54 protein-coding genes and 3 tRNA genes (2 of these 57 cut by a window edge) are annotated in these 56503 nt (G+C 72.1%); 24 read left to right on the top strand and 33 right to left on the bottom strand.

Features of this window, described 5'->3' with window-relative positions:
- Positions 1-1031: the 5' portion of a molecular chaperone DnaJ gene (dnaJ, locus tag CRP52_RS22245; RefSeq protein WP_097237988.1), read on the bottom strand. Its footprint begins 112 nt before the window's first position; 1031 of the gene's 1143 nt are visible here — the first part of the coding sequence; it begins with the start codon at positions 1029-1031; its stop codon lies beyond the left edge, outside the window.
- A gap of 75 nt (positions 1032-1106) precedes the next feature.
- Positions 1107-2141, bottom strand: a complete 1035-nt coding sequence (gene hrcA, locus CRP52_RS22240) for a heat-inducible transcriptional repressor HrcA (RefSeq protein ID WP_030061902.1) — start codon at positions 2139-2141, stop codon at positions 1107-1109.
- 295 nt (positions 2142-2436) lie between these two features.
- Here hrcA and htpX point away from each other — a divergent pair, with 295 nt between their 5' ends.
- Genes htpX through CRP52_RS22225 form a run of 3 tightly spaced genes read left to right on the top strand, consistent with a single transcriptional unit; the run spans position 2437 to position 4853 of the window.
- Positions 2437-3357, top strand: a complete 921-nt coding sequence (gene htpX, locus CRP52_RS22235; RefSeq protein WP_097237987.1) for a zinc metalloprotease HtpX — start codon at positions 2437-2439, stop codon at positions 3355-3357.
- Positions 3358-3380: 23 nt separating this feature from the next.
- Entirely contained in the window at positions 3381-3965 is a 585-nt protein-coding gene (gene pspAB, locus CRP52_RS22230) for a PspA-associated protein PspAB (RefSeq protein WP_097237986.1), read from the top strand.
- Between the two features lie 24 nt (positions 3966-3989).
- Positions 3990-4853: a DUF3097 domain-containing protein gene (locus CRP52_RS22225; RefSeq protein WP_097237985.1), complete on the top strand. Its 864-nt coding sequence runs from the start codon at positions 3990-3992 to the stop codon at positions 4851-4853.
- Between the two features lie 52 nt (positions 4854-4905).
- On the opposite strand, the gene hemW is transcribed toward CRP52_RS22225, so the two are convergent.
- Together hemW and CRP52_RS22215 are read right to left on the bottom strand one after the other, a co-directional pair.
- On the bottom strand, positions 4906-6135 hold the full coding sequence (hemW, locus tag CRP52_RS22220; RefSeq protein ID WP_097237984.1) for a radical SAM family heme chaperone HemW: 1230 nt from the start codon (positions 6133-6135) through the stop codon (positions 4906-4908).
- Positions 6136-6193: 58 nt separating this feature from the next.
- Complete coding sequence (locus CRP52_RS22215; protein ID WP_097237983.1) at positions 6194-8128, bottom strand: AMP-dependent synthetase/ligase; 1935 nt, start codon at positions 8126-8128, stop codon at positions 6194-6196.
- 323 nt (positions 8129-8451) lie between these two features.
- On the opposite strand from CRP52_RS22215, the gene CRP52_RS22210 reads away from it, so the two are divergent.
- From CRP52_RS22210 to CRP52_RS22195, 4 genes are all read left to right on the top strand, one after another.
- Complete coding sequence (locus CRP52_RS22210; RefSeq protein ID WP_097237982.1) at positions 8452-10185, top strand: ABC transporter ATP-binding protein; 1734 nt, start codon at positions 8452-8454, stop codon at positions 10183-10185.
- A gap of 125 nt (positions 10186-10310) precedes the next feature.
- Complete coding sequence (locus CRP52_RS22205; protein ID WP_097240264.1) at positions 10311-12209, top strand: ABC transporter ATP-binding protein; 1899 nt, start codon at positions 10311-10313, stop codon at positions 12207-12209.
- Between the two features lie 121 nt (positions 12210-12330).
- Complete coding sequence (gene sigJ, locus CRP52_RS22200; RefSeq protein WP_257032802.1) at positions 12331-13242, top strand: RNA polymerase sigma factor SigJ; 912 nt, start codon at positions 12331-12333, stop codon at positions 13240-13242.
- A gap of 122 nt (positions 13243-13364) precedes the next feature.
- Complete coding sequence (locus CRP52_RS22195) at positions 13365-14450, top strand: NAD(P)/FAD-dependent oxidoreductase (RefSeq protein ID WP_097237980.1); 1086 nt, start codon at positions 13365-13367, stop codon at positions 14448-14450.
- Positions 14451-14565: 115 nt separating this feature from the next.
- Here the strand turns inward: CRP52_RS22195 and lepA are convergent, their stop codons facing one another.
- Positions 14566-16434, bottom strand: a complete 1869-nt coding sequence (gene lepA / locus CRP52_RS22190) for a translation elongation factor 4 (protein ID WP_097237979.1) — start codon at positions 16432-16434, stop codon at positions 14566-14568.
- Between the two features lie 200 nt (positions 16435-16634).
- Between lepA and CRP52_RS22185 the strand changes: the two genes are divergently transcribed.
- Positions 16635-16940: an antibiotic biosynthesis monooxygenase family protein gene (locus tag CRP52_RS22185; protein ID WP_097237978.1), complete on the top strand. Its 306-nt coding sequence runs from the start codon at positions 16635-16637 to the stop codon at positions 16938-16940.
- Between the two features lie 208 nt (positions 16941-17148).
- Positions 17149-17418 carry a 30S ribosomal protein S20 gene (rpsT, locus tag CRP52_RS22180; RefSeq protein ID WP_097237977.1) on the top strand — a complete coding sequence of 90 codons (270 nt, stop codon included), beginning with the start codon at positions 17149-17151 and terminating at the stop codon, positions 17416-17418.
- 225 nt (positions 17419-17643) lie between these two features.
- Here rpsT and CRP52_RS22175 read toward each other — a convergent pair whose 3' ends face one another.
- Both CRP52_RS22175 and CRP52_RS22170 read right to left on the bottom strand, forming a co-directional pair.
- Positions 17644-18846: a tyrosine-type recombinase/integrase gene (locus CRP52_RS22175; protein ID WP_257032801.1), complete on the bottom strand. Its 1203-nt coding sequence runs from the start codon at positions 18844-18846 to the stop codon at positions 17644-17646.
- A complete protein-coding gene (locus CRP52_RS22170) occupies positions 18821-19405 on the bottom strand; it encodes a helix-turn-helix domain-containing protein (protein WP_179852885.1) in 585 nt (194 codons plus the stop codon). The genes CRP52_RS22175 and CRP52_RS22170 overlap by 26 nt, the downstream gene beginning before the upstream one ends.
- A gap of 143 nt (positions 19406-19548) precedes the next feature.
- Between CRP52_RS22170 and CRP52_RS22165 the strand changes: the two genes are divergently transcribed.
- The 7 genes from CRP52_RS22165 (at position 19549) to CRP52_RS22130 (ending at position 26773) form a co-directional block, all read left to right on the top strand.
- The gene (locus CRP52_RS22165; protein WP_097237974.1) at positions 19549-19776 is read left to right on the top strand and encodes a helix-turn-helix domain-containing protein; all 228 of its coding nucleotides are present in this window, start codon (positions 19549-19551) and stop codon (positions 19774-19776) included.
- Positions 19777-19897: 121 nt separating this feature from the next.
- Positions 19898-20587: a hypothetical protein gene (locus tag CRP52_RS22160; protein WP_097237973.1), complete on the top strand. Its 690-nt coding sequence runs from the start codon at positions 19898-19900 to the stop codon at positions 20585-20587.
- A 181-nt stretch (positions 20588-20768) separates the two neighbouring features.
- Complete coding sequence (locus CRP52_RS22150) at positions 20769-23090, top strand: DUF3987 domain-containing protein (protein WP_097237971.1); 2322 nt, start codon at positions 20769-20771, stop codon at positions 23088-23090.
- Complete coding sequence (locus CRP52_RS22145; RefSeq protein ID WP_097237970.1) at positions 23087-23545, top strand: hypothetical protein; 459 nt, start codon at positions 23087-23089, stop codon at positions 23543-23545. The genes CRP52_RS22150 and CRP52_RS22145 overlap by 4 nt, the downstream gene beginning before the upstream one ends.
- A 26-nt stretch (positions 23546-23571) precedes the next feature.
- Positions 23572-23976, top strand: coding sequence for a hypothetical protein (locus CRP52_RS37140; RefSeq protein ID WP_101948230.1), 405 nt, complete (start codon positions 23572-23574; stop codon positions 23974-23976).
- A gap of 274 nt (positions 23977-24250) precedes the next feature.
- Positions 24251-25666 (top strand): phage major capsid protein, encoded by a 1416-nt coding sequence (locus CRP52_RS22135; RefSeq protein ID WP_257032800.1) that lies wholly within the window; start codon positions 24251-24253, stop codon positions 25664-25666.
- A 639-nt stretch (positions 25667-26305) separates the two neighbouring features.
- Positions 26306-26773, top strand: coding sequence for a phage terminase small subunit P27 family (locus CRP52_RS22130; RefSeq protein ID WP_097237968.1), 468 nt, complete (start codon positions 26306-26308; stop codon positions 26771-26773).
- A gap of 57 nt (positions 26774-26830) precedes the next feature.
- On the opposite strand, the gene CRP52_RS40850 is transcribed toward CRP52_RS22130, so the two are convergent.
- Entirely contained in the window at positions 26831-27139 is a 309-nt protein-coding gene (locus CRP52_RS40850) for a DUF4236 domain-containing protein (RefSeq protein ID WP_097237967.1), read from the bottom strand.
- 144 nt (positions 27140-27283) lie between these two features.
- Between CRP52_RS40850 and CRP52_RS22120 the strand changes: the two genes are divergently transcribed.
- From CRP52_RS22120 to CRP52_RS37715, 4 genes are all read left to right on the top strand, one after another.
- Complete coding sequence (locus CRP52_RS22120; RefSeq protein WP_097237966.1) at positions 27284-27484, top strand: hypothetical protein; 201 nt, start codon at positions 27284-27286, stop codon at positions 27482-27484.
- A gap of 3 nt (positions 27485-27487) precedes the next feature.
- Positions 27488-28027 (top strand): DUF6879 family protein, encoded by a 540-nt coding sequence (locus tag CRP52_RS22115; RefSeq protein ID WP_097237965.1) that lies wholly within the window; start codon positions 27488-27490, stop codon positions 28025-28027.
- On the top strand, positions 28024-28863 hold the full coding sequence (locus CRP52_RS22110) for a helix-turn-helix domain-containing protein (protein ID WP_097237964.1): 840 nt from the start codon (positions 28024-28026) through the stop codon (positions 28861-28863). Before CRP52_RS22115 ends, CRP52_RS22110 begins: the two co-directional genes overlap by 4 nt.
- Before the next feature lie 305 nt (positions 28864-29168).
- On the top strand, positions 29169-29387 hold the full coding sequence (locus CRP52_RS37715; RefSeq protein ID WP_143685805.1) for a hypothetical protein: 219 nt from the start codon (positions 29169-29171) through the stop codon (positions 29385-29387).
- 301 nt (positions 29388-29688) lie between these two features.
- Here CRP52_RS37715 and CRP52_RS38410 read toward each other — a convergent pair whose 3' ends face one another.
- From CRP52_RS38410 to CRP52_RS22085, 7 genes are read right to left on the bottom strand one after another with little or no spacing between them, the layout of a single operon-like run.
- Positions 29689-29862: a hypothetical protein gene (locus tag CRP52_RS38410; RefSeq protein WP_179852884.1), complete on the bottom strand. Its 174-nt coding sequence runs from the start codon at positions 29860-29862 to the stop codon at positions 29689-29691.
- Positions 29859-30506: a hypothetical protein gene (locus CRP52_RS22105; RefSeq protein ID WP_097237963.1), complete on the bottom strand. Its 648-nt coding sequence runs from the start codon at positions 30504-30506 to the stop codon at positions 29859-29861. The genes CRP52_RS38410 and CRP52_RS22105 overlap by 4 nt, the downstream gene beginning before the upstream one ends.
- Complete coding sequence (locus CRP52_RS22100) at positions 30503-30994, bottom strand: hypothetical protein (RefSeq protein ID WP_097237962.1); 492 nt, start codon at positions 30992-30994, stop codon at positions 30503-30505. Before CRP52_RS22100 ends, CRP52_RS22105 begins: the two co-directional genes overlap by 4 nt.
- Positions 30995-31002: 8 nt before the next feature.
- Entirely contained in the window at positions 31003-31155 is a 153-nt protein-coding gene (locus CRP52_RS38405) for a hypothetical protein (RefSeq protein ID WP_179852883.1), read from the bottom strand.
- Positions 31156-31169: 14 nt separating this feature from the next.
- A complete protein-coding gene (locus CRP52_RS22095; RefSeq protein ID WP_097237961.1) occupies positions 31170-31949 on the bottom strand; it encodes a hypothetical protein in 780 nt (259 codons plus the stop codon).
- The gene (locus tag CRP52_RS22090) at positions 31946-32326 is read right to left on the bottom strand and encodes a DUF6907 domain-containing protein (protein ID WP_097237960.1); all 381 of its coding nucleotides are present in this window, start codon (positions 32324-32326) and stop codon (positions 31946-31948) included. Before CRP52_RS22090 ends, CRP52_RS22095 begins: the two co-directional genes overlap by 4 nt.
- Positions 32323-32625 carry a hypothetical protein gene (locus tag CRP52_RS22085; protein WP_143685804.1) on the bottom strand — a complete coding sequence of 101 codons (303 nt, stop codon included), beginning with the start codon at positions 32623-32625 and terminating at the stop codon, positions 32323-32325. The genes CRP52_RS22090 and CRP52_RS22085 overlap by 4 nt, the downstream gene beginning before the upstream one ends.
- Positions 32626-33210: 585 nt before the next feature.
- On the opposite strand from CRP52_RS22085, the gene CRP52_RS22080 reads away from it, so the two are divergent.
- On the top strand, positions 33211-33879 hold the full coding sequence (locus CRP52_RS22080; RefSeq protein WP_097237958.1) for a hypothetical protein: 669 nt from the start codon (positions 33211-33213) through the stop codon (positions 33877-33879).
- 86 nt (positions 33880-33965) lie between these two features.
- Here CRP52_RS22080 and holA read toward each other — a convergent pair whose 3' ends face one another.
- Complete coding sequence (holA, locus tag CRP52_RS22075) at positions 33966-34964, bottom strand: DNA polymerase III subunit delta (RefSeq protein WP_097237957.1); 999 nt, start codon at positions 34962-34964, stop codon at positions 33966-33968.
- Between the two features lie 134 nt (positions 34965-35098).
- Between holA and CRP52_RS22070 the strand changes: the two genes are divergently transcribed.
- Positions 35099-35392 (top strand): hypothetical protein, encoded by a 294-nt coding sequence (locus CRP52_RS22070; RefSeq protein WP_097237956.1) that lies wholly within the window; start codon positions 35099-35101, stop codon positions 35390-35392.
- A gap of 496 nt (positions 35393-35888) precedes the next feature.
- Here the strand turns inward: CRP52_RS22070 and CRP52_RS22065 are convergent, their stop codons facing one another.
- The 8 genes from CRP52_RS22065 to CRP52_RS22030 form a co-directional block, all read right to left on the bottom strand.
- Positions 35889-38579: a ComEC/Rec2 family competence protein gene (locus CRP52_RS22065; protein WP_373560510.1), complete on the bottom strand. Its 2691-nt coding sequence runs from the start codon at positions 38577-38579 to the stop codon at positions 35889-35891.
- Between the two features lie 35 nt (positions 38580-38614).
- Positions 38615-39610, bottom strand: a complete 996-nt coding sequence (locus CRP52_RS22060) for a ComEA family DNA-binding protein (protein ID WP_097237955.1) — start codon at positions 39608-39610, stop codon at positions 38615-38617.
- A 212-nt stretch (positions 39611-39822) separates the two neighbouring features.
- Complete coding sequence (locus CRP52_RS22055) at positions 39823-40668, bottom strand: DegV family protein (RefSeq protein ID WP_097237954.1); 846 nt, start codon at positions 40666-40668, stop codon at positions 39823-39825.
- Positions 40669-40774: 106 nt separating this feature from the next.
- Positions 40775-41551, bottom strand: a complete 777-nt coding sequence (locus CRP52_RS22050; RefSeq protein ID WP_097237953.1) for a hypothetical protein — start codon at positions 41549-41551, stop codon at positions 40775-40777.
- Positions 41552-41850: 299 nt separating this feature from the next.
- Positions 41851-44745, bottom strand: coding sequence for a leucine--tRNA ligase (gene leuS / locus CRP52_RS22045; RefSeq protein ID WP_097237952.1), 2895 nt, complete (start codon positions 44743-44745; stop codon positions 41851-41853).
- 365 nt (positions 44746-45110) lie between these two features.
- On the bottom strand, positions 45111-46406 hold the full coding sequence (locus tag CRP52_RS22040) for a hypothetical protein (protein WP_097237951.1): 1296 nt from the start codon (positions 46404-46406) through the stop codon (positions 45111-45113).
- A 98-nt stretch (positions 46407-46504) separates the two neighbouring features.
- Positions 46505-46577 (bottom strand) — tRNA-Ala (locus CRP52_RS22035).
- 227 nt (positions 46578-46804) lie between these two features.
- Positions 46805-48244 carry an MFS transporter gene (locus CRP52_RS22030; protein WP_097237950.1) on the bottom strand — a complete coding sequence of 480 codons (1440 nt, stop codon included), beginning with the start codon at positions 48242-48244 and terminating at the stop codon, positions 46805-46807.
- Positions 48245-48347: 103 nt separating this feature from the next.
- On the opposite strand from CRP52_RS22030, the gene CRP52_RS22025 reads away from it, so the two are divergent.
- Positions 48348-49247 (top strand): helix-turn-helix transcriptional regulator, encoded by a 900-nt coding sequence (locus CRP52_RS22025; RefSeq protein ID WP_097237949.1) that lies wholly within the window; start codon positions 48348-48350, stop codon positions 49245-49247.
- A 138-nt stretch (positions 49248-49385) separates the two neighbouring features.
- Here CRP52_RS22025 and CRP52_RS22020 read toward each other — a convergent pair.
- The 8 genes from CRP52_RS22020 to CRP52_RS38395 form a co-directional block, all read right to left on the bottom strand.
- Positions 49386-49458: transfer RNA gene (locus CRP52_RS22020), tRNA-Ala, on the bottom strand.
- A 43-nt stretch (positions 49459-49501) separates the two neighbouring features.
- Positions 49502-49574: transfer RNA gene (locus CRP52_RS22015), tRNA-Ala, on the bottom strand.
- Between the two features lie 235 nt (positions 49575-49809).
- Positions 49810-50460: a histidine phosphatase family protein gene (locus CRP52_RS22010; RefSeq protein WP_097237948.1), complete on the bottom strand. Its 651-nt coding sequence runs from the start codon at positions 50458-50460 to the stop codon at positions 49810-49812.
- The gene (rsfS, locus tag CRP52_RS22005) at positions 50457-50915 is read right to left on the bottom strand and encodes a ribosome silencing factor (protein ID WP_097237947.1); all 459 of its coding nucleotides are present in this window, start codon (positions 50913-50915) and stop codon (positions 50457-50459) included. The genes CRP52_RS22010 and rsfS overlap by 4 nt, the downstream gene beginning before the upstream one ends.
- Before the next feature lie 195 nt (positions 50916-51110).
- Positions 51111-53024 carry an LCP family protein gene (locus tag CRP52_RS22000; protein ID WP_097237946.1) on the bottom strand — a complete coding sequence of 638 codons (1914 nt, stop codon included), beginning with the start codon at positions 53022-53024 and terminating at the stop codon, positions 51111-51113.
- 19 nt (positions 53025-53043) lie between these two features.
- Complete coding sequence (gene nadD, locus CRP52_RS21995) at positions 53044-53676, bottom strand: nicotinate-nucleotide adenylyltransferase (protein WP_179852882.1); 633 nt, start codon at positions 53674-53676, stop codon at positions 53044-53046.
- Positions 53677-53800: 124 nt separating this feature from the next.
- Positions 53801-53956 carry a hypothetical protein gene (locus CRP52_RS38400; protein ID WP_179852881.1) on the bottom strand — a complete coding sequence of 52 codons (156 nt, stop codon included), beginning with the start codon at positions 53954-53956 and terminating at the stop codon, positions 53801-53803.
- Between the two features lie 199 nt (positions 53957-54155).
- Positions 54156-54302 carry a hypothetical protein gene (locus tag CRP52_RS38395; RefSeq protein ID WP_179852880.1) on the bottom strand — a complete coding sequence of 49 codons (147 nt, stop codon included), beginning with the start codon at positions 54300-54302 and terminating at the stop codon, positions 54156-54158.
- Between the two features lie 319 nt (positions 54303-54621).
- Between CRP52_RS38395 and CRP52_RS21990 the strand changes: the two genes are divergently transcribed.
- Positions 54622-55674: a M48 family metallopeptidase gene (locus tag CRP52_RS21990; RefSeq protein ID WP_097237945.1), complete on the top strand. Its 1053-nt coding sequence runs from the start codon at positions 54622-54624 to the stop codon at positions 55672-55674.
- 118 nt (positions 55675-55792) lie between these two features.
- Here CRP52_RS21990 and CRP52_RS40580 read toward each other — a convergent pair whose 3' ends face one another.
- On the bottom strand, positions 55793-56503 hold the 3' portion of the coding sequence (locus tag CRP52_RS40580; RefSeq protein WP_097237944.1) for an SCO2583 family membrane protein. It continues 351 nt past the right edge of the window; 711 of the gene's 1062 nt are visible here — the last part of the coding sequence; its start codon lies off the right edge, out of view; its stop codon occupies positions 55793-55795.

Here is a 56503-nt window from a genome sequence, read left to right as displayed (position 1 = left end):
TCCTCCTGCTCGGGGTCGAGCTTGGTGGGCGTCTTCACCTCGACGTGCACTATCAGGTCGCCCCGGCCGCCCCCGCGCAGGTGGGTGATGCCCCGGCCGTGCAGCGGGATCGACTGGCCGGACTGGGTGCCGGGCCGGATGTCGACCTCCTCCAGGCCGTCCAGGGTCTGCAGCGGCACCTGGGTGCCGAGCGAGGCCGCCGTCATCGGGATGGTGACGGTGCAGTGCAGGTCGTCCCCGCGCCGCTGGAAGATGCTGTGGGTGGTCTCGGCGATCTCGACGTACAGGTCGCCGGCCGGGCCGCCGCCGGGGCCGACCTCGCCCTCGCCGGCCAGCTGGATCCGGGTGCCGTTGTCGACACCGGCCGGGATCTTGACGGTCAGGGTGCGGCGGGCGCGGACCCGGCCGTCGCCGGCGCACTCCGGGCACGGGGTCGGCACGACGGTGCCGAAGCCCTGGCACTGCGGGCAGGGGCGGGAGGTCATGACCTGGCCCAGGAAGGACCGGGTGACCTGGGAGACCTCGCCCTTGCCGCGGCACATGTCGCAGGTCTGCGCGGAGGTGCCGGGGGCCGCGCCCTCGCCGCTGCAGGTGGTGCAGGTGACGGCGGTGTCGACCTGGAGTTCCTTGGTGGTGCCGAAGGCGGCCTCCTCCAGGGTGATCTCCAGCCGGATCATGGCGTCCTGCCCGCGGCGGGTGCGCGAGCGCGGGCCGCGCTGGCCGGCCGCGGCGCCGAAGAAGGCGTCCATGATGTCGGAGAAGCCGAAGCCCGCCGCGCCGGCGCCGAACCCGCCCGCGCCACCGCCGCCGCTCGGCGACAGCGGGTCCCCGCCGAGGTCGTAGACCTGGCGCTTCTGCGGGTCGGAGAGCACCTCGTAGGCGGCGTTGATCTCCTTGAACCGCTCCTGCGTCTTCGGGTCCGGGTTGACGTCCGGGTGCAGTTCGCGTGCCAGGCGCCGGAACGCCTTCTTGATCTCGTCCTGCCCCGCATCCCGTCGGACGCCGAGTACCGCGTAGTAGTCCGTGGCCACCAAATGCTCCGCTTGTTCCGCCTGTAGTAGTGCTGCGACTGGTCGCCGGCCGTTAATTTTTAACGGCGGCCCTTGCTACGACTCGGCCAGGATCTGGCCCACGTACCGTGCCACCGCCCGCACCGCCCCCATTGTGCCCGGGTAGTCCATCCGGGTCGGACCGATCACACCCAGTTTGGCCACGCTCTCGTCGCCCGAACCGTAACCGACCGACACCACCGAGGTGGAATTCAACCCCTCGTAGGCGATCTCCCGGCCGATCCTGACCGTCATCGCGGCGTCCGTGGTCTCACCCAGGAGGCGGAGCAGGACGACCTGCTCCTCCAGAGCCTCCAGCACCGGCTGGATGGTGAGCGGGAAGTCGTGGCCGAAGCGGGTCAGGTTGGCCGTCCCGGCCAGCATGATCCGCTCCTCGTTCTGTTCCGCGAGCGTTTCGAACAGCGTCGCCAGGACCGTGCTGACGGTCGGCCGGTCGGCCTGCTCGAACATCGCCGGAAGTTCCTCCAGCAGCCCGGGGACCTCCGGGAGGCGCCGTCCGGCGGCTCTGGTGTTGATCCTGGCCCGCAGGTCCGCCAGGACCGTCTCGCCGACCGGGCCCGGGCAGTCGACCATCCGCTGCTCGACCCGGCCGGTGTTGGTGATCAGCACCAGCATCACCTTCGCCGGGGCCAGCGCCACCAGCTCGATGTGCCGGACGGTGGAGCGCGACAGCGACGGGTACTGCACCACCGCGACCTGGCGGGTCAGCTGGGCGAGCAGCCGCACGGTGCGCGCGACCACGTCGTCCAGGTCGACCGCGCCGTCCAGGAAGTGCCGGATCGCCCGGCGCTCGGGGGCGCTCATCGGCTTGACCTCGGCGAGCTTGTCGACGAAGAGGCGGTACCCCTTGTCGGTCGGGATCCGCCCGGCGCTGGTGTGCGGCTGGTGGATGTAGCCCTCCTCCTCCAGCGCCGCCATGTCGTTGCGGACGGTCGCCGGCGAGACCCCGAGGTTGTGCCGCTCCACCAGGGCCTTGGAGCCGACCGGCTCCTCGGTGCCCACGTAGTCCTGCACGATCGCGCGAAGCACCGCGAGCTTGCGGTCGTCCAGCTGGCGGACCTCTCCGGCCATGGGGCACGCACCTCCGTCTTCGCACGTTGTCCGTCTGTGTGTCCCTGCAGTACTGCCACGGGCCGCCCCCGGGAGGCCCCGGTCTTGGCACTCTGAACACACGAGTGCCAGAACCGTACCTGCCAGTGTAAGGCCCGGGTCCTACGGCAGGAACGGCCCGCCCGGGGTGATCCTGCCCGCAGTTCCGGGTACGGCCCGCACGGCGGCGACCGTTCACGGTTCCCGGCGCGGGGGTGGTGCCCCGGGGCCGTCCGGGTGGCAGCATCGGAAGCGACGGCGAATGGAGGAGCAAGCGATGTCGAGCTCGGGCCAACCCACCCGCTTCGCGCCCGACCGCGGCCTGACCAGCCGCATGGTCGTGACGATGTTCGTGATCGGGCTGCTGTACGTCGGTTTCACCGGCCTGCTGATCGCGCTGCTGCGCGGCGCGTGGCCGCTGATCGTCCTGATCTCCGGCGGGCTGTTCGTGGCCCAGTTCTGGTTCAGCGACAGGATCACCGAACGGGCGATGGGCGCCCACCAGGTGTCCCCGGAGGAGTTTCCCCAGCTGCACGGCACGATCGACCGGCTCTGTGCGCTGGCCGACATGCCCAAACCCCGCGTGGCGGTCGCCGACAACGACATGCCGAACGCCTTCGCCACCGGCCGCAACCCGCAGAACGCGGTGGTCTGCGTCACCACCGGCCTGCTGCGCCGGCTGGAGCCGGAGGAACTGGAGGGCGTCCTCGCCCACGAGCTGTCCCACGTCGCCCACCGGGACGTCGCGGTGATGACGATCGCCGGCTTCCTCGGCGTCCTCGCCGGTGCGATGACCCGGATCGCCGTGTACGGCGGGTTCATGGGTGGCGGCCGCAACAACAACGACCAGAACGCGGCCATCGTGGCCCTGATCATCCCGCTGGTCTCGATGGTCGTCTACGCGATCAGCTTCCTGCTCACCCGGCTCCTCTCCCGCTACCGCGAACTGGCCGCCGACCGCGCCGCCGCCCAGCTCACCGGACGGCCCAGCGCGCTCGCCTCGGCCCTCACCAAGGTGACCGGGCAGATCGCGGCCATCCCCAGCAAGGACCTGCGCCAGGCCCAGCCGTACAACGCCTTCTACTTCGCCCCCGCGCTGAACGCCCGGGAGACCGCCTCCCAGCTGTTCTCCACCCACCCGACGCTGGAGAAGCGCCTGGAGCAGCTGGCGAAGATCTCCGAACAGCTCGGCCGCTGACCCCTGTCGAGGAAAGGACCGCCGTGGGAATCCTGGACGCCCTGTTCGGCCGCACCAAGCCCGTCAAGCCCGACCTGGACCAGCTGTTCGGCGTGCCGTCCGCCGCGCTCACCCTGGAGGCCGGCGCCGGATTCCTGCCCACCGGGCTCGGCTCGGTCTGCTTCGCGGCCGTCGAGGGCGCGGCCTTCGTCCAGGTCGAACAGCAGGTACGGGCGCTGCTGGACGCCGACACCGAGCGCGGCGGCGTCCCGGTGGAGGCCTCCAAGGACGGCTACGGCTACTCCTGGCTGCTCGCCCGGCACACCCCCGAGGAGCTTCCGGAGCTGGTCAACGACCTGCACGCGGTCAACAGCGAGCTGGAGGCGAACGGCTTCGGACCGCAGCTGCTCTGCTCCCTGGTGGCCTTCCGCAACGCCGAGGGGCAGTCGCTGGCCCTGGTCTACCTCTACAAGCGCGGCACCTTCTACCCCTTCGCCCCGATGCCCGGCGGCGGGGAGAAGCGCAACAGCCCGCTGGAGCTTCAGGTCAACGCGATGCTGGGGAACGACCTGCGGCTGGAGAAGGACCTGAGCCGCTGGTTCCCGGTCTGGGGCGCGCCGGGCCTGTGACGGTCCGTCCGTATAGTCGCCCTCATGCGCAGCCACCGGTACGGACCCGACCTCACCCCGCCGTGGAAGACGGGGGCACCTCCCGGCCGCCGGGCTGGGGGACAGACCCCCGCCCCGGAGGTGCCCGCCGAACGGGACCTGGTGGTCGAGGAGGCCGCGACCGGCTTCTGCGGGGCGGTGGTGCGCTGCGAGAAGACCGCCGAGGGGTTCACCGTCACCCTGGAGGACCGCTTCGGCAAGCACCGGGTCTTCCCCCTGGTCCCGCGCGGTTTCCTGCTGGAGGGCCGCGTGGTGACCCTGGTCCGCCCGGCCGGCCCCGCTCCCGCCCGTACGCCCGGGCGCACCGCCTCCGGCTCGATCGCCGTCCCCGGCACCCGCGCCCGGGTCGCCCGCGAGTCCCGCATCTACGTCGAGGGCCGGCACGACGCCGAACTGGTCGAGCGGGTCTGGGGCGACGACCTGCGCATCGAGGGCGTCGTCGTCGAGTACCTGCGCGGCATCGACGACCTCCCGGCGATCGTCGCCGACTTCGCCCCCGGCCCCGGCCGCCGCCTCGGCGTCCTGGTCGACCACCTGCTCCCGGGCACCAAGGAGCACCGCATCGCCGCCCAGGTCACCGGCGCGTCGGTCCTGGTCGTCGGCCACCCCTACATCGACATCTGGCAGGCCGTGAAGCCCTCCTCCGTGGGCATCCCCGCTTGGCCCGCCGTCCCCCGCGGCGAGGACTGGAAGGAAGGCACCTGCCGCCGCCTCGGCTGGCCGGTGGACACCCCGGCGGCCTGGAAGCACATCCTCTCGAAGGTGGACAGCTACAAGGACCTGGAGCCCGAACTGCTGGGCCGGGTCGAGGAACTGATCGACTTCGTGACGCTGCCGGGTCAGGCGTAGGTCTGGAATTCCGAGGTGTCGAGAAGGGCACCCAGCGGGTCGTTGACGAACGTCAGTCCACCAGGTCACGCACGACGGCGTCCGCGAGCAGCCGGCCCTGGAGGGTCAGGGCGGCGCGGCCCTGCTCGTACGGCTCTGCGGCGAGGAGGCCGTCGGCCAGGGCGCGGGCGGCGGCCCGGCGGCCCGTGGCGGTGAGGAGGTCCAGGGAGACGCCCTCGACCAGGCGCAGTTCCAGCAGGATGCGCTCGACGCGGCGGTCCTCCTCCGCCAGGACCTCGCGGCCCAGGGCCGGGGTGCGGCCCTCGGTGAGGGCCTGGGCGTAGGCGGCGGGGTGCTTGGCGTTCCACCAGCGGACGCCGCCGACGTGGCTGTGGGCGCCCGGGCCGGCGCCCCACCAGTCGGCGCCGGTCCAGTAGAGCTCGTTGTGGCGGCAGCGGCCCTCGGGGGTGGTGGCCCAGTTGGAGACCTCGTACCAGTGGTAACCGGCGGCGGCGAGCGCCTGCTCGGCGATGAGGTAGCGGTCGGCGTGCACGTCGTCGTCGATCATCGGCAGTTCGCCGCGCTTGACCCGGGCGGCGAGCCGGGTGCCCTCCTCCACGATCAGGGAGTACGCGGAGACGTGGTCGGGCCCGGCGCCGATCGCGGCGTCCAGGGAGGCCCGCCAGTCGTCGTCGGACTCGCCGGGGGTGCCGTAGATCAGGTCGAGGTTGACGTGTTCGAAGCCGGCCGCGCGGGCCTCGGCGACGCAGGCCTCGGGGCGGCCCGGGGTGTGGTGGCGGTCGAGCAGCTGCAGCACGTGCGGCCGGGCGCTCTGCATGCCGAAGGAGATCCGGTTGTAGCCGCCCTCGCGCAGCTCGGCCAGGTAGGCCGGGCCGACGGACTCCGGGTTGGCCTCGGTGGTGACCTCGGCGCCGTCGGCGAGCCCGAACTCCTCGCGGATCGCGGCGAGCATCTTCACCAGGTCCCGGGCGGGCAGCAGGGTGGGGGTGCCGCCGCCCAGGAACACGGTCCGCACCGGCAGGTCGACGTCCCCGAGCACCTTCCGGGCGAGCCGGATCTCGGCGACCACGTTGTCCGCGTACGTCTCCTGGGAGGCGACGGCCCCGGAGGAGCGCAGCTCGGTCGCGGTGTAGGTGTTGAAGTCGCAGTAGCCGCAGCGGCTGGCGCAGTACGGCACGTGCAGGTAGAAGCCGAACGGCCGCCGGCCGAGCCCGTCGAGGGCGTGCGCGGGCAGGGAACCGTCGGACGGCACGGGTTCGCCGTCGGGGAGTGCGGAGGGCATGACCCCATTGTCCCGTACGGCCCGGGCGTTCCCCGCGGGCCGTACGGGACGGGAGGGCTCAGGCCTCGTTGGCGCCCGCGTACATCGCGCTGACGGCGTCGGCGTAGGTCCGCTCGACCACCGGGCGCTTGATCTTCAGGCTCGGGGTGAGCTCGCCGTGCTCGACGTCGAGGTCGCGCGGCAGCAGGTGGAACTTCTTGATCGTCTGCCAGCGCTGCAGCCCCGCGTTGAGCCGCTTCACGAAGCCCTCGATCAGCTCGTGGACGGCCGGCTCCGCGGCCAGCTCGGCGTACGACTTGCCGGCCAGGCCGTGCGCGGCGGCCCACGGCATGAGGACCGCCTCGTCCAGGCCGATCAGCGCGGTGCAGTAGTTGCGGCCGTTGCCGATCACCAGGATGTTGCTGACGAACGGGCAGACCGCCTTGAACCGGCCCTCGACCTCACTGGGCGCCACGTACTTGCCGCCGGAGGTCTTGAACAGGTCCTTCTTGCGGTCGGTGATCCGCAGGAAGCCGTCCGGGCTGAGCTCGCCGATGTCCTCGGTGTGGAACCAGCCGTCCGGCTCCAGCACCTCGGCGGTCTTCTCCGGCAGGTTGTGGTAGCCGCGCATGATGCCCGGGCCGCGCAGCAGGATCTCGCCGTCCTCGGCGATCCGCACCTCGGTGCCGGGCAGCGGGCGGCCCACCGTGCCGATCCGCACGTCCTCCTCGCGGTTGACGCAGGAGCCGGCGCTGGTCTCGCTCAGGCCGTAGCCCTCCAGGATCGGCACCCCGGCGCCGAGGAAGAAGTAGCCGATCTCCGGGGCCAGCGCCGCGCTGCCGGAGACGGCCCCGCGCAGCCGGCCGCCGAAGGCCGCCCGGATCTTCGCGTACACCAGTCTGTCGGCCAGCGCGTGCTGCACCCGCAGGCCCAGCGGGGCGGTGCCGGTGCCGGTGGCGATCCGGCTCTCCTGGACGGCCCGGGCGTGCTCCCGGGCCACCTTGGCCGCCCACAGGAAGATCTTGTACTTGGCGCCGCCCTCGGCCCGGGCCTTGCCCGCGATGCCGTTGTAGACCTTCTCGAAGATGCGCGGCGCCGAAGCCATGATGGTCGGCCGGATCACCGGCAGGTTGTGGATGATCCGGTCCACCCGGCCGTCCACCGCCATCACGTGGCCGGTGGCGATCTGCCCGGAGATCAGCGTCTTGCCGAACACGTGCGACAGCGGCAGCCACATGAACTGCACGTCGTCGGAGCGCAGCAGCCCACTGGATTCCTGCGCCCGGCCCTCGTACGCCCAGCAGTCGTGCACCAGGCGCACGCCCTTGGGACGGCCGGTGGTGCCGGAGGTGTAGATCAGGGTGGCCAGCTGCTCCTTGCCGAGCCCGTCGACGGCCTTCTCCACCGCGTCCGGGTGCTGCTCCAGGTACTCGGCGCCGCGCCGCTCCAGCTCGGCGAGGGTGAGCACGTCCAGGCCGCCCGTCTCCGGCTCGCCCTCCGGGGCACCCTCGGGCGCGTCGAACAGCACGACCGTGCGCAGCTCGGGCAGCTGACCGATCTGCTCGACGGCCTTGGCCAGCTGGGCGGCGTTCTCCGCGAACAGCGCACGGGAGCCCGAGTCGGAGAGGATGAACGCGGTCTCGTCCGCGTTGGTGCTCGGGTAGACGGTCGTGATCGCCGCGCCCGCGCACATGGCGCCGAGGTCGGCGAGGATCCACTCGATCCGGGTGGAGGAGGCCAGGGCGACCCGGTCCTCCGGGCGGATGCCGAGCGCCATCAGGCCGGCGGCCACCGCCTTGACCCGCGTCGCGGTCTGCGCCCAGGTCAGCGAGCGCCACTGCTCGGCGCCGGGTGCGCCGTCCGCGGCCTGGTCGTCGACCGGTGCGGGGTGGCGGTAGGCCTCGGCGTTCGGGGTCGCGGCGACCCGCTCCAGGAACAGGTGGGCGACGGAGGCGGGGCGCCCGGCGACGAGGTCGGGCCTGCCGGAGTCGATCAGGGACTGCGCGGAACTCAACGAGACCTCCGGGGGCGGGTGGCCGTCTGAGGGATTGTTCGCGGCGTCCGTGGGGGCGGTCGCCGGGCCCCGGTTCACGCGGACGGTACCGGTCGGTAACAAGGGGGCAACCAGCAGCCTAGGGGGAAACCGGTCATTCCGTAAGAGGGCGACGCCTCCTGGCACACCCCCGTGCCTCCGGTGACCGGTGCCGGCGAAGCTGCCGGGCCGTTCGGCAAAAGCCCGGCAAACCTCAGGTTCCCACACGCCGAATGGCTCGTACGACGCTACAGAACAACGAGAATCGGGGTGCGAACCCGACCGGCGACGACAAGAGTGTGCTAGTGCTGATCAGACTGCTCCGGGCGTACCTGCGCCCCTACTCCCGACCGATCACCCTGCTGGTGGTCCTCCAGCTGGTGTCCACCCTCGCCGCGCTGTACCTGCCCACGCTCAACGCCGACATCATCGACGACGGCGTGATCAAGGGCGACACCGGCTACATCCTGCGCGTCGGCGGGGTGATGATCGGCGTGACCATCGTCCAGGCGCTCTGCTCGATCGGCGCCGTCTACATCGGCGCCCGCGTCGCCATGGCCTTCGGCCGGGACGTCCGCGCCGCCGTCTTCGACCAGGTGCAGAGCTTCTCCGCCCGCGAGGTCGGCCAGTTCGGCGCGCCCTCCCTGATCACCCGCACCACCAACGACGTCCAACAGGTCCAGATGCTCGCCCTGATGAGCTTCACGCTCATGGTCGCCGCACCCATCATGTGCGTCGGCGGCATCATCATGGCCCTCAACCAGGACGTCCCGCTCTCCGGCCTGCTGCTCGCCGTCATCCCGGCCCTCGCCGTCGTCGTCGTCCTGCTGGTCCGCGCGCTGCGCCCCAAGTTCCGCAGCATGCAGGAGAAGATCGACACGGTGAACCGGGTCCTGCGCGAACAGATCACCGGCATCCGGGTCATCCGCGCCTTCGTCAAGGACGGCCAGGAACAGGCCCGCTTCGCCGACGCCAACGAGGACCTCACCGACGTCGCCCGCCGCGTCGGCCGGCTGATGTCCGTCATGTTCCCGGCCGTCATGCTCGTCGTGAACGTCTCCAGCGTCGCCGTGCTCTGGTTCGGCGCCCACCGCATCGCCGACCACGACATGGAGATCGGCGCGCTCACCGCCTTCCTCTCCTACCTGATGCAGATCCTGATGAGCGTCATGATGGCCACCTTCATGTTCATGATGGTGCCCCGCGCCGAGGTCTGCGCCGAACGCGTCCAGGACGTCCTCGGCACCGAGTCCAGCGTCGTCCCGCCCACCGCTCCCGTCACCGCCGTGACCCGCCGCGGCAACCTCGAACTGCGCGACGTCGACTTCCGCTACCCCGGCGCCGAAGCCTCCGTCCTGCGCGGCATCGACCTCACCGCCCGCCCCGGCGAGACCACCGCCATCATCGGCTCCACCGGCAGCGGCAAGTCCACCCTGCTCGGCCTCGTCCCCCGCCTCTTCGACGCCACCTCCGGCCAGGTCCTGCTGGACGGCGTCGACGTGCGCGAACTCGGCGCCGACACCATCGCCGACCACGTCGGCATCGTCCCGCAGAAGCCCTACCTCTTCTCCGGCACCGTCGCCAGCAACCTCCGCTACGGCCGGCCCGACGCCACCGACGAGGAACTCTGGCACGCCCTGGAGATCGCCCAGGCCAAGGAGTTCGTCGAGAAGCTCGCCGAAGGCCTGGACGCCCCCATCGCCCAGGGCGGCAGCAACGTCTCCGGCGGCCAGCGCCAGCGCCTCGCCATCGCCCGGGCCCTCGTCCGCAAGCCCTCCGTCTACCTCTTCGACGACTCCTTCTCCGCCCTCGACTACGCCACCGACGCCAAACTGCGCAAGGCCCTCGCCCGCGAGACCGCCGACGCCACCGTCCTGATCGTCGCCCAGCGCGTCTCCACCATCCGCGACGCCGACCGGATCATCGTCCTCGACGAGGGCGCCATCGTCGGCACCGGCACCCACCACGAACTGATGACCGACAACCCGACGTACCGGGAGATCGTGCTCTCCCAGCTCACCGAGCAGGAGGCGGCGTGACCACGCCAGGAAAGCCCGCAGCGGCGGACAGAGCGCAGGCCGACCTGAAGAAGGCCGACGCCGACCTGCCCAGCGACTCCCAGGCCGCCGCCGCCCGCCGCGGCCCCGCCGGCCCCGGCCGCTTCATGGGCGGCCAGGGCACCGAGAAGTCCATGGACTTCAAGGGCTCCGGCAAACGCGTCCTCGGCCTGCTGCGCCCCGAACGCACCCTGCTCGCCGGCGTCCTGGTCCTCGGCGTGCTCGGCATCGGCTGCGCCGTCATCGGCCCCAAGGTCCTCGGCGACGCCACCGACCTGATCTTCGCCGGCGTCATCGGCGCCCGCTTCCAGCCCGGCACCACCAAGGCCCAGGTCATCGACGGGCTGCGCGCCCACGGCGAGGGCGGCGTCGCCGACCTGCTCTCCGCCGTCGACTTCACCCCCGGCCAGGGCATGGACTTCGGCGCCATCGGGTCCGTCCTGCTCTGGGTCCTCGGCATCTACGTCGCCTCCGCCGTCTTCGGCATCTTCCAGGGCCGGCTCGCCACCACGGCCATCCAGCGCGCCGGTTACCGGCTGCGCCAGGACGTCGAGGCCAAACTCGCCCGCCTGCCGCTCAGCTACTTCGACAAGCAGCCGCGCGGCGAAGTGCTCAGCCGGGTCACCAACGACATCGACAACATCGGCCAGTCCATGCAGCAGACCATGGGACAGGTCGTCAACTCGCTGCTCACCGTGGTCGGTGTGCTCGCGATGATGTTCTGGATCTCGCCGCTGCTCGCGGTGATCGCCCTGGTCTCGGTCCCGGTCTCGGTGGTCGTCGCCACCAAGGTCGGCAAGCGGGCGCAGCCACAGTTCGTCCAGCAGTGGAAGTCCACCGGCCAACTCAACGCCCACGTCGAGGAGATGTACACCGGCCACACCCTGGTCACGGTGTTCGGCCGCCGGCGCGAATCCGCCGAGACCTTCCGCGAGCACAACGAGGCGCTGTTCCAGGCCAGTTACCGGGCCCAGTTCATCTCCGGCATCATCCAGCCCGCGATGATGCTGATCGGCAACCTGCAGTACGTGCTGGTCGCGGTCGTCGGCGGCCTGCGGGTGGCCAGCGGCGCCCTGTCCATCGGCGACGTCCAGGCGTTCATCCAGTACTCGCGGCAGTTCAGCCAGCCGCTCACCCAGGTCGCCAGCATGGCCAACCTGGTGCAGTCCGGGGTCGCCTCCGCCGAGCGCGTCTTCGAACTCCTCGACGCCCCCGAGCAGAGCCCCGAACCGGCCATGCCCGAGAAGCCCGACACCGTCCACGGCCGGGTCGCCTTCCAGGACGTCTCCTTCCGCTACGACCCCGACAAGCCGCTCATCGACGACCTCTCGCTCAAGGTCGAACCCGGCCAGACCGTCGCCATCGTCGGCCCCACCGGCGCCGGCAAGACCACCCTCGTCAACCTGCTGATGCGGTTCTACGAGGTCAGCTCCGGACGGATCACCCTCGACGGCGTCGACATCGCCGCCATGTCCCGCGAGGACCTGCGCTCCGGCATCGGCATGGTCCTCCAGGACACCTGGCTGTTCGGCGGCAGCATCGCCGACAACATCGCCTACGGCTCCCAGGGCGCCACCCGCGAACAGGTCGTCGAGGCCGCCAAGGCCGCCCACGTCGACCGCTTCGTCCGCACCCTGCCGGACGGCTACGACACCGTCATCGACGACGACGGCGCCGGCGTCAGCGCCGGCGAGAAGCAGCTGATCACCATCGCCCGGGCCTTCCTCGCCCAGCCGTCCATCCTGGTCCTGGACGAGGCCACCAGCTCCGTCGACACCCGCACCGAGGTACTGATCCAGCGGGCCATGGCCCGGCTGCGCACCGGCCGCACCAGCTTCGTGATCGCCCACCGGCTCTCCACCATCCGGGACGCCGACGTGATCCTGGTGATGGAGAACGGGTCGATCGTGGAACAGGGCTCGCACGACGAGCTGATCACCGCCGGCGGCGCCTACGCCCGGCTCTACCAGGCGCAGTTCGCGGAGGCCGTGGCCGAGGTGGACTGACGCGGCGCCAGGTACACGGGCCGGGGCGGGACCTTCCGCCCCGGCCTTCGCGTTCCCGCGGCCTCTCGTCGCCGCGCCCCGGCTTGTCGCCATGCGTGCCGACGGGCGCTACCTTGGGTGCGTGATCGACGAGCAGCCCCCGACCGCCCCGGACGCCTTCGAGGCCAACCGCCGCTACCTGGGCTCCGTCGCCTACCGGCTGCTCGGCTCCTTCACCGACGCCGAGGACGTCCTGCAGGACGCCTGGCTGCGCTGGCAGGCCACCGACCGCACCGCCGTCGCCGACCCGCGCGCCTACCTGACCACCGTCGTCACCCGGCTCTGCTACGACCAGCTCGGCTCCGCCCGCGCCCGCCGGGAGGCCTACTACGGCGAGTGGCTGCCCGAGCCCGCCGTCTCCTACGCCGACGGCCCCGACACCCCCGCCGAACTCGCCGAACGCAGCGAGTCCGTCTCGCTCGCCCTGCTCGCCGTCCTGGAACAGCTCTCCCCCGCCGAACGGGCCGCCTTCGTGCTGCACGACGTCTTCGCGGTCGGCTTCGAGGACATCGCCGCCTCCCTGGACCGCACCCCCGACGCCACCCGCCAGCTCGCCTCCCGGGCCCGCCGCCGCGTCAAGGACGGCAGCCGGCACACCGGCAGCGCCGACCCGGCCGAACACCGCCGGGCCGTCGAGGCCTTCGCCTCCGCCACCGCCCGCGGCGACATCCTCGGCCTGATGGAGGTCCTCGACCCCGACGTGGTCTGGCACGCCGACGGCGGCGGCATCGTCCGCGCCGCCGCCCGACCGGTCCACGGCGCCGACAAGGTGGCCCGCCTGGTGGCCGGCCTGGTCGCCAAGTGGTTCACCCCCGACGTGGCCATCGGCCCCGCCGTGGTCAACGGCGAACCGGGACTGGTCTGGTACGAGCGGACCACCGGCGCCGTCGGCGGAGTGCTCGCCTTCGCCGTGGTCGACGGACGGATCACCGACGCGTACGTCGTGGTCAACCCCGAGAAGCTCGGCCGGATCAGCCCGGTCACCGCCCCCTGACCCTGACCCTGGCCCCGACCCCACGATGCCGTGACGCGGGTCACGGTCACATCCCGACCGGCTGCGTCGTCCCCTTCCCGAACAGCGCCCCACGAGGGCGCACGGAACAGGAGGCGGACGAGATGAGCAGCAGCACCAGCAGCACCGGGAAGCGGATCGTCGTCCTGGGCGCCGGCTACGCCGGACTCACCGCGGCCAAGGGCGCCGGACGCCACCACCGCGTCACCCTGGTCGCCCCCGAGGAACGGCTCCTGCACCGCATCCGCCAGCACGAGGCGGCAGCCGGCCGCGGCCGCGACTGGCCCGCCATCGCCGACCTGGCCCGCGGCCGTACGATCGAACACCGCCGGGCCCGCGCCGTCGAACTCGACCTCGCCGGGCGGAAGGTCGCCCTGGACGACGGCACCAGCCTCGGCTACGACACCCTCGTCTACGCCCTCGGCAGCCGCACCGCCTGGCACGACGTCCCCGGCGCCGCCGAACACGCCCACCCCGTGGAACGCGCCACCGAGGTGCGGCGCCTGATCCGCGAGGCCGAACACCCCGGCACCCTGTCCGTCGTCGGCGGCGGCGCCACCGGCATCGAACTGGCCACCGAACTCGCCGAGGCCCACCCCGACTGGCGGGTGCGGATCGTCGCGGCCGGCCGGGTCGGCGGCACCTACTCGCCCAAGGGCCGCGCCCACATCCGGCGCGTCCTCGACCGGCTCGGCGTCGCCGTCCACGAGAACGCCACCGTCACCGAGGTCACCCCCGACGGGCTGCGCACCACCGCCGGCCCGATCGAGGCCGGCCTCACCGTGTGGGCCGCCTCGCTGGAGCCGCACCCGCTCGCCGCCCAGGCCGGGCTGGCCGTGGACGAGCGCGGCCGGGCCCTGGTCGACGACCACCTGCGCTCGCGCTCGCACCCGGACGTCCACGTGGTGGGCGACGCCGCCGCGGTCACCGTCCCCGGCGTCGGCACCCTGCGGATGGGCTGCGCCACCGCCCTGCCGCAGGGCCAGTACGTCGGCAGGCTGCTCGACGGCCGCACCGCGAAGCCGTTCTCGTTCCGCTACGTCGTGCAGTGCCTGAGCCTGGGCCGCCGGGACGGGCTGCTCCAGCTGGTCCACCCGGACGACTCGATGAAGCCCACCGTCCTCACCGGCACCGCCGGGCGGCTGGCGAAGGCCGGGATCGTCTCGGTCGTCCTCGGCGCGCTGAAGTAGCCGGGGAGCGCGGCCGTCGCCGGGGAGATACGACCGTCGCCGGGAGACGCGGAAGGGCCCGGGCGGGTGCCCGGGCCCTTCCGTTGCGCCGACTGCTGCCGCTACCGGTGTACGGCTACTTCTTGTCCTTCGGCGCCTCGGCGTCGGTGGACAGCGCGGCGATGAAGGCCTCCTGCGGGACCTCCACGCGGCCGACCATCTTCATCCGCTTCTTGCCTTCCTTCTGCTTCTCCAGCAGCTTGCGCTTGCGCGAGATGTCACCGCCGTAGCACTTGGCGAGGACGTCCTTGCGGATCGCGCGGACCGTCTCACGGGCGATCACCCGGGAGCCGATGGCCGCCTGGATCGGCACCTCGAACTGCTGGCGGGGGATCAGCTTCTGCAGCTTGCCCGCCATCATCACGCCGTAGTTGTAGGCCTTGTCCTTGTGCACGATCGCGGAGAACGCGTCCACCGCGTCGCCGTGCAGCAGGATGTCGACCTTGACCAGGTCGGCGGTCTGCTCGCCGATGGGCTCGTAGTCGAGGGAGGCGTAGCCGCGGGTCTTGGACTTCAGCTGGTCGAAGAAGTCGAAGACGATCTCCGCGAGCGGCAGGGTGTAGCGGAGCTCGACCCGGTCCTCGGAGAGGTAGTCCATGCCCTGCAGGGAGCCCCGGCGGGACTGGCACAGCTCCATGATCGCGCCGACGAACTCGTTGGGCGCGAGGATCGTGCCGCGCACGACCGGCTCGTAGACCTCGGCGATCTTGCCGGCCGGGAACTCGCTCGGGTTGGTGACGGTGTGCTCGGTGCCGTCCTCCATGATCACCCGGTAGACCACGTTCGGGGCGGTGGAGATCAGGTCGAGGTTGAACTCGCGCTCCAGGCGCTCCCGGATGATCTCCAGGTGCAGCAGGCCGAGGAAGCCGCAGCGGTAGCCGAAGCCGAGCGCGACCGAGGTCTCCGGCTCGTACACCAGGGCGGCGTCGTTCAGGCGCAGCTTGTCCAGGGCGTCGCGCAGCAGCGGGTAGTCCGAGCCGTCCAGCGGGTACAGGCCGGAGAACACCATCGGGCGCGGGTCCTTGTAACCGCCGAGCGGCTCGGTGGCACCCTTGTGCATCGAGGTGATCGTGTCACCGACCTTGGACTGCCGGACGTCCTTCACACCGGTGATGATGTAGCCCACCTCGCCGACACCGAGGCCGTCGGCGACCTTCGGCTCGGGCGAGATGACGCCGATCTCCAGCAGCTCGTGGGTCGCGCCGGTGGACATCATCGCGATGCGCTCGCGCTTGGTGAGCTGGCCGTCCACGACACGGACGTAGGTGACCACGCCGCGGTAGGAGTCGTACACCGAGTCGAAGATCATCGCGCGGGCCGGGGCGTCCTTGACGCCGACCGGGGCCGGGATGGTGTTGACGATGTGGTCCAGCAGGTCCTCGACGCCGAGACCGGTCTTGGCGCTGACCTGGAGCACGTCGGCGGGGTCGCAGCCGATGATGTGCGCGATCTCCGCCGCGTACTTCTCCGGCTGGGCGGCCGGCAGGTCGATCTTGTTCAGCACCGGGATGATCGTGAGGTCGTTCTCCAGCGCCAGGTACAGGTTGGCGAGGGTCTGCGCCTCGATGCCCTGGGCCGCGTCGACCACCAGGATGGTGCCCTCGCACGCGGCGAGGGAGCGGGACACCTCGTACGTGAAGTCCACGTGGCCGGGGGTGTCGATCATGTTGAGGATGTGCGTGGACCCGGCGTTCGGCCCGGTCTTCGGCGCCCACGGGAGGCGGACCGCCTGCGACTTGATGGTGATGCCGCGCTCACGCTCGATGTCCATGCGGTCGAGGTACTGGGCACGCATCTGCCGGGGGTCGACGACGCCGGTGATCTGCAGCATCCGGTCTGCGAGCGTCGACTTGCCGTGGTCGATGTGGGCGATGATGCAGAAGTTGCGGATCAGCGCCGGGTCGGTACGGCTGGGCTCTGGCACATTGCTGGGGGTCGCGGGCACCTTGGTCCGATTCTCCGTTGGTCCGGGGCCGGGGGTGTCCGGGTCATCGCTGACCGGTTTCCCGGGGACCGGACAGTCTCGTCCGATCGAAATAGTTCCTCCCATCTTCCCATGAGCGCGGGCCGGGCTGCCGTTCGGGCACCGTCCGGTCCGTCCGCCGGCCTTCCGCTCGCCGCTGCCCGGCGGCAGGATGGCCTCCCGTGATCCTCGAAAACGCCCTGCTCGACGTCCTCCCCGGCCGGGAGGACGAGTTCCTCGCCGCCTTCACCGAGGCCCGACCGCTGATCGCCGTCCAGCGCGGCTTCCGCTCCCTGGCGCTGCGGCGCTGCCTCGACGAGGGCCGCGGCTCGCGCTTCCTGCTGCAAGTGGAATGGGAGACGCTCGCCGACCACACGGAGGGGTTCCGCACCTCCCCCGAGTACCAGCGCTGGCGTGAGCTCCTGCACCACTACTACCGGCCGTTCCCCGAGGTCGAGCACTACGGCGAGCCGCTGCTCGAGGCGTAGCGGCCGGCAGTCCGGCGTGGGAGGGGCGGCGGAGAGCCCGGTTCGGGATGGGGAGCCCGGTTCGGGGCGGCCGGCAGCCGGTTTGGGACGGGCGGCGGGCCCCTGGTAGCGTGGGCTGCTGCACCTGGCCTCGGCATGCCCTCTCAGCTGGACCGACGGCCGCCGGTGCGATCCCGTTCGAAATCTTTAGACAGACTGAGGCTCCTTCGTGGCGAACATCAAGTCCCAGATCAAGCGCAACAAGACCAACGAGAAGGCGCGCCTGCGCAACAAGGCCGTCAAGTCCTCGCTGAAGACCGCCCTGCGCAAGGCCCGTGAGGCCGCTGCCGCCGGCGAGACCGAGAAGGCCGTCGAGCTGGCCCGCGCCGCCTCCAAGGCGCTGGACAAGGCCGTGAGCAAGGGCGTCATCCACGCCAACCAGGCCGCCAACAAGAAGTCGGCCATCACCAAGCGCGTCAACACCGCCGTCCAGGCCTGACGCCCCCGGGGGTTGCGACCCCCGACACCGCCTCGGGACGATCCGGCCCTCTACCCGGACCCCGAGACGTATGAGACTCGCACCGCACGCGGCCTGCGTTCGCCACGCGGGTGCGGTGCACCTAGCTTCACCAGAAGTGCCAGCTCATAGGCCTTCTTCTACTGCCCGTCCGGTCCCCACCGGGCGGGCAGTACGCATTTTGTACACATGGATCCGGCTGCCTTGCTACGCGGCGAGCGCAGTCCTGGCCGCCAGTGCGGACGCGCGGCCCGCATCGAGGGCATTCGCAACCTCGTCGAGGCGGTCCGGGAACAGGTGCCCGTACACGTCCAACGTCATGGCCGCCGACTTGTGGCCGAGCATCTGCTGCACCACCTTTACGTCCGCACCGGCCGCGATGGCCAGTGAGGCCGCCGTGTGCCGGAGCTTGTGCGGAGTGAGGCCGAGGCCTTCGAGTCCGGCCGCCTTCACCGCCGGGTCGAAGATGGTTGAGCGGAACTCCCAGTAACCCATCGGCTCGCCATCCCGGCCGGTGAACAGGAGCGCCTCCCGCCCCTTGCCCTTGAGCGCGTCCCGCAGGTCCGCGACCAGCGACCCGAGCAGGGGAACGGACCGCTTCTCGTGGTTCTTCACGTCTTTGAGCAGCAGCCCGCCGCCGCGCTTGCGCGTGTAGGCCTGCACGATCCGCAGCCGCCGCGTAGACACCTGCACGCGGCCGGCCTTCAGCGCCGACACCTCTCCCCACCGGATCCCACAGTAGGCCAGCACCAGCAGCAGCAGCGCGTACTCACCCGCGGCGGCGGCCAGCGCCTCGACCTGGTCGTGCGTGAGGTAGACGTGATCCTCGTCGTCCTCGTCCTGCGGTAGCTCGTGATCGACGGCGGGGCTCGTGGCGATCTTCCCCGTCTTCACGGCGTACTTGAGCACCATGCCGAAGACCAGGTGGATCTTCGCGATACGGGCCGGCGAGAGCGGCTTGCCGCGCTTGCCGGGCGTGTTGCACAGCTCGGTCAGCCACTCCGAGACGTCCTCCCACCGGATCGACGCGACCGGCCACGTCCCCCACTTCGGCAGGACGTACAGGTCCAGCAGCTCGCGGTAGTCGTCCTTGGTCCGCTCACCGGGCCGACGGAGCGCCCCGAACCATGCGGTGGTCACGTCCGAGAACAGGGTCTTGCCCTGCTTCGGGTCGCGGTAGCTGCCCTTGTCGAGCCGCTCCAACGTGTCCTGCTGGTGCTTCTCGGCGGCTGGGAGCGTGCCGAAAGTCTTCGCCTTCGGGTCACCGTTCGGGTCGTACCACCGGACCCGCCACCGGCCGGGCGCCGCCCGCTTGCTGCCGGCCTTCTTCGCCGCCCGCCACCGCTCCATCGCGGTGATGTAGTCCTTCTGCGTCGACCGGTCCTCAATCCAGACCCTCGCCACCCTCATCCTCCTTCGACAGGAAGGGCTTGGCCGCCTCGACCGTTCGAAGCGTGGCCCCTTCACTCCAGCTCGCGAGCGTCGCCATGGCTCGACTCACCTGGTCGGGCGAGACTCCCGGAAGCCTGTTGGCTGCCGTGAACTTCGCCGTCTCGGCCCGGCGAACGCGCTCCGTCGCATTCGGATCCAGAAGAGGGCGCTCCCCCGTTGCCCATTGCCAAGCGACCCCGCTCTCGTGGGTCACCTCGGGCGCGAGAGAAACCTCTCCCTCCCAACTCGGGTCAGGAAGAAGCAGGCGATTGGGCGTGACCCCCAGCGCAAGCGCCAGGGCTACAAGGTCGTCAACGTCCATCCGTCGAACCGGCGGCGACGACATTCCTTCCTGCTCCGCGCCGAGCAGGCGCCCATTTTCGATCTTGTTGATCGCATCAGGGCTGAGGCTGTGACCGAGGCGCTGCACCTCAGCGGCAAGCGCCCGAAGGCTCAACCCTTTCGCCTCACGCAGTTGGCGGAGGTTCGCCGCCACCATGCGTCCGGTCGGTCCCATTTCCATCCGTCCTGTCGCCATGATCTCGACGGTATCAGTCTGCATTTTCCAGACAACTGACTGGATCCTTGCGGCACGTTGCCGCGTCGGCTACCGTCGTCATCATCTCGGGAAGTACCGGGGTAACGCAAGTATCCATCTGCGTTATTCAGACAGGAGTGGCTATGTCCATCCCCTCCGAAGCTGTCCGCCTGCGCAGTGCCCGCGAGGAGTGGCTCACTCCCGCCGAGACGGCGAAGCTCGCCAAGCTGACGCCGGGCACCCTCGCCAACCACCGCTACCAGGGCATCGGAATCCCCTACACCAAGCTCACGCCGGGCCGCGGCGGCCGTGTCCGCTACCGCCGAAGCGACGTGGAGAAGTGGCTGAGCGGCGACCTCGCCGCGGCCTAACGAAGAAGGCCTCCAACAGAGTTGCCACTCTGCTGAAGGCCACGAAGCACCGTCCATCACCAGACAGCCGAACGGCGGCGCGGGCCGTGAACCCAGTGCGCCGCCGTCGAAGGAGCTTCAGATGCAGGGTACGACCAGCACCATCAAGACCACCACCCCGACCGACTTGATCGCCCTCACGGGTGAGCACCTGTGGCACGACGCCGACCGGCGCACCACCCGTCCGGCACTCGCCGCCATAGCCGAACTCGCCCTCGCACTGCCGGCTGCCCCGGCCGGGCAGAACACCGAGCTGCAGCTCGAAGGCGGCGAATGCGCCGTGCACGGCATCGACCCGGGGCCGGACGTGCCGCTCCGGCCGTGGGCCGTCACGCTCGACGGCCAGGTACTCAAGTCCTGCGGCACCCCCTCGTGCCCGCCGGCGGCCGAAGTCCTGCCGGCCGGGGTCCGGCTTGCCGAGCAGGCGATCAGAAACGCGCTCACCGCGGCCAGCGCCCCCGGCAGCCTCACCCCGCGCCAGATCGCATTCCGCCTGATCATCGCGGCTGCCGAGATGGTCGAGGACATCGACCCGTTCTGTGACCAGAGCGACTGGAGCAACGCCAACCGCGCGTCGAACCCGCTCTACCTCGTGGCCGACCACCTCATCCGCGAGACCGTCCGCCGACACGTCGAGGGCGGCCAGGCCGACGGGCTCACCCCTGCCGAGGCTGCCCGCAGCACCGGCGAAGGCCTTCACGCCTCCGTCGCCCTGGCGGTCGCGGAGTACACCCGCCCCGAGCTGTTCGCCGCCCCGGGCGAGGACGAGTGAACCACCGCACCACCACCGAGGCCCCCGCCGACCCGGCGGGGGTCCTCGGGCCCTCCCCGTACGGCCTCACCCCACGCGAGACCCGCGCAGAGCTGCGCCGACTGTCCGCTGCCGGATGGCAGCTGTGGGAGCTCCGCCTCCGATTCACGAAGCGCCGAACCACCGAGAAGGAGGTGACCGCATGGTGAGTGCCCTCGACCGCGTCCACGACGCCCTCGTCGCCGCAGGCAGCCGTAGCGACCACACCGGCCGCTCGTGGCAGTGCCCCGCCCACGACGACAACAGCCCGTCCCTGTCCGTCGGGCGCGGCAGCCGCGGCGCCGACGTCGTCGTGCACTGCCACGCCGGATGCCCCACCGAGGACATCGTCGCCGCCCTCGGACTCACGCTCGCCGACCTGCACGACGAGCCCCGCGAGAAGAGGAACGACCGGCCCGTGAAGGTCGCCGAATACCCGTACTGCGACGAGAACGGCACGCTGCTCTACACCGTCGTGCGCTACTCCCCCAAGACGTTCCGCCAGTACGCCGCGGACGGAGCGCCCAGCGTCAAGGGCATCCGCCGCGTGCCCTACCGCCTGCCGCAGGTCCGCGCCGAGGTTGCGGTCGGCGGCCTGGTCCTGGTCGTCGAGGGCGAGAAGGACGTCGACAACCTCGCCGCCATCGGCGTTGTGGCGACCTGCAACTCGGGCGGCGCCGGGAAGTGGACCGACGACCACACCCGTCATCTGCACGGCGCCGGCGAAGTGGTCGTCGTTGCCGACCGGGACGAGCCCGGCCGCGCGCACGCCGCCCAGGTCGCGGCCTCCCTGCAGCAAGCCGGGATCCCGCACCGGGTCGTCGAGCCCGCCGCAGGCAAGGACGTCTCCGACCACCTCGCCGCCGAACTCGGTTACACGGACCTGGTGCCTGTCGATGTGCGTCCCACAAATCCCAGAATCCCGAGGCCGTCCCAGCCTGCGGACCCCTTCGGCCATTCTGGGATTTCTGGGATGCGATCCGAGGATGGCGGGTGGGACGAGCCGGTCCGCCTCGACGCCCGGCCCCTGCCGCCGTTCCCCGTCGAGCACCTGGGCGAACTCGGCGCGTTCGTCACCGCCAACGCCGCCTCCCTCCAGGTGCCGCCCGACCTGGTCGCGTTCGCCGCCCTCGCCACCATCTCCGCCGCCACCGGCGGCCGGCGCCGAGTGCGGGTGAAGGCCGACTGGTACGAGTCGACGGCCCTGTACCTCGCCGCACTCGCCGACTCTTCGGAGAAGAAGACCCCCGCGCTCAACGCGGCCGCAGCACCGCTGCGCGAGATCGAAGACGACTTGATCGAGGCCGCCCGCCCACAAGTTGAGGCCACGGCCCAGGAGATCCGGATCACGCAAGGCCAGATGGCCAAGGCCGAACAGAAGGCCGCCAGCGAGAAGCCCGACAACGCCCTCGCGGACGCCGAGGCCGCCCGGGTCAAGCTGCTGGAGCTCGGCGAGCAGCCCGAGCTGCCGCGCCTGCTCATCCGCGACGCCACGTTGGAGGCCATCGCCAAGGTGATGCACGGGCAGGGCGGCCGGATCGGGCTGCTCGCTTCCGAGGGAGGCCTCATCAAGGTGGCGGGGGGCCTGTACGGCAACAACGGGAAGGCGAACACCGATCTCCTGCTGGAGGCGTACACCGGCAGCCCCTACACCATCGACCGCACCGGCCGAAGCTCCGCGCGCATGTCGAGCACGTTCCTTGCCATCGGGCTCATCGTGCAACCCGGCGTGTTCACGGGCCTGGAGAAGAAGAACCCCGAGTTCCGAGAGAACGGACTGCTCGGCCGCTTCCTGTACGGCCGGCCCGCCGCCACCGAGGAAGACACCTTCGACTCCCCGCCCGTACCCCACGCGGTCGCCGACACCTACGCCAAGCGCATCCGCGCCCTGGTCGAACGCGTGTGGAACCGCAGCGAGGTCTTGACGCTCGACCTCGACCCGGACGCCCGACAGCTGTTCGGCGAGTTCTACAACGGGTTCGCCAAGCGGCGGAAGCCCGGCGGCGACCTGCACCAGGTCGCCGACTGGGCCGGCAAGTTCCGCGGCCAGCTGATCCGCATCGCCGCCTGCCTCACGGTCTACGAGAACCCGGAAGCGTCCACGATCACCCGGGACCGGATGGCGGCCGTCCTCGCCATGGCCCCGTACTTCATCGTCCACGCCAAGGCGGTGTTCGACCTCATGGGCGCCGACGGCGAGGGCAGACTCGGCCCGCTCCGGGACGTCATCACCTGGCTGCGCGGACGCCCCGACCCCTCGGCCCAGTTCACCGCCCGGCAGGCCTGGCAGGCCCTCAAGGGTCGGAAGTGGGCGCAGGACATGGAGTCCATGACCGCGGTCCTCGGCGAGCTGGAGGACTACGGCTGGATCAGCCTTGTGCCGCCGCCGGAGCGGCCCGGCGTCCGTGGACGCAAGCCCTCGCCCGCCTTCGACGTCCACCCGTGGGTGCACACGCCGCCCGCCCGTCAGCAGGAGCCGCAGTGACCACCACCCGCAACCGCAACCTCATCCCGCGCGAGACCGCCGTACGTCGCCTCGCCGATGTCCTCTCCGACCGCACCGAGTACCTCGTCACCATCCCGCCCGGTGTCGGCCAGGCCCTCGCCGCCGGCCTCGACCTGGTCGGCCACTGGACCGCCTACCTCGACGTCGGCGCGCCCGAGGTCCTCGTCACCAGCGACCTCACCACGTTCCGTGGAACGCACATGCTCGTGCCCACCGGGGGAGTCGTCACCATCCCCAAGACCGTGCACCATCGCGCCGTCAGCCGGCTTGTCCGCCAGCGCATCCCCGCCGACGGCAGCCGCGACGTTCTGCTCATCACGGACCGCAGCGGCGGCCCCACCTACTGGCCCCTCCTGCTCGTGGACGCCGTCGACCGCGTTGACCCGGTCCTCGCCGCCCAGCTGCGCGCGCACGGCACCCCGGCCGATTCCTGACCACTCGACCACTCAAGGGATTCACCATGACCGAGCACCAGTTCCCCACACTTACCCGCGCCATCGCCTGCATGACGCCGAAGGACAGGCGCATTGCCGCCCTCGCCCTCAGCGAGAGCAGCACCGACGTCCTCGTCGCCCTCGCCATCGAGCTCATGCGCGCTAACGAGCGCGAAGAGCGCGACCTCGCCCGGTATGACGCCGACTTCCACCTCGACCAGGCCCAGCAGGCCGGCGCCGAATGGCTCGCCCGGATCGACCACCTGATCGCCACCGGGCCCGGCAACGCCACCGACGAGGACGTCGCCGAGCTCTTCCAGGCCGGCGACACCGCCCTCGCCGCCGACGTCGAGCACCAGGCCGCGGAAGGCCGTCTGGTCGAGCTGCAGAACCGCCCCCGCGCCACCCCGGACACAAACGACGCCGCTTAGACGGTTCCCTGACGCCCCAACCGGATATGCTGATCAGGTAGGGCAGAGCACAGACGGCCACCACGGTGGAGGCCAAGCCGTCAGCCGCCCTACCTGCTCGCAGCAGCAGGCCGGCACTCCGTGGATGCGGAGCCGCCCGCCAGTGCATCCGGTCCCGGACGGGGCTCAGCCGGACAGCGCACGCCGAGCACACCCTTCCCTGCCGCGCAGACGAGCGCCCGCCATCCATGGCCGAGAGCGCCCGCGGCATCCACACCTGCATGGAGCCCCCAACGTGGACACTGTCCAGATGCTCGCCGACCTCCGCGAGAAGCTCGCCACCGAGAAGGCCGAAGCCAGCCGCATTCTCAGCACCGCCCAGAAGCACAACCGCAGTCTCTCGCCCAACGAGAGCCGCCTGATCGAGCAGCACACCGAGCGGGCCAACGAGATCAGCACCCGCATCGAGGAACTCACCGACCAGGCCCTCAGGGACGCCCAGGCCGCGCCCACCGCTCGGAAGTTCTCCCCGAGCTTGAGCGTCACGTCCGAGCCGCTCACCTACGAGCGCAACAGCGGCCAGAGCTACTTCCGCGACCTCGCCAAGGCCCAGGTCGAGCACGACCCCGAGGCCACGGCACGACTCTCCCGCCACGCCCAGGAGATGGATGTGGAAATGCCGCGGCGCGAGAAGATCCGCCGGGCCCGCGCCGAGCAGGAACTGCGTGGCGTCGACCAGGGCGGCACCTTCGAGCGCCGCGTCAACCCCAATAGGACCGATGGCCAGGGCGGCTACTTCGTGCCGCCGATGTGGCTGATCGACGAGTACGTCGACCTGCCGCGCTTCGGCCGCACCCTCGCCAACAGCGTCCGCAACCTGACGCTGCCCAGCGGCACCGACAGCATCAACGTGCCGAAGGTCGCCACCGGCACCGCGGTGGGCGTGCAGACCGCCGACGGCGCGCTCGTCACCTCGCAGGACCTGACCGACACGTTCGTGTCCGTGCCCGTGCGGACCCTGGCCGGCCAGCAGGACATCGCGCTGCAGCTGCTGGAGCAGAGCCCCGCTGGCTTCGACGAAATCGTGTTCGCCGACCTCATGGCCGACTACAACCAGAAGCTCGACCAGCAGTGCTGGACCGGTACCGGCAGCAACGGCCAGCTGCTCGGGGTGCTCAACGTCAGCGGCATCAACTCCGTGACCTACACGGACGCGTCGCCGACGCTGCCGGAGCTGTACGTGCCAGTCATGCAGGCGCTCAGCCAGGTGGCGAAGAACCGCAAGCTCCCCGCCACCGCGCTGTTCATGACCCCGTCGCGCTGGTACTGGATGGCCAGCACGCTCGACACCAGCGGCCGGCCGCTGGTCCTCCCGGACACCAGCTCGCCGTTCAACCCCGCCGCGCTGCAGGTCGGCTCGGACGTCGAGGGCTACGTCGGCAAGCTCGGCGCCTTCCCCGTCATGACCGACGGCAACATCCCGTCCAACCTCGGCGGCGGCTCCAACGAGGAGCGGATCGTGGCCATGCGGACCTCGGACACCTACCTCTGGGAGGGCGCCATGCGCACTCGCGCCATGCCCGAGGTTCTGTCCGGCACGCTCCAGGTTCGACTGCAGGTCTATTCCTATGCGGCCTTCATGCCGAACCGCCGGCCCGAGTCCATCGCCGTTCTCTCGGGAACGGGCCTCATTTCGCCCGCCGGGTTCTGACGCACGCGGCAGGCCCGCCCTCCTGATGCGGGAGGGCGGGCCTGCCCATACCCGGGGGTCCAGATTCGAAGGGGTGGCCTCCAACCCCCGCCCCACATGTCCGGCCACCCCAGCTCCGACAACAGCCATTTGGCCAGACAGGAGACCGGTATGAAGGAGCGCAAGGTCACCCGCGAGAAGAGCGAGCGGGCCCGAGCCCTTACCGAAGTCGCCAGATCCGAAGTGCGCCGAGCAGCCACCGGTTCCGCGGCACCGCCGTACCGTCAGCACCGTCAGGAAGCCCCCACACGTACCACCACCGAAGCGCCATCAACGCCGCGCAACCGAGCTGCACGCCGAGCAGCAGCCCGCCCCAACGCCCGGCCAAGCGGCACCGCCGTCACCGTGCCACTGTCCTTCGGCCTCGACCGCAGCCAGCGCCGAGGCTCGACCACGGCGGCGCGGTAGAAGCGGCCGAAGCCGACAGCCGACGCCCGTCTGACGTCACGGTGCGTAAGCGGCGGCCCTGCAGCGGCACCGTACCGGGGGGAGGTCAAAAGTCCGACGCATGATCGTCTTCGGACCCGGCCCCCCAGCCCCCACACACAGCCGCGAAAGTGCGCCCGGGGGGTCTTGAAAGGATCAAGGAAGGAGCGAGCCATGGCGATAGGACGCCCACCAACACCTACGGAGCGCAAGCGCCGACTTGGCAACCCCGGTGGCAGGCCGCTCCCGGACACCTCGAACGTCGTCGCGCTTCCGCCGGTCGAAGACCGGCCGCCCGACCAGCTGGGCCCAGCCGGAAAGGCGATATGGGAGGTGATCGCTGAGTGCTCGTGGATCGGCCAGACCGACCGGCCTGCCGTCGTCATGCTCTGTGAGCTGTTCGACCGTCGGCAGGACTTCATGGCCCGGCTGGAGTCGTCGGACCCGGTGCTGTTCACGGAGAAGGGCTACGCGTACGCCAACCCGCTGGTCGGGATGCTGTCCACGCTGGACCGGGAGATCGCCCGTCAACTCGGCGCGCTCGGGCTCACGCCAACGGACCGCACTCGCATGGGCCTCGCCGAGGTGAAGGCGAAGAGCAAGCTGCAGGAGCTACTAGAGAACCGCCAACGGCGCGGCTGAGCGCAGAAGGAACCCAGGCGTCCGGCTGCCCAATGGGGCCGGACGCCTCATCATGTGTCAGCCCAGCACGAAGAGCACGAGGAGAAACAGGGCCAGGAAGATACCTGCACTGATCCACTCACCTTTGCTGTGTTGCCGACGGGGCCCTTGTGGGGCTGCTGCCGTCGCAGGGCGCGACCGCACCTTTCGAGTGCCCGCGGTCCTACTGTGGGAGATACCAGTGCCGGGGATCCCCACGGTCGTTCGGACACGCCCGTTGGCCTGTTTGGTGATCCGGGCCCCCTTCACCCCCGCCGAGTAGCTGATACCGCTCTTCGAGGCGGTGACGCGCAGTCCCCCAGCCTTGAAGGACTTCCGATATCCCATCGCGGCGCTCCCTCCCCGGGGCCGGCTGGTCCGCCCTGGTGAGCGGCATCGTCTCGCATCCGCCCCCAGGAGTCCTGGTTTTGGCCACATTGAATGAGCTGTCAGGCCATCCTGGTAACCCACTGAGCAGAGAGGGAGAGCACCGTGAAGCTCACGTTCCTCGGCAGCACCAGCGAAGACGGCAAGTGCCCGACGCTGTACGAGACGGAGACCGGCGACATCGTCGTCCAGGGCTACCAGCTCACTGACCCCGAAGCCCTCGCCCAGCTGCGGAATGTGCTGCCCGGCGAGACCTTCGTCGTCGTCCCTCGTGACCTGCTGACCCGATTCACCCCGAAGGTCTGACCCATGCCCGAGTTCATCAGCGACGACCGGTTCGACCACTTCTTCGGTGACGGGTTCGCCCACACCGCATGGCGGCTGGAGAGCCGGCGCGGCTACGCGTCTGACGTAGCCGGAGACGGCTTCAAGCGGTGGTTGCGCGGCGAGGACCCACAGACGGACCCGAACCGCCCGTGGTGCCGCAACATCGCCACTCAGACCGCGGCCGGCAAGCGCGTGGGGCGGGTTCGCATCGCCGACGACCCGATCACTGACGGGCAGGCCTACCTGCTGCACGTCGGATGGGCCAACGTCCAGGCCGGCGAGGACATCAGGCACCTGCAACGCGCGACGGCCCGCCGCCTGGATCTGCCGGAGCGCGACTTCTGGCTGTTCGACTCCGAGCACCTGTTGGAGATGCACTTCGACCAGGGCGACAACTACCTCGGCGCCGAGCTGATCAGCGATCCCGCGGCCGTCCTCAAGGCGTGCCAGATTCGCGACCGGGCGCGGCACCACGCAGTTCCTCGGGCGGCGTTCGCCGACCAGGTCCCGTCTCGGGTGTGAGCGACTTCCAGCGGGCCCGGGAAGCACTCGGGGTCCGCCTTCACCAGTTGCGCGACGATGCCGGGCTGACCGGGCGGGCACTGGCCGCCCGGCTGGGCTGGCCTCACTCGAAGATCAGCAAGTTGGAGAACGGGCGCCAAACCGCCACACCTCATGACCTGACCGCGTGGGCCGAGGCAACCGGTCACCCCAGCGTGGCCGGTTCCCTCCAATCGGACTTGGCCATGCTGGAGACGCACTACCGGTCGTGGCGTCGCCGGCTGGCGAACGGCCACCAGCCAGCCCAGCAGGAAGCCGGGTCGGAGGAGCGTGGTGCCTGCGTCGTGAGGGCCTACGAGCCGAACGTGGTACCCGGCTTGCTGCAGACGCCCGAATACGCCCGTCACGTCCTGCTCGCCTCGGCCGCGCTGCACCAGTCGCCGCAGGACACCGACGACGCCGTCCGGGAGAGGATGCGTCGCCAGGAACTGCTCTATGTGCCAGGCCGACGGTTCCAGTTCATCCTCTGGGAAGGAGCGCTGAGAGCCAGGATCTGCCCGCCAGACGTGCTCGCGTCCCAGCTGGACCGGCTGTCCGGTCTGGTCGGCCTCGACACGGTCAGCATCAGCATCATCCCCTTCTTGGCAGACCTGCCGCTGACGCTCCGACACGGCTTCTGGATCCATGACCAGTCCTACGTGACCGTCGAGACGATCAACGCCGCGCTGCACCTGGACGACCACGCGGACGTTTCGCTGTACCTCAGGGCCTGGGGAATGTACGAGCAGGCCGCGGTCACAGGAGCCGAAGCGCGCCGCATTCTCGTGTCGGCACGTCACACGATCGGCCCTATCTGAGAAGCACCGGGAAGCAGCGAGAACCGGGCTCGAAACTGCGAGAAACACGGCCCATGTGCCGAGAAAACCCGCCCTACCTTGCTGGTCATGGTGGATACAGCGATTTCACCGGCGCGCTTGCCCGGAGGGTACCCCTCGGCAGTCGGCCTGACCTCGGACCAGCTACACGGGCTGCGCTGCCGACGCTGCGGGGCGGCGGATGATCTGCGAGCGGATGGCCATGTCTACACGGCCACCTGCCGCGGGGGCGCCCCGCTTGGCTGGGCCGTGCGGGCGTGTCCTCAATGCCTGGGGGGTGGGAAGCCATGACCACTGCCGCTACCAGGCCGGACACGCCGGCCGCCATCGTCGTCCGGCTGGACGTCAGCCAGGCCGGCCGGTACATCAGCGCCGAGTGCCAGCTCGGCGCGCACTGGGGCTGCCCCGGCGGCCTGTGGAACGAGGCCAGAGTCCGCGAGCTGACATGCATGTGCGGAACACCCGAATGCCCCTGCTCGCGCAATCTGCCCGGAGGTTCCCAGTGAGCGCTGTCGACGGAACGTCGCCCCAGGACGAGTGCCGCGGCTACTGCGTGGTGTGCGGGGAGTGGGGGCGCGGAACCTACAACGGCCCGCTCAACTCCCACAGCGACACCATTCGCGGTCACGCCGACTGCAGCCGCGAACCTCCGGCCGGAGTCCGAAGCCGCCACCTCCCCGAGGGGATCCGCTGACACCCCGGCCAGCCGGACGGCCGCGGACGACGGAGCGGGCCCCGGCTTTACTGCCAAGGCCCGCTCCTGATCACCCGAGCTCCCTGATTGATCCCGAGGCCAGCGCCGCCGGGTCAGCGCGTTTTGTGCTGACGACCCATTTCGGCCTTGATTTCGTCTTCGGTAGCGCCGAGGGCCATCGCGTCGTCCACGGCGCGGAGGGTGGCGTAGCGGTCGTCCAGGCAATCGGGGCCACCGTGGGCGAGGACTTCGCGGGCAGCGCGGACGATGGCTTCGGACTTGATCACGAGGTCTTCTCCTTGATCCAGTGGACGGCGGATCGGGCGGGGTTTTCGGGGTCGTCCTTGATCCAGAACCCCTCTCGGGCCCCCTCTTCGGGTGCGTGTTGCTGTTGCTGTTGCTCGCTCTGACCTGCAGCAACACGGTTCGCGAGGGGTTGGAGGATGTGAGGGGGGAGTGGGGGGAGTTGGTCGCGGCGGATGCCGGTGGAGACGCCGCGGTTCTTGACGCGGACGCCGCGGGTGATGGGTACGTTGGCGGCGTCGCACATCTCGCGGATGCGGTCGGTGGCGGTTTCGTCGCCGAGGAGGCCGGCGGCGAGCTGGGCGAGGTGGGCGCCCTTTTCGGCGCCGATGAAGAGGTGGAGGGAGGCGATAAACGCCCCGTGGTCCAGCTCGTCCTCGGTCTCTTCGGTCTCCTCCTCGCCCGTCTGCCGGTCGGCGTTCTTGGCGGCGATCCAGGAGGCGAGGAGCCAGGTTCCAGCAGTGGGCCACCAGAGACCGGGGGCGGCGAGGAGGAACCCGCCGCCGAAGGCCGCTCCGGAGGTGATTCCGATGCCGCGGGCGATGCCGGACTTCACGCCGTCTCGGGCGGTCCAGTCGGTGACGCGCTGGAGGAGAACTCCGCCGCCGACCAGCAGCCGGCCGGTCACTGCATCGCCTGGGTGAACAGGACGCCCGCGGCGTTCACGGCGCTGGCGAGCGGGACCGCCGCGGCCCCGGCGATGGTGCCGGACAGGCCCAGGCATACCCCAGTGCCGATGCCGGCAGCGAGCTTGCCGTTGGGGACCTTCCCGGCCCACTTCCAGAGGCCGACGATGACGACGGTGAGCAGGAGGACGATGACGTAGCCGCCCGGGCTCAGGGCGACCTGGTTAGCACGGGTGACGTCGGTGGTGGTGCCGCCGACGCCGTAGACAAGGCTGAGGTCACCGAGCCCGTTGGCGCCCCAGAGGGCGACGCCGGCGCTGCCGCCGAGCAGGCCGCCGGTGGTGAGGATGGCGAGCATGCCGTAGGCGGTGGCGAGGAGGTAGGGGACGGCGGCGGCGGGCTGGTGGCCGTCGCGGAACCACCAGCGGATGGCGGACAGGACCAGGAGGGACGCACCGACGGCCAGGCCGCCGAGGGTGACGGTGTTCATGGTGATCCTCACAGGGAGAACAGGCCGGCCATGCAGGCGCAGGCGAGCAGAACGAAGAGGGTGGTCCGCAGCACGGCGGGGAGGGCATGGGGCGCGACGACGGCCAGGCCGGTGAACCCGGCCGCCGTCAGCAGCAGCCACGCCACGAGGGCGAGCAGCATGAAAGACAGGCCTCTCAGACGGCCGCGAGTGCACGCTGCAGTTGCTGGGCGCGGGACTGTCCGATGCGCAGCTCGGCCTGCAGCCGACGCAAGGACGCGGGTCGACCGTTCTCGGCGCGGGCGGCCCGGTCGACGGCCTTCGCAGCCGCGAGGAGGTCAGCCTGGGGGCATTCCGCATCCGGCTGGTCGGCGGGGGGTGCATCGGACGCATCGGCCGTTGGCTGGCTGTTGGGCTCGCTGGAGCCGTCGTCCGACCTGGCTCCGTGACCTGCAACGGCGGCCACGGGTTGCAGGGCTGGATGCACGGATGCGCCACCCAGTCGGGGCCACGGGACGGCCTCAAGCACCGGGTCCGGGTCGACCCGTTCGACGGTCACCTCGGTGCGCTCCCCGCTCGTACCGGCATCTGCGGGACGCACCGCATCCGGCGCATCTGCCACGAGGTCTTCCGCAGCCGCGACGGGGCCCGGCTCCGGGTCGTGCTTGAGTACGTGCATCCGCCAGAGCACCAGGGGAGCGATGGCGGAGACCGCGACGACGAGCGCAGGGGAGATGGTGAGCATCCCGCCGTGCAGCAGATGCGCCGCCGAGTTTGTTGCCACCATGGCGAGGACCGCGGGGAGCACCTCGCGCCCCGTCCGCAGAGCTCGGATCGCGTAGGCGTCGATGGCCACCGGCAGAGCGCCGGCCACGACCGGGTGGTAGCCGGAGGACACCGCGAGCGACCACTCCCCCTGTGCGGTAACGGCGATGCTGGCACCCATGGCCAGCCAGCCGAGAACGTCGCGCTTCATCGGGTACCCCCGCTCTGCAGCTCGGCCAGCTGCCGGGCGAGGGCCCGCAGCTCGACAGCCCGCGCGGTGAGGGTCTCGGCGAGTGCGTACACGTCGGCCGGGGCAAGGCGGTGCCAGCCGTCGAGGCCGAGCAGGACGGACAGCTTCACACCGCGGTCGTCGAGGTTGCTGCTGTACGGGTACTGGCACAGCGCGGCGTCCAGGAGCCGCACGGGTCCGCGGTGCGTGACCAGGGTGAGAGCGGTCTCCGGGCCCTCGTGGGCGAGGTCGACCAGGTCGAGGCCGTCCTCGTGGGTACCGAGGCACCACGGCGGGCACGGCACGGTCACCATTCCCTGGTCCCAGGTGTGCACGGTGGCGGTGCGGGGCGTGGTCACAGGGCACCGTCCCCGAGGTCCTCGTACCGGCCGATGCGGGCGTGGAGGTGGACCGAGCAGGGGCCGCCGGTCAGCCGGGCGTCAGCGGACGCACCGACCAGGCCGAGACCCTCGGCATCCCACGGGGCCGCGCGCCGCTCCAGGCGGGCGGCCAGTCGGTAGGCCACCGCGAGGAGGACGTCCCGCGGGTCGTCGGCGCTGAGGCCCATGGAGAGCATCAGCAGGTGGATGGGGCTGGTGGCCGCGTAGTCCGGCAAGCGGCGCCGGCGGCCGGGCATAGCGGGGGTAGGGTCGTTCATCAGGTCGGACTCCCTCTTGGGTAGGGGCCCGGCTCAGGCGCCGTCCGGTGTTCCACCACCGGGCGGCGCCGTCTCGTCTCGCAGTACACATTCAGTACACATGAGGCCGAGAGACACCGGGAATTTGCGTGATACGTCGTGAGACGTTCTGGCAGGTCAACCGGCATATGAGGCTGTTTCCGCTGGTCAGCTAGACTTATCGAACACACGCGGCCTGCGTTCGCCACGCGGGTGCGGTGCAATCAAGCAGTACGGCAGGCGCCGCAGTCGGCCTCTTCCCCAGAGGCCACTGCGGCGCCTGTCGCGTTCCACGGTCCGGCCGCTATGGTCGGTCGGTCGGTCAGGTTCGATCGGGGTGCAGGGAGCACCCCGGCGCCGGACACAGGGGGGAATTCCATGACGACGCCACCGCCGCCGCCATCGCCGACACCGGGGCCGAACGGGCCGGGGTCGAACGGGCCGGGGTACGGGTTCCCGCAGCAGCCGCCCGCAGGCGGGCCGGGGGCACAGCCCGTACCGGGCGCTTCGGGCTTCGGGCCGCCGCCCGGGCTGCCCGCGTCGCCCGGAATACCCACCTCACCCGGAATGCCGGGCCTTTCCGGGACTCCGCCGCGCTCCGGGGGGAACCTGCGGCGCAACGCCGTCTGGGCCTTCGTCGGCGCCGTACTCGCCTCCGCCGGCTGGACCGCCGCCGTGATGGCCGTCCCCGGCATGGTCAGCACCGACTCCTCACCGCGCAGCCTCGGCAGCTACCACCTCTCGGACGACTTCTGCGCCACCGCGAAGCCCACCAAGCTGCTGCAGACCTACGCCGTCTCCGACACCTCCGCGCCGACCCACCACACCGACCGGCACCCGGCGCTGGACAGCATGAACTGCTCCATGAGCCTCAAGCGCATCGGCGGCAACAGCGACAGCGAGTACGTCTCGGTCTACCTGCGCGCCGACCTGCACAAGGCCGTCAACCCGGCGCCCGAGCTGGAGGCCAACAAGGAGCTCTACCGGGCCCGCGGCTACCAGGTCACCGACATCTCCGGAGTGGGCGAGGAGGCGTACTTCCTGTACAAGGACGACGGCTCCGACAAGTACCACAGCCTCTACGCCGAGCTGGACATCCGCGACGGCGGGATGACCTACTACATCAACTACACCGCGAGCTACACGGAGGGGAAGGGCAAGCCGCCGTCCAAGGACGAGCTGCGCAGCGCCCTGCAGTCCGACGGCCAGGACGCCATCCGGGCGATGCGGAAGTAGGCCGGGTGCCCGAGCAGCTGGCGGCCCTGCGCGGGTAGCCGCGTGCTCGGGCCGTTGCGGACTCGGGTAGCTGCGTGCTCGGGCGCTCAGTACGAGGGGCGGGATCCGGCGCGGGCGGCCCGGGCGACGGCGACCACCGCGCGCTCCAGGGCGAAGGCCGGGTCGTCCGATCCGCCCTTGACGGCGGCGTCGGCCTGGGCGATCGCGGTCAGCGCGGTGGCCACCGCGTCCCCCGTCCAGCCGCGCATCTGCTGACGGACCCGGTCGACCTTCCACGGCGGCATGCCCAGCTCGCGGGCCAGGTCCGCCGGGCGCATGTTCCGCCCGGTGGTCGCCAGCCGGCCGATGCTGCGCACGCCGGACGCCAGCGCGTAGGTGATGCCGGTCGGCGGCTGGCCGACGGCCAGCGCCCAGCGCAGCCGCTCCAAGGCCTCCGCGGCTCGGCCGGTGACCGCCAGATCGGCCACCTCGAAGCCGGTCGCCTCGGCCCGGCCGCTGTAGTAGCGGGCCACCACCGTCTCGTCGATCGTGCCCTCGACGTCCGAGGTCAGCTGGTGGCAGGCGGCCGCCAGCTCGCGCAGGTCGCTGCCGAGCGCGTCCAGCAGCGCCTGGCAGGCCTCCGGGGTCGCCGAGCGGCCGAGCGCCCGGAACTCCCCCTTGACGAAGGCCAGCCGCTCGCTCGCCTTGGCCAGCTTCGCGCAGGCCACCTCGCGGCCGCCCGCCTTGCGCCCGGCGTCCAGCAAGCCCTTGCCCTTGGCCCCGCCCGCGTGCACCAGCACCATGATCACTTCTTCGGCGGGCGCCTCGATGTACGCCTTGACCTCCTTCACCGAGTCGGCGGAGAGGTCCTGGGCGGCCCGGACCACGATCACCTTGCGCTCGGCGAACAGCGAGGGCGTGGTCAGCTCGGCCAGGCTGCCGGGCTGCAGCCCGCCGGGCGGGAGGTCCCGTACGTCGGTGTCCGGATCCGCCGCCTTCGCCGCCGCCACCACCTGGGCGACCGCGCGGTCCAGCAGCAGCTCCTCCTGGCCGACCGCGAGGGTCAGCGGGGCGAGCAGGTCGTCGGGTGCACTCTTCCTGGCCATCGCCTACCAGCATCCCACGGGCCGCGGACACTCCCGCCCGCCCGCGTGCCCGCCCACCTGCCCGCCTGCCCGCCTGCCCGCCTGCCCACCTGCCCGCCTGCCCGGCCTCGGAGGACGGCCTGGACAATGATCCGGTGACCGAGAACCACGCCACCGACCTTCCGGACGTCGACGACCCGCACGCCCGGCAGCTGCTCGTCCTGCCCGACCGCGACACCGCCGAGGAAGCCGCCGAGGAGCTCGGCGCCGCCCACCCCGACCTCGGCGAGCTCGAAATCGTCCGCGACGCCCTCGCCGGTGAGGACGACGCCGAGGACGCCCAGTGGCTCGTCGTCGTCGAACCCCCGGAAACCGGCTGGACCCCCGCGCACCTGCACGCCCTCGACACCCTCGCCGCCGACCACGAAGGCTGGCGCGAGAACGCCTGACGGCCACGCGGGCCCACCCGCCCCGAACCACCCAGGCATCAAACCGGGGGCACTCTGCGCGGCGACGTTTCTGGGCGGTGTGCTCCGGGCCCGCCCAGAGCACACCGCAACCAAGCTCCCGGTTCCCGCCCCGCCCCGCCCTGCGCTGCCCCACCCATGCCGGTTCTCCCCGTCGAACCGCTGCCCCCTGGCACCCACCCGTCTCCCCGGGAGCCAGCGACCTGCCACGGCAACCCGTGCCCGGCGGTGGTCTGCCACCGCCCGACCATGCTCCACGAACGCCCCACCCATGCCCGACCACGCTCATCTGCTGGCCTGCCCGGGCGCGGCCCGGGCAGGCCAGCACTCCCCGAACCCGGCGGCGCGCTCCGGGCTCGCCCCGGAGAGCGCCGCAAAAACGTTTCTCCCGGGCCCGCTCCCGCTCCTCCCTTCCACCTCCCACCACCCCTACCCCTTACCCTTCCCCACTTGGTGGTCGGGAGGAGGAGAGCAGGCATCACGCGGGCGGGCCCCGCGGTGATGCGGGACCCTCGCCGGGGCGGGCGGGAGCCGCCGAGCGGTTGGTGTCCCGGGCACGCGGCCCGTGGGCCGCGTGCCCGGGCTGCGGGTGGACGGACACGCCGAGGGTCGCCGGGGAATCCCCCGTCACCGCGATGTCGCCCACCCGGTCGGTCCGCAGGACGGCCGCGCCGAGGCCGCGCAGGCGGTCCACCGTCTTCGGGGCCGGGTGCCCGTACGGGTTCCCCTCGCCGCACGAGATCAGCGCCAGCCGGGGCCGCAGAGCACCCGTCAGGTCCCAGTCCTGGTGTGCCGAGCCGTGATGAGCCACCTTCAGTACGTCGACCCGCCCCAGGCGGCCCGACAAGGCCGACTGCGCCGGCGGTTCCAGATCTCCCAGCAGTGCCATCCTCAGTCCTCCCGTCAGTGAGACCAGCAGAGCAACGCTCGCGTTGTTCGCGCCGGGCGCCTCGACGGACGCCCCCGGCGCAGGCCACACCACCTCCCACGCCAACTCCGCTCCGACCGAACGCCGTTCACCGCGACCAGCCCGCAGTAGGGGGACCGCCGCCTCGGCGGCCCAGCGCGCCACCCGGGCCGCCTCGCCCGGCGGGTCGTCCAGCGTCGTACCCTCGACCGCGCCGACCCGGCGGCCCCGCAACACCCCCGGCAGGCCCTCGACGTGGTCGGCGTGGAAGTGCGTCAGCACCAGGAGGGGCACCGCCGTGATGCCCAGGTCGCGCAGGCACCGGTCGGCAGCGTTCGGATCCGGCCCGGTGTCGATCACCACCGCGCTGTCCGGCTCCCCCGTCGCGAGGGCCAACATGTCCCCCTGACCGACGTCGCACATCGCCAGGCGCCACCCCGGCGGCGGCCATCCGGTGGCGATCCGGGCGAGTTGCGGCGGGCGCAGCAGGACGGCCAGCAGCGCCGTCAGCAATGCTCCCGTCAGCAACGCTCTCACCCAGCGCCGCCGGGCGGGCGCCGGTCGGCCGGGCTCCACGGGCCGGGGCAGCAGCAACGGCGCCGCCCAGCAGGCCGACAGGACGACCACTGCAACCGTCACCGTCCCGAACCAGCCTCCCGGCCAAGCCAGTTGGCCGCCGGGCAGCTCGGCACCGCGCCGCGCGACCAGGGCGAGCCAGCCGGCCGGCACCCCGGCCGGTTCCGCGAGCAGACAGGCCGCGGCCGGGAACAGCGGTTGCAGGACGAGCACCCCGAAGCCGAGCAGCGTCGCCGGCGCCACCGCCAGCTCGGCCAGCAGGTTGCAGGGGATGCCAACCAGGCTGATGTGCCCGGAGAGCACCACCGTGACCGGCGCGCACAGTGCCTGCGCGGCCGCCGTCGCCGCGAGGGCGCCGGCCAGGTGGTGCGGCCAGCGCCGCGCCCGCAGGGCCTCGGCCCAGTGCGGCCCGAGGATGAGCAGCCCGGCCGTGGCGAGCACCGAGAGCAGGAAGCCGAACGAGTGCGCCAGGAACGGGTCCAGCAGGACCAGTACCAGGACCGCCCCGGCGAGCGCGGGCACGGCCTGGCGGGGGCGGCCGGTGGCCAGGGCCAGCATGCCGATCAGGCCCGTCCCGGCTGCCCGGAGCACGCTGGGCTCGGGCCGGCAGACGGTGACGAAGGCCAGCGTGAGGCCGGTGCCGAGCAGGGCGCCGGTGCGCAGCCGCAGCCCCAGTACCGCGGCCAGCCCGCGCCGTTCCGGGGTGCCGGCCTGCCCGGGCGCGCCCAGCAGCGCACCGAGGACGATCGCCAGGTTGGCCCCGCTGACCGCGACCAGGTGGACGAGGTCGGTGGCCCGGAAGGCGTCTTCGAGGTCGTCCGGCAGACGTGAGGTGTCGCCGACGACCAGTCCCGGGAGCAGCCCGCGCGCGTCCGGCGGGAGCCCGTCGGTGGCCGTGCGCAGCCCTTCGCGCAGACGGCCGGCGATCCGCTGCGGCAGGCTGGGCGGTGCCAGCTGCCGGGGCGGCCCGTGGACGAGCAGCAGCGCCGCGGACTCGGTGTCGTGCCCCTCCCCCGCCGGCTGTACCTCGGCCTCCACCGCCAGCCGTTCGGACGGGAGCAGCCGCTGCCAGGGTTCGCTCTCCGCGCCTCGGACCATGACGGTCACGGGTGTGTGCGTGCGGGTGGTCCGCCCTTCCGGGAGCAGGACGACCCGGTCGGCCACCGCGTCCACCGTGAGGAGCGTCTGCCCGCCGGTGACGCCGCCCCGGGCGGTGTGGACCTTCGGGTCCCCCACGACGGTGAGCTCGGCCTCCACCGCCGGGGCGGGTGCGGTCGGTGACCGCGGCTCGGTGCGCTCGGCCGCGTGGGCGAGTTCCGCCAGCGGGCCCCGGTGCAGGTCGGCGGTGTGCAGTGGGGTCGCGATCGCGGCTGCCGCTGCGGTGAGCAGGACGGCGGCCAGCGTCACGGCAGCGCCACGCCGGCGCAGGGCTCCGCGTCGGCTGAGCAGCCGGACGGCCGCGAGTACGGCGGCGGCCGCCGCCGCGAGTACGGGGACCTCGTACCCGGGTTCCAGGGGCAGGAGCGCCGCCGTGACCACCCAGGCCGAGACGGCGGGCAGCAGTAGCCGGAAGTCGGCGCCCGGGGAACGGGTGGGCGGATCGGGCGTGGTGATGACGGAAACGACGGGAACGACCGAAACGGCGGAAGCTGCGGGCACAGCGGGCGTGGCGGACAACGGCGGCACCTCCCTTCGGAGGGGCGAGAACGGCGGAGGAGGCGTCAGAGGGTGAGCAACGGTCGGAGTTCCGCGTACGTGCGGGTGCCGATGCCGCTGACCTGGCGGAGCTGGTCGAGGGAGCGGAAGGAGCCGTGCGAGCTGCGGTAGGCGAGGATGCGCTGGGCGAGGGTCGGGCCGACGCCGGGGAGGGTGTCGAGCTGTTCGAGGGTGGCGCGGTTGAGGCTGACGGGTGGCCGGGGTGTGGCGGGGCCTGCCGGTCCGCTGCCGGTTCCGAGGGCCGGAGCCGCAGCCGACACCGGGGCCTGTTCGCCGACCAGGAGCTGCTCACCGTCCGTCAGGACGCGGGCGAGGTTGAGGCTCCTGGTGTCCGTCTCCGGCAGCGGACCACCGGCCGCCAGCAGGGCGTCGGCCACCCGCGAACCACCGGGCAGCGTGTGCAGCCCGGGGACGTGCACCCGTCCGCCGATGTCGACCACGACGACCGTCCCACTGCCGGCGACAGCGGCGGCAGCGGCCTCGGGCGGGCTGGTCCCTGACGCGGCTTCGACGGGCGAAGCGCTCGCCCCCGGCGGTGCCGGGCCGGCCGTCAGCGCGGGCACGGCCACCGTCTCCGGTCTGGCCAGCCAGAAGTGCTGCACGGCGTAGCCGACCGCGAACAGCAGCAGGATGGCCAGCCCGGCCACCGCACGCCGGTCGAGCGCCACCGCTGAGGCGAAGGAAGCGAGCGAGCCGAACCGTGGGCGGGCCCTGGCACCCGGCGGATCCTCGACGGCACCGTGGCCGTCCGGATCGTTGGTGCCCGGCGGCTGCGGCACCGGCGCCGCATCCGGCGGCGGACCGGTCGTCCCCGGCCCTGCCACCGTCGGAGTCGCACCCGGAGCCGCACCCGAAGACACATCCGGAGCCGCACCCGAAGCAGCGGAGGTCGCCACGCCGCCCACCGACTCGTCACCCGTCGGCAGCAGCGCCGCCATCCGCAGCCGCACCGTCTCGTTGATCGCTTGGCGCTTCGCCGCGCCCAGGCCCATGGTCGTCATGCCGAGGACGGTAGGAGTCCTCCGGCGAACGCGCGGAGATTACCGGAACCCTGTGGATAACCCGGGGGTTGTGGACAAAAAACGTCACTCACGCGAGCGAGCAAGGGCTTCTCAAGTTGACGGACGATCCCCTCGGCCCCCAAGTCCCCCGGCCCCCGGCCCCCGGCACCCCGGCCCCGGCCCCCCGGCCCCCGAACCACCCACCCGCCCGCTCAGCGCGGCGCGACCACCACCGCCAGCAGCCCCGGCCCGACGTGCGCACCGATCACCGCGCCCACCTCACCGACGTACAGCTCCCGCAGCCCCGGCACCCGCGCCCGCAGCCGTTCCGCGAGCGGCTCGGCCCGGTCCTCGGCCGCCAGGTGGTGCACGGTGATGTCGACCTCCCGCTCCCCCGAGCGCTCGACCGCGATCTCCTCCAGCCGGGCGATCGCCCGCGACGCCGTCCGCACCTTCTCCAGCGGCTCGATCCGCCCCCCGTCCAGGTGCAGCAGCGGCTTGACCGCCAGCGCCGATCCGAGCAGCGCCCGCGCGGCCCCGATCCGCCCGCCACGGCGCAGGTGCTCCAGGGTGTCGACGTAGAAGAACCCGCTGGTCCCGGCCGCCCGCCGGCCGGCCGCCTCGGCCGCCTCGGCCAGGCCTTGCCCGGCGGCGATCGCCTCGGCGGCCGCGAGCACCCCGTAGCCGAGTGCCATCCCGACCAGCCGGCTGTCCACCACACGCACCGGTACGGGGGCCTCGACGGCCGCCAGCCGGGCGGCCTCGACGGTGCCGGACAGCTCGCCCGAGATGTGCACCGAGACGATCCCCGTCGCACCGGCCTCGGCGGCCGCCCGGTAGGTGGCGGCGAAGGTCTCCGGGTTCGGCCGGGAGGTGGTCACCCGCTGCTTGCCGCGCAGTGCCTCGGCGACGTCCTTCGGGGAGATCTCGACGCCCTCGCTCAGGACCGAGTCACCGACCGCGACGCTCAGCGGGACCACCGTGATCCCGTACCGGTCGAGGGCCTCCTGCGGCAGATAGGCCGTGGAATCGGTGACAAGTGCGAGGTCGGAGGGCATGAGGCGGAGGTTACTCCCCGTTCGTCCGGGAGGACAGCGCCCGACGGCGGGCCGCCCCGGAGGCCGGCCCGCCGCTGTCTCGGGGCTGTCGGGGAGCCCTGACGGCTCAGCCCGCCGAGGGCCCGGCCGACGGCTTCCGCAGCCGCTGCGCCAGCTTGGCCAGCGGGTCGGCGAGCCCCAGCAGCTCCTCCGCGCTCGGACGGCCCTTCCCGTCCGTCAGCCCGGCCCGCGCCGCACCACCCGCGGAGCCCGAACCGGCGCTCGCACCGGCCCCCGAACCCGAACCCGAACCCGCGCCCGCACCGGAACCACCAGCACCGGAACCACCAGCACCGTCCCAGTGCCGCAGCGCCCCCGCCTCGCTCTCGCACTCCTGGCTGAGCCGGCTCAGCTCGTCGTCCGCGAACCGGTGCATCCGGTCCTGCGCCGCCCAGCGCATGGTCTCCGCCGAGTGCGTGATCCGCTCCGCCCGCTCGCGCAGTTCCGGCAGCTTGGCGGCGATCCGTGCCGTGTCCGGCTCGCGTTCGAGCATCCGCAGTTCGCCGTCGAGCTCCGCCGCGTGGGCGTCGAGGCGGGTCAACAGGGCAAGGGACTCGCCGAGTTGGCCGTCCTGGTCGAGGCCGCCCTCCAGCACCTGGCGAGTGCCGTCGAGCGAGGTCCGCAGGCTCAGCCGGACGGTGGCGATCTGCGCGGGCGGGCCGACCTTGGTGTACGTCTTCGCCTTGAGGGTGGCGGTCTCCACGGCGCGCCGGGCATTTGCCTCGTGCTTCTCGATCTTCGCGCCCACGGCCTTGGCCGCTTTGACCGTGCCGACCACGGCCAGGACGACCACCGCGAGTCCGAAGAGCAGGACCAGGCCGATCATCACGCCGAACACGTCCATCGCGCGCCACCTTCCGCAACCGTTTCGGCCCCCACCGGGCCCAACGCGGGCCGCATCGCCGAGGGTTCCACGGTATCCGCCGAACCCGCCCGAGGACGGCCCGCGCGGGCCCGACGGCCGGAGATCAGGGACAGATCCGGGATCTCCCGGAGGGCCCCGCCGCCCGAAAATCCCCCCGAAAAGCACCGGGCGGGCGCCCCGAAGGACGCCCGCCCGATCACCGAGCCCGAACCGAGACCCGGATCAACCCGGACCCGGATCCCAGCCCCAGCCCGAACCACTCCGAGCCCGAACCCCGATCACCCCGTGACGATGTTCACCAGCTTCGGTGCCCGCGCGATCACCTTGCGCACCTGCGCACCGCCGATCGCCGCGACGACCGCCGGGTCCGCCAGCGCCAGCGCCTCCAGCTCGGCGTCCGAGATGCCCGGCGCGACCTCCAGCCGGGCCTTCACCTTGCCCTTGATCTGCACCACGCAGGTCACCGACTCGTCGACCACGTACGCCGGGTCGGCGACCGGGTAGTCGGTGTGCGCCAGCGACTCGCCGTGGCCCAGCCGGCGCCACAGCTCCTCGGCGATGTGCGGGGCCAGCGGCGCGACCATCAGCACCAGCTGCTCGGCCACCACCCGCGGCGTCGAACCGCGCTTGACCAGGTAGTTGTTCAGCTCGATCGCCTTGGCGACGGCCGTGTTGAAGCGCAGCCCGGCCATGTCGCCGCGGATGCCGTCGATGGCCTTGTGCAGGGCGCGCAGCGTCGCCTCGTCGGGCGCCTCCTCGGTAACGACCAGTTCGCCGGTGGTCTCCGAGACGACGTTGCGCCACAGCCGCTGCAGGAAGCGGTACGAGCCGACGACGGCGCGGGTGTCCCAGGGGCGGGAGACGTCCAGCGGGCCCATCGACATCTCGTACAGCCGCAGGGTGTCGGCGCCGTACTCGTCGGCGATGTCGTCCGGGGCGACGGCGTTCTTCAGGGACTTGCCCATCTTCCCGGCTTCGCGCTTGACCGGCTCGCCCTGCCAGGAGTACTGGCCGTCGCGCTCCTCGACCTCGGCGGCGGGCACCGGGAAGCCGCGCTCGTCGCGGTAGACGTCGGCGGTGATCATGCCCTGGTTGAACAGCTTGTGGAACGGCTCGACGGAGGAGACGTGGCCCAGGTCGTGCAGCACCTTGTGCCAGAAGCGGGCGTACAGCAGGTGCAGCACGGCGTGCTCGGCACCGCCGACGTACAGGTCGGCGCCGCCGGCGGGCTTGGTGTCCGTCGGGCCCAGCCAGTACTTCTCGTTGGCCGGGTCGACGACGGCCGAGGAGTTCGACGGGTCGACGTAGCGCAGCTCGTACCAGCAGGAACCGGCCCAGTTGGGCATGGTGTTGGTCTCGCGGCGGTAGGTCTTGACGCCGTCGCCCAGGTCCAGCTCGACGTTGACCCAGTCCTCGTTGCGCGACAGCGGGGTCTCGGGCGAGGAGGCGGAGTCGTACGCGTCGTAGGTGCGCGGCGAGTAGTCGTCGACCTCGGGGACCTCGACGGGCAGCATCGACTCGGGCAGCGCGTGCATGACGCCGTCCTCGTCGTAGACGATCGGGAAGGGCTCGCCCCAGTACCGCTGGCGGCTGAACAGCCAGTCGCGCAGGCGGTAGTTGACGGTGCCCTCGCCGATGCCGCGCTCGGCCAGCCAGGCGGTCACGTGGGCCTTGGCGTCGACGACGCTCAGCCCGTCCAGGGACAGCGTCAGGTCGCCTTCGGAGCGTGCGGAGTTGACGATGACGGAGTCGTAGGTGTCGAACGCGTCGTCCCACTCCGCCGGGTCCGGGCCCCGTCCGTCGGTCGGCTCGACGACGCACCGCATCGGCAGGCCGAAGGCGCGGGCGAAGGCGAAGTCGCGGTGGTCGTGGGCGGGGACGGCCATGATGGCGCCGGTGCCGTAGCCCATCAGCACGTAGTCGGCGATGAACACCGGGACGGCGGCGCCGCTGACCGGGTTGACGGCGTAGGCGCCGGTGAAGACGCCGGTCTTGACCTTGGCGTCGACCTGCCGCTCGACGTCCGACTTGGCGGCGGCCGCGGCCCGGTAGGCGGCGACGGCCTCGGCGGGGGTGCCGGCCCCGCCGGTCCACTCGGCGGGCACGCCCTCCGGCCAGGTGGCGGGGACGATCGAGTCGACCAGGGCGTGCTCGGGCGCCAGCACCATGTAGGTGGCGCCGAACAGGGTGTCGGGGCGGGTGGTGAAGACGGTGATCTTCTCGCCGGAGCCGACGGCGAAGTCGACGCGGGCGCCCTCGGAGCGGCCGATCCAGTTGCGCTGCTGCAGCTTGATGGCCTCGGGCCAGTCCAGGAGGTCCAGGTCCTCGATCAGGCGGTCGGAGTACGCGGTGATGCGCATCATCCACTGGCGCAGGTTGGACTTGAACACCGGGAAGTTGCCGCGCTCGGAGCGGCCGTCCGCGGTGACCTCCTCGTTGGCCAGGACGGTGCCCAGGCCGGGGCACCAGTTGACCGGCACCTCCTTGGCGTACGCCAGGCGGTACTCGCCCAGGACGTCCTCGCGCTCGGCGGCGGACAGCGACGCCCAGTCGCGCCCGCCGGGCAGCTCACGCGATCCGGAGGCGAACTGGGCGACCAGTTCGGCGATCGGGCGGGCCTTGCGGGCGGTCTCGTCGTACCAGGAGTCGAAGATCTGCAGGAAGATCCACTGGGTCCAGCGGTAGTACTCCGGGTCGATCGTGGAGATCGAGCGGCGCGGGTCGTGGCCCAGGCCCAGCCGGCGCAGCTGCTGGCGCATGTTGGCGATGTTGGCCTCGGTGGAGACCCGCGGGTGGGTGCCGGTCTGCACGGCGTACTGCTCGGCGGGCAGGCCGAAGGCGTCGTAGCCCAGCGTGTGCAGCACGTTGTGGCCGGTCATCCGCTGGTAGCGGGCGTAGACGTCGGTGGCGATGTAGCCCAGGGGGTGGCCGACGTGCAGGCCCGCACCCGAGGGGTACGGGAACATGTCCATGATGAAGCTGTGCGGCTTCGCGGCGACGTCGCCGGCCGACGGGTCGGCCAGCGCACCGGTGGGGTTGGGGGCGTGGAAGGTGCCCTCCTTCTCCCAGAGGTCCTGCCAGCGGGACTCGATCTCGGCCGCCAGCGCGGCGCTGTACCGGAACGGCTCGGTCGCGGTCTCGGCCGCGCCGGACGCAGGGGTCGTCTCGCTCATGGTCCTTCAAGCTCCATCGGTGTCAGTTGGCGAACCGCGCAGGCGGCCGAGCCGTGGGCCCCGGCCCGGGACGGGGTCGGGGGCGGAAAACAAAAAATCCCCTCGCAGGAGGGGACGCCACGCCGACTCCGGCACCGCCCGAGGGCTCAGCCGGTCCTGGTCAGCGCGGCCGGCTAAGGAGCAGGCGCACGGTTCGCATGGGCTCAGGGTACCGCAAGCGACTCGGCGCGCTGCGGGGTATACCGCCCGGGCGCCCGTACGAACAGCGGCGTCAGCGCCTCAGCCCGCCACCGCACCTTCACCGCACCGCCACGCCGCACCACAGCCCCAGCACTCCGCAGCACCGCCACCGCAGCGCGCCACCCTCACCGCGCCCCCGCCCGCCCCGCCGCGTCGAAGTCCCGCAGCGCCTTCGCCAACCGCTCCGACTGCATCCCCGCCGCGAGGGAGCGGGCCAGCGCCGCGGTGCGGGCCGCCTCCCGCTGGTCGCCGAGCTGCCGGTGGGTCTCGGCGAGGCGCACCATCAGCAGCGCCTTGGAACGTGCCCGCCCCGGCCCGAGCCCGGCCACGGCTTCGGCGAGCAGCCCCTTCGCCATCCGGTGCTGGCCGAGCGCGAGCCGCGCCTCGCCGACCATCCCGGCGAGGGAGGCGCGGGCCTCGTCGGTGCCGGGCACGCGGTCCAGTTCGGCGAAGGCCCGGGCGGCGGCGGCCTCGGCCCGCTGGGCCTCGTCCCGGCGGCCGTGGGCGCGCGCGAGCCGGCCGAGCTGGCGGGCCCGCCCGGTGGGGCCGAGCGCGGCACCGTGGACCTCCAGGGCGGTTTCGAGGGCGGAGACGGCGTCCAGGCCGCGCCCGCCCGGACCCTGGGTGGCGAGCACCACCAGGGCGCCGAGCACGGCGACCCCGAGCCGGGGGTCGCCACTGACGTGGGCGGCGCGCAGCGCGGCGACGAAGGCGCGCTGGGCGGCCGCGTCGTGGCCGAGGTCGTACGCGGCCCAGCCGGCCAGCCGGGCGAGGCTGCTGGCCGTGCCGTACAGCTCCCGGCCGAGCCGCTCGTCGTACGCGCCGAGTTCCAACAGCTTGGCCAGCATGGCGAGTTCGGCCCGAGTGGGGCCGAGGACGAGGCCGCCGCCACAGGAGCGTTCGAGCCGTTGCTTGCTGCGGTAGGAGAGGCCGAGTTCGCCGACGAGGCCGGGCTCGACGCGCAGGGCGCCTTCGCCGCCCGCGACGGGCGGGGGCGGGGAGGCGAGCCGGGCGGCGGCCTGGTCGAGGTCGGCGTTGCGGAACAGGTCGGTGAGGCGGACGGGCCCGGCGTCGGTGGCGGCCTCGCGCAGCGCGGTCTGGGCGGTGTCGGCGGTCCACGGATCGGTGAGCAGCCGGGGCGAGAGGATCTTGGCTCCGCGGTGGCCGCCCATGCGGCCCCAGAGCTGTTCGTAGGTGACGGCGATGCCGAGGGTGCGGCTGAGCACTTCGCAGACCGCCTGGTCGTGCGGGCTGCGGGGCACCATGCCGCGGTCGCGCCACTTGTAGGGGGCGGTGGAGCTGATGGCCAGGCCGGGCGGCAGGGCGAGGCTCACCTCGCGGGCGAGCCGTTCCGGACTCCAGCCGAGCTGGTGGAGTATCCGGGCCAGTTCCTCGTTCCGCCTTCGCTCCAGATCGGCCATGGCACGACGGTAGCGGGATTCCCGTCCCTGCCGCCGGTCGCACGGGCGAAACGGCGAAGAGCCGCCCCCCGTTTCCGGGAGGCGGCTCTCGACTGCTGTGGAGCTATGGGGAATTGAACCCCAGACCTCTTGCATGCCATGCAAGCGCTCTACCAACTGAGCTATAGCCCCTTGACCTGCGATGTCACCGGGGTTTCGGTCGTTTCCTTCCGGTTTCCCTCGGCGACATCGACTACTTTACACGGTCCGGGGCGTGGTCCAGAAATCCGTTTCCCGAGCTCCTCGACGAGGCCCGAGACGAGCCCCGCAGCGCCCCGCAGCGAGCCCCGCCGCGACGCCCGCAGCAAGCTCCGCAACGAGGCCCGCAACGAGGCCCGCGCCGGACCCCCGCCGCCCCCCTACCGCGCTGCCCGCCGGCTGCGCACGGCGAAGCCCGCGGCGGCCGCCCCCGCGACGGCGTCGACCGCCAGGGTGATCAGCAGCGCGTGCCCCGACTCGGCGGCCGGCGCCGGCAGGTCGACCTGCCCGAGGAAGACCGAGCCGAGCACCGCGACCCCGATCACCTGCCCGAGCTGGATGACCGTCACCATCACCCCGCTGGCATCGGCCGCGTCCTCGGGCGCCACCCCCGCGAGGGCCCGGGCGAACAGCGGTGAGTACGCGCAGCCGGCGGCCAGGCCGAGCAGGGCCATCTCCACCAGCTCCCCGGCACCGATCTCGGCGCCGCCGCCGAGGAGCACCCCGAGCAGCAGGTAGCCGCCGCCGACCAGGACCGCGGCGAGCGCCGGCATGGCACCGTGCAGCCGTCCGGGCAGCCGGTGCCAGTGCATGCTGGACAGGCCGAAGCCGATCGCGACGGGCGCCGAGCAGAGCCCGGCCTTGAGCGCGCTGTGGCCGAGCCCGGCCTGCTGGTGCAGGGCGAAGGCGAACATGAAGCCCGCGAAGGCCGCCATGATCGAGAACAGCCCGGCCGCCGCCGGCCGCAGCCCGGGCGCGCGCAGCACCCGGCCGGAGATCAGCGGCTGTCCGCCGCGGCGGGCGATCCGGCGCTCGACCAGCACGAACAGGCCGAACATCAGCACGCTGCCGGCGATCATCGCCCAGCCCCAGGCGGGCCAGCCGAGTTCGTGGCCGAGGACGAGCGGCACCACCAGCAGGCCGAGTGCCGTGCCCAGCGCCACCAGGCCGGGGATGTCGAAGCCGCGCGAGGCGTCGCCGGGCAGTCGGGGCAGCAGTCGGGCGCCGGCCGCCAGCAGCAGCACCCCGATCGGCACGTTGACCAGGAACACCGGCCGCCAGCCGCTGCCGAACAGGTCGGCGCTGACCAGCACGCCGCCGAGCACCTGGCCGAGCGCCATGCCCCCGGCCAGCACCGCCGCGTAGAGGCCGAGCGCACGGGTGCGGGCGGTGCCGGTGAAGGTGCGCTGCATCAGGCTCATCACCTGGGGCACCATCAGCGCGGAGCCGGCGCCCTGGAGCAGCCGGAAGGCGATCAGCCACCCGGTGGACGGGGCGAGGCCGCAGGCCAGCGAGGTGGCGGTGAAGGCGGCGAGGCCGAGTTGGAAGAGCCGGCCGTAGCCGTAGCGGGCGCCGAGGCGGGCGCCGGTGATGAGCAGGACGGCGTAGGCGATGGTGTAGCCGGCGATGATCAGTTGCAGGGCGGCCCCGGAGGCGCCCAGGTCGGTGCGGATGGTGGGCACGGCGACGTTGACGATGGAGACGTCGAGCACGGCCATGAACTGCCCGCACAGGACGAGCGCGAGGAGCAGCCCGGGCCGTACGGCCGGGGGCCGGGTGGTGCCTGCGGCCGCGCCGGGCCGGATCTGAAGGTCCGTCATGGGTACCAGCGTGGGGCCGTACCGGTACTGGTGGTTAGAGCCTGCGGATCCTGGTACTGGCAGCACCTGTATCGCCCGGCGGGCCTGCGGCACGATGGTGGGCATGACCGTCCTGGAGGAACTGCCGACCGGCGCGACCGGGCGTGACCGCCGCCGTACCGAGCTGGCCCGTTTCCTGAAGGCCTGCCGGGCGCGGGTGACCCCGGAGGACGTCGGGCTGGTGCCGGGGCTGCGGCGCCGTACGCCGGGGCTGCGGCGCGAGGAGGTCGCGCAGCTCGCCGGGGTGGGGGTGACCTGGTACACGTGGCTGGAGCAGGGGCGCCCGATCAACGCGAGCGAGCAGGTGCTGCTGGCGGTGGCACGGGCGCTGCGGCTGGACGGCACCGAGCGCGAGCACCTGTTCCGGCTGGCCGGGATGGCGCCCTCGCGGTTCCCGCAGCCGGCTCCGCCGGAGCTGAGCCCGTCGATCCAGGTGATCCTGGACTCGCTGGCCCCGCTGCCGGCGGCGGTCTCCAACACCCGTTTCGACGTGTTGAGCTTCAACGGGCCGTACCGTTCGCTGTTCGGCACCGAGCGGATGCGGCCGTCCCACGGGGCGTTCTTCAACAGCCTGTGGTGCATGTTGGTGGCCCCGCCGTGCTGCAATCCGTGCGGCAACCGGGAGGAGTCCCTGCCGCGGATGGTGGCGGTGCTGCGCGCGGCCTACGGCAAGCACGTGGGCGAGCCGGCCTGGGAGGAGCACGTGCAGCGGCTGTCGGCGCGCAGCGAGGAGTTCCGGGAGCTGTGGGCGCGCCAGGAGGTCGCTCCGCCGGAGACCTGGCTGCGAGTCTTCCGCCACCCGGAGGTCGGGTTGCTGCGGCTGAACGCCACCTATCTGACGATGCCCGGTGTGCAGGAGTGCTACATCGTGGTCTACGTGCCGGCGAGTGCGCAGGACCGGGAGCGGGTCGAGCGGCTGGGGTCGCTGCCGCCGGGCGGCTGGACGCACACCTGCGAGCAGTGAGCGCCCGAGCGAGCACCCCGGGCCGGGATGCCCGAAGGCCGGGGCACCCTGGCCCCGGGGCGCCCGAAGGCCGGGGCAGCCCGGCCCCGAAATGCCGGGAGGCCGCCACCCGTTGGGTGACGGCCTCCCGAACTGCTGTGGAGCTATGGGGAATTGAACCCCAGACCTCTTGCATGCCATGCAAGCGCTCTACCAACTGAGCTATAGCCCCGCGACACGGGCGACCCTGGCTGACCACGACCGCCGATGCGGAGTGGAGCTATGGGGAATTGAACCCCAGACCTCTTGCATGCCATGCAAGCGCTCTACCAACTGAGCTATAGCCCCGCACTCACCGGATCTCCCGCTTCCCTTCCGGGCCGCGTTCCTTCCCTGCGAACGAGGAAGACTCTAGCTGGTCAGGGCCGGAACTGCGAAATCCGCTCCCGCAGCGCCCCCTCCGGGCCCCGCAGCGCCCCCCTCAGGGGCCCTGCGGTGCGGCCGCTCCGAGGCCCCCGGGTGCCGCCCTCGGCCGAAGCCGTCAGCCGGCAGCCGTCAGCCGGCAGGTGTCAGGTGTCAGGTGTCAGGTGTCGTCGCCGATGACCGGCTGCGGGAGCGTGCCCGCGTTGTGCTCCAGCAGGCGCCAGCCGCGCGCCCCCCGGCCGAGCACCGACCAGCAGCAGTTGGACAGCCCGCCGAAGCACTCCCACTGGGCCGGCTCCAGGTCGAGCAGCCGTCCGAGCATGGTGCGGATCGTCCCGCCGTGGCTGACCACGACCAGGGTGCCGTCCTCCGGCAGCTTGGCCGCGGCCTCCAGCACCACCGGGACGGAGCGGTCGGCGACCTCGGTGGCGAGCTCCCCGCCACCGCCGCGGCGCACCGGCTCGCCGGCCGCCCAGGCCGCGTACTCCTCCGGGTAGCGCTCACGGATCTCGGCGTTGGTCAGGCCCTGCCAGGAGCCCGCGTAGGTCTCCCGCAGGCCCTCGTGGTGGGTCACGTCGAGTCCGGTGACCGCGGCCAGTTCCTGGGCGGTGCGGCGGGCGCGCTTGAGGTCCGAGGAGATCAGCAGGTCGGGGCGGAGCCCGGAGAGCAGCCGGGCCGCCCGCTGGGCCTGCAGGACGCCCTGCCCGGTCAGCTCGATGTCCGTGGTGCCCTGGAACCGCGATTCGAGGTTCCAGGACGTCTGGCCGTGCCGCCAGAAGACAATGCGCGGGCCTCGCGCACCGCGGCTCAGTGCAGGTCCTCGGGCTTGCCGAAGTCGTCGGCGGGGGCGACGGCGTTGCCGGCCTCGTCGGTGTGGGCGTCGGGGCGGTTGCGCGAGGCCAGGGCTTCCTCGGGGATGGGCAGCTCGGGGCAGTCCTTCCAGAGCCGGTCCAGCGAGTAGAAGGAGCGCTCCTCGGAGTGCTGGACGTGCACGACGATGTCGAGGTAGTCGAGCAGGATCCAGCGGCCCTCGCGCTCGCCCTCGCGGCGCACCGGCTTGATGTCCAGCTGCTCGCGCAGCTGGTCCTCGATCTCCTCGGCGATCGCGCGGACCTGGCGGTCGTTGTTCGCGGAGGCGATCAGGAAGGCGTCGGTGATCGACAGCACCTCGCTGACGTCGAACGCGATGATGTTGTGGGCCAGCTTGTCGGCCGCCGCCTGGGCGGCGACGGTGATGAGCTGCTGGCTGTGGTCGGTGACGGTCACGGTGTTCTTCCGGCTCGGCGGCGTTGGGGCGGCGCCCCGGCGCGGGGCCGGGGTCGCCTTCCAGGATCTCACGCCGCCCGGGCGGGCCCGGAACCGATTTCCGGGCCCCCGGGCCGCCGTACCGCCTCGCTCAGGGCCGCCGCGCCGCCTCGGGACGGACCCGACGGACCGCCCGGGGACGATCCGGCCGCCGCCCTACTGGTTCTTCGGCGGCTGGTAGTCCTTGCCGAGCACGACCAGCAGGTCCGCGTTCTGGGTGTCGCCGGTCACCTTCTTCACCGCCGTGTCCGGCAGGCCGAGGCTGGTCGCCAGCGACTTCGCCGCGCCCTGGCGGGCGTCGTCGGTGTAGCGGATCTCACTGGTGGCCTGCGCCGCGCTCTTGGCGCCGCCCGGGATGAAGGTCAGGCCCGAGTTGACGATCTGGACCTGCGCGGCGGCGGCCGCCGCGTCGTTGCCGCTGGCGTCCTGCAGTGCCACCCGGGCCGGGGCGTCCGCGGCGGTCGCGGACTTCACGGTCCCGCCCAGCACGTCCTTGACCTGCTTGCCCGCGGTCGCCTCGTCCAGGCTGCCGTCCGGCTTGACGGTCAGCGCGGTGGTGCCGAAGTGGCCGTCCTTCGCCTGCTGGGCGAGCTGGGCGAGCACCCCGGCGAGGGCGTCCTCGGGCAGGGAGGGGTCGAGCACCGCGTTCATCCGGTGCACGTCGTCCTTGGCGTCCTTGAACTCGGTCGGCATAGTGCGCACGACCGCTTCCATGACCTGCCCGAACCGGGCCAGCTGGGCGTCCCGGCCCTCCCCGGCGTTCTGCAGCGTCGCGTAGGCGACCGCGGCCTTTCCGCTGAGCATGGTGTTCTTCCCGGCCGCGGAGAGCAGCTTGCCGTCCGGCTTGCCGCCCTCGTGGGTCTCGGCGTTGGTGTCCACCCGGACGCCGCCGAGCTGGGAGACCAGCAGTTCCAGGTACGGGGTGTCCAGCCGCCAGGTGCCGGCCACCTGGGCGCCGAGCACGGTGGAGAGGCCGTCGCGGGTCGCCGAGGCGCCGATGGTGTCCATGGCCTGGCCGACGGTGGTGACCAGCGGGTCGGCGGGGCCGGGCAGCCGCAGATTGTCGGGCAGCAGCAGCACGGTGCCCTTCTTGCCGGAGGCGTCGTCGACCAGCAGCGCGCTGGACACCTTGCCCTGCAGGTCGCGCAGGTGGACGACGTTGACCTGGCGCCCGCCGGCCGCGGCGGCCGCGGTCGGCTTGTCGCCGGTGAACCACAGGTAGCCGCCGACGCCGCCCGCGGCCAGCGCCACCACCGCGCCGAGGCCGATCAGCCGGTTGCGCAGCTTGCGGCGGCGCTCGGCGCGCACCTCGCTGCGGGACTCGGCGAACTTCAGCCAGTCGATGACGTCCTCGGTCTCCTCCGCCTCCTCCTCGGCGAAGGCGAACTCGCCCGTGGTGTAGCCGTCCCTGGACGCCTTGCTCCCGGCCTTGCCGGAGCGCGCCCCGGCGACCTGCTCGGACGGCGCCTCGGGCTTGGCCGGCGCCGCCGCCGCGGCGGGCCGGGGCACCCGCGGGCGCGGCGGCACGGCGGCCGGAGCGGGGGCGGCGGGTGCGGGTGCGGGTTCCGGCTCGGCGACGACCGGCTCCGCCGGAGCGGCCTGGGCGGCCTGGTAGGGCTGCTGCTGGTAGCCGTCGTAGCCGTACGACGGCTCCTGGTACCCGTAGCCGCCCTGCTCCTGGTACCCCTGCACGGGCCGGCCGGGCTGCACGGGCTGCCCGTACTGGTCGTACTCGCCGTAGTGCTGCTGCTGGTGCTGGGGGAACTGCCCCGGCTCCTGGTACCCCTGGTAGGCCTGCTGCTGGTACGGCTGCTGCTCCTGGTAGCCCCCGTACGAGCCCTGGCCGTACACCGGCTGCCCGTACTGGTCGTACTGGTCGTACCGCTCCTGCTGCTCGTACGGCCCCTGCTGCCCCTGCTGCCCCTGCTGCTCGTACGGCCCGTGCTGTCCGTGCTGTCCGTGCTGCTCGTACGGCTGCCCCGGCTGCTGCCGGTAGCCCTGGTACGGCTGCTGGTACTGCCCGGTGGACCACTCCTCCGGCTGCTGCTGCCCGCCGCTGCGCTCGCTCACGCGCCCACCCGCTCCCGGTTCAGGTCCCGCGCGGCGCGTACAGCGCCCGCTTGTCGATGTAACGGACGACGCCGTCCGGGACGAGGTACCAGACCGGCTCGCCCTTGGCGACCCGGTTGCGGCAGTCCGTGGAGGAGATGGCCAGCGCCGGGACCTCCACCAGGGAGACCCCGCCCACCGGCAGACCGGCGTCCGACAGGATGTGGCCGGGGCGGGTGCACCCGATGAAGTGGGCCAGCGAGAAGAGCTCGTCGGAGTCGCGCCAGGACAGGATCTGGGCGAGCGCGTCGGCGCCGGTGATGAAGAAGAGGTCGGCGTCCGGGTGCAGGGCGTGCAGGTCGCGCAGGGTGTCGACGGTGTACGTCGGGCCCTCGCGGTCGATGTCGATCCGGCTGACCGAGAACTGCGGGTTCTCGGCGGTGGCGATGACCGTCATCAGGTAGCGGTCCTCGGCCGGGGTGACCTGGCGGTCGCTCTTCTGCCACGGCTGTCCGGTCGGGACGAAGATCACCTCGTCCAGGTGGAACGCGCTCGCCACCTCACTGGCGGCGACCAGGTGGCCGTGGTGGATCGGGTCGAAGGTGCCGCCCATCACGCCGAGGCGCTTCTTCACCGGTTCCGGTCCGCCGGGATTCCCGGCCTGCTTTCCCATGCCGCCACACCTTACGCGACGCCCGTTACGGTGCGGGAACGCCCGTGTGGGGGTTGCCCGCAGATGCGTGAGGGAGCGGCCGGCCCGATGGCCGGACGCTCCCCTGGCGGTCCGTGGAGCAGGCTCAGCGGTCCCGGTTGAAGCGGGTGGTGATGAAGAGCAGGAGCAGCAGGATGAACAGCGCGGCGCCACCCGTCAGGGCCGGGTTCAGGCTGTCGTGGTTGCCCCCCTCGCCCTCGGCGAGCAGGTTCAGAACGGGGAGTGCGGCGGCAGTGTTCATGGTCGGCGGGACCTTCTCGGCTCGGTGAACGGACCTGGGGGTTGTTCCGGGCCGGTGAGGGCCCACCCGTCATCGTACGGGGGGTCACCCGGCAACCGCTCGGCGGCCCACCGCCGCTGACCGGGCGTGAGCCCGTGCCGTCGGGGGCGGTCGAAAACGGGTCCGGTCCCGTTCTGGTCCCGGTCCTGCCGGTTCCCGCCTAGTTGCCGCGGAAGGCGCGGGCCATGATCCAGACCAGCAGGCCGACGCCCACGAAGGACGCGACGATGATGATCCGCAGGAACAGGCCCGGGCCGGCCTCGTCGGAAATGGGCGAGGCCAGGCTGACAAGCGCGTCGGTGGACATTGCGGGGGCTCCTCGAACTGCTCGGTACCGAGGCCGGATCCGGCCTCGGTCGTCCAGGTCATTCAGGGTAGACCGGCCTCACACGGGCGCCGCCCACCGGGGCTGTGACTCGCCCGCTCACCTCCGGGGCGCTCTGCCCCGGCGCTCTGCCCCGGCGCTCCGCCCCGGCGCCGACGGCCGGGGCCGGGGCCGTTCGTACGCCGGGCCCGGGGACGAGTGCGCAACCGCGGACGTTGCACAGACAGTCGTTGCAGGCGAAGAGCAGCGGGGGGCCGGCCGGCGCGCCGGGACCGCCGTCGACCAGGAGGTAACCCAGACCATGACCGACACGACCGCGAAGACCCCGAGCCGCCGCCGCGAGCGCTTCCCCGGCATCTCCACCCGGGCCTGGGAGCACCCGGCCGACCGTTCGGCCCTGGTCGCCCTGCGGAAGCTGTCCGGCTTCGACGAGATCCTGAAGAAGCTCGCCGGGCTGGTCTCCGAGCGCGCAATACGGCTGATGTTCCTGGCCACCGCCGTGAAGACCTCCGAGCGCCAGTTCCCCGAGCTGTACGACATGGTGCGCGACGCCGCGTACACCCTCGACCTGCAGCAGGTCCCGGACCTGTACGTGACCCAGGACCCGTCGGTCAACGCGTTCACCATCGGCATCGACACCCCGATCATCGTGGTCACCAGCGGCCTGGTCGAGCTGCTCGACGAGGAGGAGCTGCGCTCGGTCATCGGCCACGAGGTGGGCCACGCGATGTCCGGCCACGCGGTCTACCGGACGATGCTGATGATCCTCACCAACATCGCCACCCGGATCGCCTGGGTGCCGCTGGGCAACCTGGCGATCACGGCCGTCATCACCGCGCTCAAGGAGTGGTTCCGCAAGGCGGAGCTGTCCAGCGACCGGGCCGGCCTGCTCGCCGGGCAGGACCTGCAGGCGTCCATGCGGGCCCTGATGAAGCTGGCCGGCGGGCACAACCTGGCCGAGATGAACGTGGACGCCTTCCTGGAGCAGGCCGAGGAGTACGAGAAGGCCGGCGACCTGCGCGACGGCGTCCTCAAGCTGCTGCAGCTGCTGCCGCAGACCCACCCCTTCGCGGTGGTCCGGGTCGCCCAGCTGAAGAAGTGGGCGGAGAGCGACGAGTACCGCTCGATCCTGGCCGGTGCCTACCCGCGCCGCGAGGACGACCGGGAGGCCTCGGTCGGCGAGCAGTGGAAGGCCGCCGCCGACCACTACGCGACCTCGGTGAAGGAGAGCAAGGACCCGCTGATGGGCCTGCTGCGGGACGTCGCCGGCGGCGCCGCGACCGTCGGCGGCAAGCTCCGCGACACCTTCGCCGGGGCCGGACGCGGCGGCTCGAACGACCGCGACGCCGACTGAGCCGGCCCGCCCGAGCCGCACGACGGCCGGTGACCCACCCGGGTCACCGGCCGTCCGCGCCTAAGGCCGTCCGCGCGTCCGCCCGCACACCTGCGCCCGCGCCTGCGTCCGCCGCCCCTCAGCTCCCCGCCAGCACTCCGCACACCTGCCAGGCCGGCCGGGCGTGGTTGCCGGGGTCGACCGCCGTCGGCGGCGCGACCGCCGTGCCCTGGGCGCCGGCCAGCACCGGCTGCAGGAAGCCCGCCATCGAGGTGCCGCAGGGTGCCGGCCCGGCCTCCAGCACCGAGTCCACCAGCCGCAGCTGCGCCGAGGCCAGGTCGACCCGGTCGAACTGGAAGGTCAGCTGCCGCCGCACGGTCTCCAGGGTGACCGGTGCTCCGGCCGGGGCGCCGGCCGGCTTGAGCGCGTAGACGAAGGTGTGGTCGGTGGTGATCTGCAGCGTCCCGCTGTCCGCCTCGTCGATCCGCATCGCGCCGGCCACCTTCACGGTGTTCGAGGCCAGCGCGACCTGCGCCGGGTCGAAGCGCACCACCCACCCGGTCACCGCGTGGTGCCGGTCGTCCAGCGGCTGGGCCACGCTCGCGTCGAACCCGGCCTGCTCACCGGGTGTGACGAAGGTCCGTACGTCCGCGGTGGCGCCCTGGACCAGGGCGGCCGGGGCCAGCGAGGAGGCGACCAGGTAGCGCTGGACGGTGTCGAGCGCCTTGGTCACCTCGACCCGGCTGAAGTGCTCGGTGGCGGCCCCGGTCGGGGTGTTCAGCCCGAGCGTGCCGTCCCCGTAGCCGACCGGCAGCGCGGCGAAGGGGTTGGCCGGGTCGGCGACCGGGTG

It is taken from the genome of Streptomyces sp. 1331.2, from assembly GCF_900199205.1.
Taxonomy (GTDB): Bacteria; Actinomycetota; Actinomycetes; order Streptomycetales; family Streptomycetaceae; genus Kitasatospora.
This window is presented reverse-complemented; position numbering and strand designations above follow the sequence as displayed.

Bases quoted from the DNA above. Each gene is read 5' to 3' on its own strand.
- hrcA (WP_030061902.1), bottom strand. From the start codon at position 2,141: ATGGCCGGAGAGGTCCGCCAGCTGGACGACCGCAAGCTCGCGGTGCTT.
- htpX (WP_097237987.1), top strand. From the start codon at position 2,437: ATGTCGAGCTCGGGCCAACCCACCCGCTTCGCGCCCGACCGCGGCCTG.
- CRP52_RS22225 (WP_097237985.1), top strand. From the start codon at position 3,990: ATGCGCAGCCACCGGTACGGACCCGACCTCACCCCGCCGTGGAAGACG.
- hemW (WP_097237984.1), bottom strand. From the start codon at position 6,135: ATGCCCTCCGCACTCCCCGACGGCGAACCCGTGCCGTCCGACGGTTCC.
- CRP52_RS22205 (WP_097240264.1), top strand. From the start codon at position 10,311: ATGGGCGGCCAGGGCACCGAGAAGTCCATGGACTTCAAGGGCTCCGGC.
- CRP52_RS22195 (WP_097237980.1), top strand. From the start codon at position 13,365: ATGAGCAGCAGCACCAGCAGCACCGGGAAGCGGATCGTCGTCCTGGGC.
- CRP52_RS22175 (WP_257032801.1), bottom strand. From the start codon at position 18,846: ATGAGGGTGGCGAGGGTCTGGATTGAGGACCGGTCGACGCAGAAGGAC.
- CRP52_RS22170 (WP_179852885.1), bottom strand. From the start codon at position 19,405: ATGGCGACAGGACGGATGGAAATGGGACCGACCGGACGCATGGTGGCG.
- CRP52_RS22165 (WP_097237974.1), top strand. From the start codon at position 19,549: ATGTCCATCCCCTCCGAAGCTGTCCGCCTGCGCAGTGCCCGCGAGGAG.
- CRP52_RS22160 (WP_097237973.1), top strand. From the start codon at position 19,898: ATGCAGGGTACGACCAGCACCATCAAGACCACCACCCCGACCGACTTG.
- CRP52_RS22150 (WP_097237971.1), top strand. From the start codon at position 20,769: ATGGTGAGTGCCCTCGACCGCGTCCACGACGCCCTCGTCGCCGCAGGC.
- CRP52_RS37140 (WP_101948230.1), top strand. From the start codon at position 23,572: ATGACCGAGCACCAGTTCCCCACACTTACCCGCGCCATCGCCTGCATG.
- CRP52_RS22130 (WP_097237968.1), top strand. From the start codon at position 26,306: ATGGCGATAGGACGCCCACCAACACCTACGGAGCGCAAGCGCCGACTT.
- CRP52_RS40850 (WP_097237967.1), bottom strand. From the start codon at position 27,139: ATGGGATATCGGAAGTCCTTCAAGGCTGGGGGACTGCGCGTCACCGCC.
- CRP52_RS22115 (WP_097237965.1), top strand. From the start codon at position 27,488: ATGCCCGAGTTCATCAGCGACGACCGGTTCGACCACTTCTTCGGTGAC.
- CRP52_RS37715 (WP_143685805.1), top strand. From the start codon at position 29,169: ATGACCACTGCCGCTACCAGGCCGGACACGCCGGCCGCCATCGTCGTC.
- CRP52_RS22100 (WP_097237962.1), bottom strand. From the start codon at position 30,994: ATGAACACCGTCACCCTCGGCGGCCTGGCCGTCGGTGCGTCCCTCCTG.
- CRP52_RS38405 (WP_179852883.1), bottom strand. From the start codon at position 31,155: ATGCTGCTCGCCCTCGTGGCGTGGCTGCTGCTGACGGCGGCCGGGTTC.
- CRP52_RS22095 (WP_097237961.1), bottom strand. From the start codon at position 31,949: ATGAAGCGCGACGTTCTCGGCTGGCTGGCCATGGGTGCCAGCATCGCC.
- CRP52_RS22085 (WP_143685804.1), bottom strand. From the start codon at position 32,625: ATGAACGACCCTACCCCCGCTATGCCCGGCCGCCGGCGCCGCTTGCCG.
- CRP52_RS22080 (WP_097237958.1), top strand. From the start codon at position 33,211: ATGCCGGGCCTTTCCGGGACTCCGCCGCGCTCCGGGGGGAACCTGCGG.
- holA (WP_097237957.1), bottom strand. From the start codon at position 34,964: ATGGCCAGGAAGAGTGCACCCGACGACCTGCTCGCCCCGCTGACCCTC.
- CRP52_RS22060 (WP_097237955.1), bottom strand. From the start codon at position 39,610: ATGACGACCATGGGCCTGGGCGCGGCGAAGCGCCAAGCGATCAACGAG.
- CRP52_RS22055 (WP_097237954.1), bottom strand. From the start codon at position 40,668: ATGCCCTCCGACCTCGCACTTGTCACCGATTCCACGGCCTATCTGCCG.
- CRP52_RS22050 (WP_097237953.1), bottom strand. From the start codon at position 41,551: ATGGACGTGTTCGGCGTGATGATCGGCCTGGTCCTGCTCTTCGGACTC.
- leuS (WP_097237952.1), bottom strand. From the start codon at position 44,745: ATGAGCGAGACGACCCCTGCGTCCGGCGCGGCCGAGACCGCGACCGAG.
- CRP52_RS22040 (WP_097237951.1), bottom strand. From the start codon at position 46,406: ATGGCCGATCTGGAGCGAAGGCGGAACGAGGAACTGGCCCGGATACTC.
- CRP52_RS22030 (WP_097237950.1), bottom strand. From the start codon at position 48,244: ATGACGGACCTTCAGATCCGGCCCGGCGCGGCCGCAGGCACCACCCGG.
- CRP52_RS22025 (WP_097237949.1), top strand. From the start codon at position 48,348: ATGACCGTCCTGGAGGAACTGCCGACCGGCGCGACCGGGCGTGACCGC.
- nadD (WP_179852882.1), bottom strand. From the start codon at position 53,676: ATGGGAAAGCAGGCCGGGAATCCCGGCGGACCGGAACCGGTGAAGAAG.
- CRP52_RS38400 (WP_179852881.1), bottom strand. From the start codon at position 53,956: ATGAACACTGCCGCCGCACTCCCCGTTCTGAACCTGCTCGCCGAGGGC.
- CRP52_RS38395 (WP_179852880.1), bottom strand. From the start codon at position 54,302: ATGTCCACCGACGCGCTTGTCAGCCTGGCCTCGCCCATTTCCGACGAG.
- CRP52_RS21990 (WP_097237945.1), top strand. From the start codon at position 54,622: ATGACCGACACGACCGCGAAGACCCCGAGCCGCCGCCGCGAGCGCTTC.